Here is a 55,530-nt window from a genome sequence, read left to right on the forward strand (position 1 = left end):
TCTGCTGTGCTTGTTGTGGTTGTGGGTGTGGCGGGGGGGGGGGGGGGGGGGCCCCCCCCCCCCCCGCCCCACTTTTCTCTCCAGACCCTGATGGAGTGTCCCTTCATTGAACTTCGACGACCTGTTCTCCAACTTCGGGACATACACGACGACCGGCCTGACGCAGGGTGCGATCTACGCCCTGGTCGCGCTCGGCTACACGCTGGTCTACGGCGTGTTGAGACTCATCAACTTCGCCCACTCCGAGGTCTTCATCGCCGGCGCGTTCGCGGCGATCTGGACCTGGAACGGCTTCGGGCTCGACCAGAACTCGCAGGTCAGCGGCATCGGGTCGATCATGTTCTACCTGCTGGTGGCGATGATCGTCGCGGCGATCGCCTCCGCCGGCACGGCCACCGTGATCGAGCGGGTGGCGTACCGGCCGCTGCGTAAGCGCAACGCGCCGCCGCTGGCCTTCCTGATCACCGCCATCGGCGCGTCCATCGCCATCTCCGAGGCGTTCGGCATCTGGACCCGCCGCCGCCCCGAGGGCGCCCCGATCCTGGTCAGCCAGGAGCCGCTGTTCCACATCTTCGGCGTGCCGATCGACGGGGTACAGCTGCTCACCCTCGGCGCCGCGCTGGTGATGATGATCGCGCTGGACCTGTTCATCAACCGCAGCCGGGTCGGTCGCGGCATCCGGGCGGTCGCCCAGGACGCCAACACCGCCGCGCTGATGGGCGTGAACAAGGACCGGATCATCCTGATCGTCTTCATCGCCGGCGGCAGCATGGCCGGCGTCGCCGGCCTGCTCTACGACGTACGGATCCAGACCCTCACCTACAGCGTCGGCTTCCTGCTCGGCCTCAAGGCCTTCACCGCCGCGGTACTCGGCGGCATCGGCAACCTGCGCGGCGCGCTGCTCGGCGGCCTGCTGTTGGGCTTGATCGAGAACTACGCCTCCGGTCTGTTCGGCAGCGAGTGGAAGGACTTCGCCGCGTTCGCGCTGCTGGTGGTGCTGCTGATGTTCCGGCCGACCGGTCTGCTGGGTGAGTCGCTGGGGAGGGCACGGGCATGACGACCGTTCTGGACAAGGTGCGCTCCGGCCGCGAGGCGGCCGGGGAACGGTGGCGCGGCGCGCCGCGCTGGGTACGGTGGGCGCTGCTGGCCGCGGTGATCGTGTTCTTCTACGCGCTGCCGAACAAGGAGTTCTACCAGTACCTCGGGCCGATCCCGACCCCCGGTGCGAACTTCACCCAGGTGATGTTCACCGTCTCGATCTACGTGCTGCTGGCCGTCGGTCTGAACATCGTGGTCGGCTTCGCCGGCCTGCTCGACCTCGGCTACTTCGGCTTCTTCGCCGTGGGCGCGTACACCGTGGCGGTGCTGACCTCGCCGAGCAGCAACCTCAAGACGCTCTGGCCGTGGCTGCTGGCGGTGCCGGTGGCGATCGCCCTGACGATGGTCTCCGGCGTGATGCTCGGTACGCCGACCCTGCGGCTGCGCGGCGACTACCTGGCGCTGGTGACGCTCGGCTTCGCCGAGATGATCCGCATCGGCGCGGTCAGCTCGGAGTTCCTCAGGGGGCAGCGGGGCTTCAACCAGATCCCGCACCCGCCGGGCGAGTTCGCCGACGGCAAGCCGGTCTTCGGCGTGCTCGACGCCCGGCCGTACTACTGGCTGGTGCTCACGCTGATCATCCTGGTGGTCATCGGGGTGCGGAACCTGACCCACAGCCGGGTCGGGCGCGCCTGGATCTCGATCCGGGAGGACGAGGACGCCGCGCAGCTCATGGGCGTGCCGACGTTCAAGTTCAAGCTGTGGGCGTTCGCCGCGGGCGCCGCGATCGCGGGCCTCGCCGGCGCGCTCTTCGCGGGCAAGCAGAACTTCGTCAACTCGCAGAACTTCGAGCTGCTGAACTCGATCATCATCCTGGCCGCAGTCATCTTCGGCGGCTCGGGCAACATCGTCGGCGCGATCGTCGGCGGTGGCCTGGTGGCGTACATGATCGAGCGGTTCCGTGGCATCGAGGTGCTGGGCGTCGAGCTGTACGAGTACCGGTTCCTGTTCTTCGGCCTGGTGCTGGTGGTCATGATGATCTTCCGGCCGGAGGGTCTGATCCCCAACCGACGACGTGCGGCGGAGTTCAAGGATCGTCGCAAGGAGGTGACCGTCGGTGAGTGACACCGAGCAGACGCCGGTCGTTCCGGCGCAGGCCGGCGCGCCGGCCGTGGAGGCGGTGCCCACCCGGGAGCCGCTGCTGGAGGTCGACAAGGTCACGCTGCGCTTCGGCGGCGTGGTCGCCCTGAACGAGGTGGATTTCACCCTCTACAAGGGCGAGATCCTCGGTCTGATCGGCCCGAACGGCGCCGGCAAGACCACCTGCTTCAACGCCATGACCGGCATCTACCAGCCCACCGAGGGGCAGATCCGGTTCCGCGGCCAGAAGGTCAGCGGCAAGAAGCGGCACCAGATCACCAAGATGGGCATGGCGCGGACGTTCCAGAACATCCGCCTCTTCCCGGAGATGACGGCGCTGGAGAACGTCCTGGTGGGCGCGGACGCGCACAACAAGACGAGCGTCATCTCCGCGCTGTTCCGCCTGCCGCGGTACTGGAAGGAGGAGCGCGCGAGCCGGGAGAAGGCCGAGCGCCTGCTGGAGTTCGTCGGCATCCGCAAGCGGATGCACGAGTTCGCCCGCAACCTCTCCTACGGCGAGCAGCGGCGGCTGGAGATCGCCCGCGCGCTGGCCACCGACCCGGTGCTGCTCTGCCTGGACGAGCCGGCCGCCGGCTTCAACCCGGCGGAGAAGGAGGAACTGCTCCAGCTCATCCGGCAGATCCGGGACACCGGCGTGACCGTGCTGCTCATCGAGCACGACATGCGCCTGGTCATGGGGGTCACCGACCGGATCGTGGTGCTGGAGTTCGGAAAGAAGATCGCCGAGGGGCTGCCCGCCGAGGTGCGGGAGAACCCGAAGGTGATCGCGGCGTACCTGGGGGTGCCGGACGATGCTGCTTGAGATCGACGATGTGAGCCTGCTCTACGGGCGGATCCAGGCGCTGCACGGCATCAGCCTGACGGTGGACGAGGGCGAGATCGTCGCCCTGATCGGCGCCAACGGCGCCGGCAAGTCGACCACGATGCGGGCGATCTCCGGGATCCGGCCGGTCGCCAGCGGCAGCATCCGGTTCAACGGTGAGGACATCACCAAGCTCCGGGCGGACCTGCGGGTCCGGCGGGGGCTGTGCCAGGCACCCGAGGGCCGCGGGATCTTCCCGGGCATGACGGTGCTGGAGAACCTCGACATGGGCGCGTACACCCGGCGCGACCGGGCCGGCATCGCCCAGGACCTCGACCGGGTGCTGGGCCTCTTCCCGCGCCTGGCCGAGCGGCGCAGGCAGCAGGGCGGCACCCTCTCCGGCGGCGAGCAGCAGATGCTGGCCGTCGGGCGGGCGCTGATGAGCCGGCCGAAGCTGCTGCTGCTCGACGAGCCCTCGATGGGTCTGGCCCCGATGCTGATCCAGCAGATCTTCGACATCATCGTCGAGATCAACCAACAGGGCACCACCGTCCTGCTGGTCGAGCAGAACGCCCAGCAGGCGCTGGCCCGGGCCCACCGGGCGTACGTGCTGGAGACCGGGCGGATCGTCAAGAGCGGCACCGGTGCCGAGCTGCTGCACGACCCGGCGGTCAAAGAGGCCTACCTCGGCGTGGCCTGACCGGCCGTCACCCCTCATCGCAAGGAGTACCCCATGTTCCGCATCAGTGGTGGCCGCCGGGCCGCCCTCGGCGTCACCGGCGCCGCCCTGCTCGCCCTCTCGCTGGCCGGCTGCGGCGAGAAGGAGAGCACCGAGCAGCCCAGCGCCGGCCCCAGCGTCACCGCCGCCGCCGACTCGGCGCTGGCCGCGAAGGTGCCCGACGCCATCAAGGCCGACGGCGTGATCAAGGTCGGCACCGACTCGACGTACGCCCCGGCGGAGTTCCTCGACGCCGACGGCAAGACGGTCGTCGGCTTCGACATCGAGCTGTTCAACGCGGTCGCGCAGAAGCTCGGCCTCAAGGCCGAGTACGAGTCGGCGCCGTTCGACGCGATCCTGCCCGGCGTCGGCTCCGGCAAGTACGAGGTCGGCGTCTCCTCGTTCACCATCAACGCCGACCGGATGAAGACCGTCAACATGGTCAGCTACTACTCCGCCGGCACGCAGTGGGCGACCAAGGCCGGCAACCCGGCCAAGGTCGACACCGAGAACGCCTGCGGCAAGAAGATCGCCGTGCAGGTCGGCACCGTGCAGCTCGACGACATCACCGCCCGGTCGAAGAAGTGCACCGACGCCGGCAAGCCGGCGATCACCATCGACCAGTACCAGGCGCAGAGCGACGCCACGGCCGCCGTGGTCAGCGGCAAGGACGACGCCATGCTGGCCGACTCCCCGGTCGGCGCGTACGCGGTGAAGCAGAGCAACGGCCAGCTGGAGCTGCTCGGCGACATCTACGAGTCGGCCCCGTACGGCTATGCGGTGAAGAAGGACCAGGCCGCGTTCGCCGAGGTGCTCAAGGAGGCCGTCGCGGCGGTCATCGCCGACGGCTCGTACGAGGGCGCGCTGAAGAAGTGGGGCGTCGAGGGCGGCGCCATCACGACTCCGGCACTGAACCCGACCAGCTGACCATGTCGGTCGGAACAGACACACCCGAACGGGCACGGCCGGAACCCATCCAGGCCGTGCCCGTGCGGCATCCCGGGCGGTGGGTCGCCGTCGCCGTGATCGGGGTGCTGGTGGCCATGTTCGTGCACCTGCTGGTGACGAACAAGGCGTTCAACTGGTCGTTCATGGTCGACGAGATGTTCCGCCCGCCGATCATGGCAGGGGTGCGCGGCAGCCTCGCATTGCTGCTGACCGCCATGCTGATCGGCATCGTGCTGGGCGTCGTCATCGCTGTCATGCGGCTGTCGGAGAACCCGATCCTGCGTGGCGTCGCCTGGGCGTACACCTGGTTCTTCCGGGCGGTACCCCGGCTGGTGCTGGCGATCCTCTTCGGCAACCTGGGCATCCTCTGGGCGCGCGTCGAGTTCGGGCTGCCCTTCGACCGGCAGATCGGCGCCCTGTTCGGGGTCGACGACTTCGAGGCGCGACTGTTCGGCTTCTCGGCGGTGGACATCCTCACCGGCTTCGTCGCCGGCATGCTGGCGCTGGGCCTGTCCGAGGCCGCCTACATGGCGGAGATCGTCCGGGCCGGCATCCAGTCGGTCGACGAGGGGCAGACCGAGGCCGCCCAGGCGCTGGGCATGCGGCGGGGGCAGATCCTGCGTCGCATCGTGCTGCCGCAGGCCATGCGGGTGATCGTCCCGCCGACCGGCAACGAGACCATCGCCATGCTCAAGGACACCTCGCTGGTGGCCTTCGTGCCAGTCTCCACGGAGCTGTTCTTCCAGCTCAGGGCCGTGAGTAGCCGTACCTACCAGGTCGTCCCGATGCTGGTCGCGGCGACCATCTGGTACCTGCTGCTGAGCAGCGTCCTGCTGGTCGGGCAGTACTACCTGGAGCGGAACTTCTCCAAGGGCGTCGGGCGCAGCGGGCGGGCCAAGACCAGGCTGCGGGCGATCACGGCGGAGAGCGGCGGCACGACCGGGAAGGTGGACGGCGCATGACCGAGCTGACGGTGCCGGCACCGGCTGACAAGGCGGTGGAGCCCGGGCTGATGGTCCGGGCCGAGCAGGTGCACAAGTCGTTCGGGTCGATCGAGGTGCTCAAGGGCATCGACCTGGAGGTCCGCAGCGGCGAGGTGTGCTGCCTGCTGGGTCCCTCCGGCTCCGGCAAGTCGACGTTCCTGCGCTGCATCAACCACCTGGAGAAGATCAACGCCGGTCGGATCTGGGTGGACGGCGACCTGATCGGCTACCGCGAGCGCGGCGGCAAGCTGCACGAGATGCGGGAGAAGGACGTCGCCGCCCAGCGCCGGGCGATCGGCATGGTGTTCCAGCGGTTCAACCTCTTCCCGCACATGACCGCCCTGGAGAACGTCGCCGAGGCGCCGGTGCAGGTGGGCCGCGAGAAGAAGGCGACCGCCCGGGACCGGGCCGCCGCGCTGCTGGAGCGGGTGGGGCTGGGAGACAAGCTCGGCAACTACCCGGGTCAGCTCTCCGGCGGGCAGCAGCAGCGGGTGGCGATCGCCCGGGCGTTGGCGATGCAGCCGAAGCTGATGCTCTTCGACGAGCCCACCAGCGCGCTCGACCCGGAGCTGGTCGGCGAGGTGCTCGACGTGATGAAGGACCTGGCGCGCGACGGCATGACGATGATCGTGGTCACCCACGAGATCGGCTTCGCCCGGGAGGTCGGCGACTCGCTGGTCTTCATGGACGGCGGCGTCGTGGTCGAGTCCGGCGTGCCCCGCGAGGTGATCGCCAACCCCCGGCACGACCGGACGAAGGCGTTCCTGGCCAAGGTGCTCTGAGTGGTACGTCGGCGCGGCCCACCCCCGGGCCGCGCCGGCGTCCGTGCCGGGTGTCCGCCTCGGGCCGCGCCGGTGTCCGTGCCGGTGTCCCGGAGTGTCGGAGCGGGCGGCTAGAGTCGCTGCCGTGACAGCTACGACGCCGCGCCTGCTTCTCGTCGACGGACATTCCATGGCATACCGGGCGTTCTTCGCCCTGCCGGTGGAGAACTTCTCCACCACGACGGGGCAGCCGACCAACGCGGTCTACGGCTTCACGTCCATGCTGATCAACGTGCTGCGCGACGAGCAGCCAACGCACATCGTGGTCGCCTTCGACGTCTCCCGCCGCTCCTTCCGCACCGAGAAGTACGCGGAGTACAAGGCCGGCCGCAGCGAGACCCCGACCGACTTCAAGGGCCAGGTGAGCCTGGTCAAGGAGGTCCTCGCGGCGCTGCGCATCCCGGTGGTGGAGAAGGAGGGCTTCGAGGCCGACGACATCATCGCCACCCTCGCCTGCCAGGCCCGCGACCAGGGCATGTCGGTCCTGATCAGCAGCGGCGACCGCGACGCGTTCCAGCTCGTCGGCGACCAGATCACGGTGCTCTACCCGCGCAAGGGCGTCTCGGACCTGGCCCGGATGGACCCGGCGGCGATCGAGGCGAAGTACGGCGTCCCCCCGGAGCGCTACCGCGACCTGGCCGCCCTGGTGGGCGAGACCAGCGACAACCTGCCCGGCGTGCCCGGCGTCGGGCCGAAGACCGCCGCGAAGTGGATCAACACGTACGGCGGGGTCGACGGGGTCGTCGCGCGGGCCGACGAGATCAAGGGCAAGGCCGGCGACAGCCTGCGCGAGCGGCTCGCCGACGTGATCCGCAACTACGAGATCAACTGTCTCGTCTCCGACCTGGAACTGCCGCTGCGCCCCGAGGACGCGCGGTGGGAGGGGTGGGACCGCGAGGCCGTCCACCAGGTCTTCGACACCCTCGAGTTCCGCATCCTGCGCGACCGGCTCTACCAGTACCTGGAGGCGGTGGAGCCGGAGGCCGAGTCCGGGTTCGACCTGACCGGCGAGGTGCTCACCGAGCCCGGGGCGCTCGCCGGGTGGCTGGAGACGCACGCGCCGGCCGACACCCCGGTGGGCGTGGCGGCGAAGCTCGACACGGGCCCCAACCGCCGGCACACCGCCTCGGTGACCGGGCTGGCGCTGGCCACCGCCGGCGGTGCGGCGGCCTGGTGCGATCCCGCCACCCTGGAGCCGACCGACGAGGCGGCCCTGGCGGCCTGGCTGGCCGACGCCGGGCGGCCCAAGGTGCTGCACGACAGCAAGCCGGCGGTGCTGGCGTTCGCCGCGCACGGCTGGCGCCTGGAGGGCATCCTCCGCGACACCCAGATCGCCGCCTACCTGGCCCGCCCCGACCAGCGCTCCTACGACCTGACCGACCTGGCCCTGCGCTACCTGCACCGCGAGCTGCGGGTCGACGCCCCGGAGACCGGCCAGCTCACCCTGGAGGGGCTCGGCAACGACGGCGAGGCGGAGCAGAACCTCATGCTCCAGGCCCGCGCCACCCTCGACCTGGCCGACGCGATCGACGCCGAGCTGTCCCGCGACGGCGAGCAGTCGGCGCGGCTGATGGCCGGGGTGGAGCTGCCGCTGATGCGGGTGCTCGCCGGCATGGAACGCACCGGCATCGCCGCCGACACGCACTACCTCTCCGAGTTGGAGGCGCACTTCGCCGCCGAGGTGAAGTCCGCCGCCCAGGGGGCCTACGAGTCGGTCGGCCGGGAGTTCAACCTCGGTTCGCCGAAGCAGTTGCAGGAGATCCTCTTCGGCGAGCTGGGCCTGCCCAAGACCAAGAAGATCAAGACCGGCTACACCACCGACGCCGACGCCCTGCAGTGGCTGCACGCGCAGAACCCGCACCCGGTGCTGGCCCACCTGCTGCGCCACCGGGACGTGGCGAAGCTCAAGACGACCGTCGACGGGCTGCTCAAGTCGGTCTCCGACGACGGCCGCATCCACACCACGTTCAACCAGACGGTGGCGGCCACGGGCCGGCTCTCCTCCACCGAGCCCAACCTGCAGAACATCCCGATCCGCACCGAGGAGGGCCGCCGGATCCGGCGCGCCTTCGTGGTGGGGGAGGGCTACGAGTGCCTGCTCACCGCCGACTACAGCCAGATCGAGATGCGGATCATGGCGCACCTGTCGTCGGACGACGCGCTCATCGAGGCGTTCAACTCCGGTGCCGACTTCCACGCCGCCACCGCCTCGTCGGTCTTCGAGGTGCCGGTCGGCGAGGTCACCGCCGACCAGCGGCGCAAGATCAAGGCGATGAACTACGGCCTGGCGTACGGGCTGAGCGCGTTCGGCCTCTCCCAGCAGCTCGGGATCACCGCCGAGGAGGCGCGCGGGCTGATGGAGAACTACTTCGCCGGGTTCGGGGGCGTGCGCGACTACCTCCAGGAGGTCGTCGCCCGCGCCCGGCACGACGGCTACACCTCCACCATCCTGGGCCGCCGCCGCTACCTGCCCGACCTGGTGAGCGACAACCGGCAGCGCCGGGAGATGGCGGAGCGGATGGCGCTCAACGCCCCCATCCAGGGTTCGGCGGCCGACATCATCAAGGTCGCCATGCTGCACGTCGACACGGCGCTGCGCGAGGCGGGCCTGCGCTCGCGGATGCTGCTCCAGGTGCACGACGAGCTGGTCTTCGAGGTCGCCCCGGGCGAACGGGAGACCCTGGAGGCGCTGGTGCGGCGGGAGATGGGCGGGGCGCACCCGCTGTCGGTGCCGCTGGAGGTCTCGGTCGGCGAGGGCCGGGACTGGAACAGCGCCGACCACTGACGGGTGCCCACCCGCCGCGCGTCGGCACCCGGCCCTGCCCGGGGAGGACGGCAGTGCCCGCGTCGCCGTCGAACCGTGCGATCGGCCGTGGGCAGGGCGGGGCAGGTCCCCGCGTGGCCGCCTAACCGTCCGGGACGGCCGTGGTCGGGGCAGGGCGGCGACGTCCGCGTCGCGTCAGACGTTCGGGATGGTCGTGCCCGCCGCGCGCAGGGCCGCCGCCAGCCGGTCGCGTACCGCCGTCTGCGCCGCGATGCGGGCGTCGAGCACGGCGAGCCGGTTCAGGGCGACCCGGACGCCGGCCGGCGCGGGCGGGGCGGCGGCGACGTCCCCGTCCAGGCAGGGCAGGAACGTCCGCACGTCGTCGAGCGTCAGGCCGGCGTCCAGCAGGTGGCGGATGTTGCGCACGCGGCCCACCGACCGCTCGTCGTAGATCCGGTAGCCGTTGTGGGCCCGCCGGGAGTCGAGCAGTCCGTGCCGCTCGTAGTGCCGCAGCGCGCGCGGGGTGGTGCCGGTGGCCTCCGCCAGCTCGCCGATCAGCATGGTCCGCACCTCCGGGCACCGTTCTACCAGTGCGGCGGGCGACGCCGTCACGCGATCACGGCGCCACCGTCGACCGGCAGCACGACGCCGGTGACGAAGCCGGCCGCCGGGTCGGCGAGGCGCAGGATCGCCCACGCCACCTCCTCGGGACGCCCGATGCGTCCCAGCGGCGTCCGCTCCACCTGCCACCGGCGGACGTCGGCCTGCTGCTCCGGCGTCAGCCCCTGGTGCGCGCCGATCGGGGTGTCGACGGCGCCGGGCGCCACCGCCACCACCCTGATCCCGTGCGGCGCGAGCTCCACCGCCCAGCTGCGGGTCAGCGAGTCCAGGGCGGACTTCCCGGCCGCGTACAACGAACTGCCCGGCCAGGCGCGCGACCCGACCGACGTGGTGACGTTGACGATGACGCCCCGGCTGTCGGTCAGCGCCGGCACCGCTGCCTGGGCGAGCAGGATCGGCGCGACCAGGTTCGTCGCCAGGTGGCGCTCGACCGTGTCCGCGACGAGGGAGCCGAGCGGACCGCCGCCGGCGACGCCCGCGTTGTTGACCAGGACGTCGAGGCGGCCGTGCCGTTGCGTGGCGGTGCCGACGATCAGCTCCGCGGCGCCGGGAGCGGTGACGTCGGCGACCAGCGGTTCGATGCCGGGGTGACCGGCGGCGGTCTCCGCCAGGGGCGCGGCCCGTCGGCCCACCGCGACGACGTACGCCCCCTGGGCGCTGAACTCACGGGCGGTGGCCCGGCCGATTCCGGTGCCCGCACCGGTGACGACGACGATCCTGCGTTGCGCTCGACTCATGGTGCGGATCGTCGGACCCTGCCGTCAGTGGCAGGGTCAAGCGGACGAGTTCAGCGCTTCAGGGGGTCGTGGCCCCAGTTCATCAGGGACCAGCGCCACTTCGTGTCGCGGACGTCGCCGGAGGGGCGCTGCGCCATGTGCCGGCGGACGTAGCCGACGACCTTGCGCATGTGCCGGTAGTCGCCCTCGGAGAGTTCTGCACGCTTGCGCCGCAGCAGGTCGATGATCCTGCGGCCCGACTCGTGCCCGACCGACTCGCCGCCGCCGGAGCGTCCGCCCTTGTGCCAGCCGACCTGCTTCGACTCGTCGGTCTCCAGCCACGTCGACAGCTCGGCCGGCTTCATGTTCACCGCCTCGGTGAACTCCCGGTAGGTGTCCCGGCCCTCGTCAGCCCTGCTCATGGCGCAGCACCTCCGGTCGGTGTGCGACGTCCCGCCCCGAGTCGTCGTTGCGGATCCGGTACTGCGGGTCGTCCGGTGAGGCGTTCACGGCGTGCCCGCGTACGTGCGTCCGTTCGGTGATCTTCTCCTTGACCACGCCGTACGCCCGGCCGCTGTGGCTGGCCCAGGAGACGTGGTCGCCGCTGTGGAACTCGCTCTGCTCGGCCATGCCGCGCGGGTACCCGACGTCGATGCCCCGAAACGACGAGCCGTGGGCTACGGCGTGATGTCGGCGATCGGCAGCTTGATCTCGAACGGTTCGGTCAGCTCGATCAGGTCGGCGCTGTCGGCGATCAGTTCGTACTGTCGTTCACCGCCCGGCCCGAGCCGATCGCCCCGCCGGTAGGCGTAGAGGTGGACGGGGTCCTGCTCGATCCGCCAGTAGTAGGGGCTGCCAGCGGCGGCGTACTCCCCGGGCTTGGCGAACCGGTCGGTGCGGCGGGTGCCGGGCGAGACGATCTCCACCGCGAGTACCACGTCCTCCGGCCGCAGCAGGGACTGGCCGGACGGCACCTCGGCCTTTCGCAGCAACACGTCCGGCTGGCGGCTGGTGTTCGTGTTCAGCACGACGCCGACCGCCTGGGCGACCCGCAGGTGCCCGGGCGTGTGCTGCAGCAGCCAGTGCGCGAGCAGCAGAGAGATGTCCTGATGGCCCAGGGTGGGGGAGGGTGTCACCTGGATGACTCCGTCGACGAGTTCGACGCGGGGGGCGTCGTCCGGCAGGTTGAGCAGGTCTTCCAGCGTGTAGTCGGCACGCTGCTGCCGGATCGGGTCCGGACACCAGGGGCCAGGTGGTGTCGCGATCGGCTCGGCGCTCACCGGCTCAGCGTAACCCCGCGGCCCGCCTCGGACGTCGCACCGACTGTCCGGCTAGCGGGCGGGTTTCTCGGCGACGAAGATGGCGGTGCCGGGGAAGAGGCGGCCGCGCAGCGGGCTCCACTGCCCCCAGATCCCCTCGTGCCCCTCGGGCCACTCCGGTTCCACCAGGTCGAGCAGGCGGAACCCGGCGCCCACGAGCTCGCGGATCCGGTCGCCGAGCGTGCGGTGCTGCTCGACGTAGGTGGCGTCGCCGGCCTCGTCCTGCTCCACGTAGGGGGAGCGGTCGAAGTACGAGTGCACGGCGGTCAGCCCGCCCTCGCCGGGGTCGTCGAGGAAGATCCACCGCATGGGGTGGGTCACCGAGAACACCCACCGGCCGCCGGGGCGCAGCACCCGGAACACCTCGCGCATGACCGCCGCCGAGTCGGCCACGAACGGGACCGCCCCGAACGCCGTGCAGGCCGTGTCGAACGCGGCGTCGGCGAAGGGCAGCGCCAGCGCGTCGGCCTGCACCAGCGGCACGCGTACGCCGGTGCGTCCGGCCGCCAGCGCGGCGTGGCGCAGCATGCCGGCGGAGAGGTCCAGGGCGACCGGCCGGGCCCCCCGGGTGGCGAGCCACCGCGCGGCGGCGGCGGCCCCGCAGCCGAGTTCCAGCACCCGCCGCCCGGCCAGGTCGCCCAGCAGCCGTACGTCGGCCTCCCGCACGCCCTCGGGGCACCAGACGAAGTCCAGGTCGCCGAGGAAACGGCCGTGCTCAGCCTGGTAGTCGTCGGCGTCGGCGTCCCACCAGCGGCGGTTCGCCCGGCGGGCCTCGGCGTTGCCGACCCGGCGCCGGGTCACCCGGCTGTCGTCATCCACCCGCCCACGCTAGCCCCGCGCGCGCCGCGCGCCGGGCGACCCCCGGAGCGCGGGGTACGGCGCCCGGCGCTACCGTTCACCGGTGATGCCCCTGTGACGGACGCGACACCTGCGACGCCTTCCTGCCGATATCTCCGCTTTCGCAGCTGACGAGGCGGCGAGAGGACGGGAGGGCTTGCACGCTGTGGTAATGCAGCGGGTAGGCTAGATGATGCGCTCGCGGATCGTGTGCCTCGGCAGGGAGCAGGTGCGCGGTCTCCGGGACCACTGGCGGAGCCACATCAATGATCTAACGCGATGATCTTTCGGTGTGCCCGGCGACGGATCCGCTGGCGCGAACAGGTCACCGCGACACACCAGCCTGCTGTGACACACCATCCGACCGGAGCAACCGCCCACATGACGAGCAGCATCGAGGCCCCCTCGAGCGCCACCCGGGTCACCCACGACGATCTCGGTTCCGAGGAGGCTTTCCTCGCCGCGATCGACGAGACCATCAAGTACTTCAACGACGGCGACATTGTCGAAGGCACCGTCGTCAAGGTCGATCGGGACGAGGTCCTGCTCGACATCGGCTACAAGACCGAGGGTGTCATCCCCTCTCGGGAGTTGTCGATCAAGCACGACGTGGACCCGGCCGAGGTCGTTTCGGTTGGTGACCACATCGAGGCCCTGGTCCTCCAGAAGGAGGACAAGGAGGGTCGTCTGATCCTCTCCAAGAAGCGGGCGCAGTACGAGCGGGCCTGGGGCACCATCGAGAAGATCAAGGACGAGGACGGGGTCGTCCGCGGCTCGGTCATCGAGGTGGTCAAGGGCGGCCTCATCCTCGACATCGGGCTGCGGGGCTTCCTGCCCGCCTCCCTGGTCGAGATGCGTCGGGTGCGCGACCTGCAGCCGTACGTCGGGCGCGAGCTCGAAGCCAAGATCATCGAGCTGGACAAGAACCGCAACAACGTGGTCCTGTCCCGCCGGGCCTGGCTGGAGCAGACGCAGTCCGAGGTGCGCACCGAGTTCCTCAACAAGCTGCAGAAGGGCCAGGTCCGCAAGGGCGTCGTGTCCTCGATCGTCAACTTCGGCGCGTTCGTCGACCTGGGCGGCGTGGACGGCCTCGTGCACGTCTCCGAGCTGTCCTGGAAGCACATCGACCACCCGTCCGAGGTCGTCGAGGTGGGCCAGGAGGTCGAGGTCGAGGTCCTGGACGTCGACCTGGACCGCGAGCGGGTCTCGCTGTCGCTGAAGGCGACGCAGGAGGACCCGTGGCGTCAGTTCGCCCGCACCCACGCGATCCAGCAGATCGTGCCGGGTAAGGTCACCAAGCTGGTGCCGTTCGGCGCCTTCGTCCGGGTGGACGACGGCATCGAGGGCCTGGTCCACATCTCCGAGCTGGCCGAGCGCCACGTGGAGATCCCGGAGCAGGTCGTCCAGGTCGGCTCCGAGGTCATGGTCAAGGTCATCGACATCGACCTGGAGCGCCGCCGGATCTCGCTGTCGCTCAAGCAGGCCAACGAGGGCTTCGTCGAGGGCGAGGAGCACTTCGACCCGACCCTCTACGGCATGGCCGCGACGTACGACACCGAGGGCAACTACATCTACCCGGAGGGCTTCGACCCGGAGACGGGCGAGTGGCTCGAGGGGTACGACAAGCAGCGCGAGACCTGGGAGAACCAGTACGCCGAGGCGCGTCAGCGCTGGGAGGCCCACACCAAGCAGGTGCAGACCTCCCGGGCCGCCGACGCCGAGGCCGCTGCCAACCCGGCTCCGGCTGTCACCGGTGGTGGCACCACCACCTCGACCAGCGCGGCCCCGAGCCGTCAGGCCGAGGAGCCGGCCGGCACCCTGGCCACCGACGAGGCGCTCGCCGCTCTGCGGGAGAAGCTCGCCGGCGGCAAGTGACCCGCTGAACGACGACGGGCCCCGTCCCCGCGATCGCGAGATCGCCGGGGGCGGGGCTCCCGTCTTTCCACAGCCGCTCCGCCCCCGCCGCGCCTATGCGCCCGATGCGGGGGCGACCGGTTGCCTCAGGATGGTGCGCTGCCGCTCGGGCGCGACCCGGCGGAAGTCGCTGAGGTAGATCTCGTGGTGTCTGCCCACCATCCGCAGCCCGTTGTCCGGGACGAACTCACCGTGCAGTCGCGCCAGCACCTCGGCCTCGTCGTCGAAGGAACCGACGTGCAGCGTCTGCACGCACCGCCCCTCGGACAGCGTCGCCAGGCGGACGTCGTCGAGACGTGACGGGCGGTTCCTGGCCCCGGCCTGCGCGACGGCGGCGGTGAACAGGTCCTGGCCGATCCAGTCCGGGACCATGATCATCAGCCTCCAGTCCCACCGTGCCTTGTCGCGCCGGGCGGTGAACGAGTCCATGTCCTCGGCCCACCACAGGCCCTCCAGGGGCGGGACGACGTAGTCACGGCCGAGGTCCCGCCTGCTGGCGAACTTCAGCTTGTAGGCCACCGGGTAGAGGGCTTCGATGGCGCCGGTGAACGCCGGTGCGCCGTTCGGGTCGCCGTGGCCGTCGACCATGAGGTACCGCGTGTCGGGCACGTCCACGATCCGGAACTGGCCGCGTCCGGCCTGGTAGGCGTCGAGCGTCTTCTTGAAGTCGGTCTTGTCAGTCATCAGGCACCTGGGCTCGGGCGGCGAGCCACTGCCTTTCCGCCTCCAGGAGGCTCAGCGAGTACGAGAAGACCTCCCGCGCCGGGTGCGGGAGGGGGGCCTGCGCCTGCTGCGCCGACCGGACCGACTCGATGCGCGCCTCGACCCGCGCCAGCCGGGTGCGCAGCGCCTGCGCGTACTCCCGGTCGGAGAGCAGGGGCAGGTTGGCGATGCCGACGAGAATCGGGTGCCGGACCGGCTGCGGTTGCTCGATGAGCGCCAGCGCGGTGCGCGCCGCGGCCGCCCGGCCCTCGGCGGTGGCGTGGAACACCTGGCGGGACTTCGGGGCGGCGGGAGCCTCGGGAACGTGGACCAGGCCGCGCCTGTCCAGGATGGCGAGCAGGTAGTAGATCGAGGAGAACCCGACGTCGGACCACTGCCGGATGCCGCGTCGCGCGATGACCTGCTCCAGGTCGTAGCCGTGCCGGGGGCGTTCGATGATCAGGCCCAGCACGGTCAGCTCGGCGGTGGTCAGCTCCACGGCCCTATTCTAGTACTAGGATAGGGCCCCCAGGGGGACCGGTCCGGGGTGCCCCCGGTGCCGGCGGCGCGGTGGTGGTCCGGTTGACTGGTGCCGTGCTGAAGGTGGGACTGACCGGAGGAATCGGGTCCGGCAAGAGCGCCGTGGCGAGGCGACTGACCGAGTGCGGCGCGGTGGTGATCGACTCCGACCGGGTGGCCCGGGAGGTGGTCGAGCCGGGCACGGAAGGGCTGGCCGAGATCGTCGCCGCCTTCTCCGAGCGGGTCCTCGACGCCGACGGCGCCCTCGACCGGGCGGCGCTGGGCGCGCTGGTGTTCGCCGACGAGACGGCGCGCCGCCGGCTGGAGGCGATCACCCATCCCCGCGTACGGGCCCGCGCCGCCGAACTGGCCGCCGCGGCGGCACCCGACGCGATCGTGGTCAACGACGTGCCGCTGCTGGTGGAGGTGGGGCTCGCGTCCACGTACCACCTGGTGGTCGTGGTGCAGACGGAGGTGGCCACCCGGTTGGCGCGGCTGGCCCGCGACCGGGGGATGGACCGGGCGGAGGCCGAGCGGCGGATCGCCGCGCAGGCCGACGACGCCCGGCGGCGGGGTGCGGCGGACGTGCTGCTGACCAACGACGGCAGCCTCGACGACCTGCACGCGGCCGTCGACGCGCTGTGGCGCGAGCGGCTGCGGCCCTACGAGGCGAACCTGCGCGAGCGGCGGGCGGCCCCCTCGGAGCACGTCGTCCTGACGGAGGCCGACCCGACCTGGCCGCAGCAGTACGCGCGGCTGGCCGCCCGGATCCGGCACGCGCTCGCCCCCGCCGACCTGCGTATCGACCACATCGGCTCGACCGCGGTCCCGGGGCTCGCCGCCAGGGACGTGATCGACATCCAGCTCACCGTCCCGACCCTCGCCGACGCGGACGGACCGCTGGCCGAACGGCTCGCGGAGGCGGGCTTCCCACGCCTGCCGGGCGAGTGGTGGGACGACCCCCGCCCGCCCGGCAGCGGCCGGTGGGAGAAGCGGCTGCACGGCAGCGCCGACCCGGGCCGCCCCGTGCACCTGCACGTCCGCCCGGCCGACGCGCCCGGCTGGCGGTACGCGTTGCTGATGCGCGACCACCTGCGTGCCGACCCGGACCAGCGGGCGGCCTACCTGGCGCTGAAGCGGGAGCTGGCGGCCTCCGCCCCGGACAGCGCCCCCTGGACCACCGCGAAGGACCCGTGGTTCGACGAGGAGCACCTGCGCGCCGAGCAGTGGGCGGCGCAGACCGGCTGGCGTCCCTGACCGGTCAGCGGCCCCCGCCCGGGGGCCGGGGCGGTGGGACGAGCCGGGGCACCGTGGTGGGCGTCAGGTCGAGCTGGGCCCAGGCGCCGGTGCGGGTGCGCAGCTCCAGGCGGCGCAGCGCGCCGGCCCGGTCGATCCAGTAGCGCAGCAGCCCCCGGGACGTGCGCAGTTCGACCACGTCGACGGTCTTCCCGGCGACGGTGTCGCCGCGCACCCGCAGGGGGGCGCCCCGCCCGCCGGGCGACCGGGCGGCCCGCAGCGCCGCGTCGAGCAGCAGACCCAGGTCGCCCGCGCGCCGCGGGTCGGCCCCCCAGCCCCGGGCGGGCGGCGGCAGCGGCGGTCGGCCGGGCGATTCCACGGTGCCCGGGACCGTCGCGGCCGGCACCTCCGCCCGGCGCACGCCGGCGCCGTCGACGCGCAGCAGCGTCCGGCGCTCCGGCACGGCGAGGTCGGCGACGGTCAGGTAGGCCGCCCGCCCGCTCCAGCTCACCCAGCCGGCTCCGCGCAGGTTCGTGGCGGCGGCGACGGGCGCGGTCAGGGCCACGGCGGCGCCGCCACGGGCGCGCAGCCGGGCGGGCAACCGGTCCAGCCGGCCCCGCTCGACGGCGGTCAGGGCGCGGGGCTGCCCGGGACGGCCGCCGAGGGCGTCGACCGGCCGCAGCGTGGGCCGGTCGGTCCGGTTCAGCTGCACGGTCACCGGGCCGACGCCGGCCAGCCCGGTCTCCAGCCGGTGCAGCCGCGCGTCGTGGTCGAGCCAGTAGCGGGGGAGCCCGTTCGGGGGCGGGACGCCGGGGCCGGGCGGCGGTGCCTCGAGGATGTCGACGGGTGCCGCCCCGACCGTGGCCCCACCGATCCGGCGCGTGGCGTCGGCCGGCGGCTCCGGGCGGTCGGAGGCGAGGCGGAAGAGCAGGTCGAGCACGGCGGCCAGCCCCCGTCCGGCGGGCGGGTCGTGCAGCCGCCAGCGGTCCGCCGGCGGCACCAGCGGGGGCGGCGCGGGGGTCGGCACCGCCGTCGGGTCGGGGCGCAGCAGGACCACCGTCGGGGTGGCCTGGAGCAGCCCGCGCTCGGCGCCCGCGCCGGGCCCGCCGACGTCGAGGTAGACCAGCGGCCGGGACCAGTCGACCCAGCCGACCAGTTCGGTACGCGCCGCGCCGGTGCCCGCGGTGACGCGTACCCCGGCCCGCAGGTCCCGGTAGTTGGTGACCCGCATCGCGGCCAGTCGCTCGCGCTCGTCGCCCGTCAGCGCCCTCGGCTGCTCCGGCCGCTCGGGCGCCCAGTTCGCCAGCCCCACGACCAGCGCGGCGGCGGAGAGCACGGCCACGGCCGCGAGCACCAGCAGGACGGTACGCCGGCGGCCGGTCACCACCCGTGGGATGCCGCCGGTGTGCGCGTCGTCGTGCGTCGGCGGGCCCTGCGGCGGGTCAGGCGGGCCGGAACGGGCGGCGGAGGTCTCCACGGGAGGTTGAACGGGATTCACCCCCGTGGGGTGACGAGCAGGGGCGCTCGCGGCGGCCGGTCAGCGCCTCACGCGCGACCACGTCGGGTGCGCACGCCGGGTGTGCCGGGTGCTGCGACCCTGTGCCGGGGGCGGGCCGGCCGTGACGGCCTGGCCACCTGCCCGGTCGGCCGCCGCGAGCGGCCTACACGGAGAGCGTAGTCCGGTGAGATGCGCCACACAATGCGAATATTGAAGCCGATCACGGACCGGGCGTAGTCGCGCCGCGGTGTCGGACCCCCGGCGTACCGTTGGGGTCATGGCGCTCGACATTCCCCGGCTCGACGGCCGTTTCCAGGTCATCAGCGAGTTCCAGCCGGCCGGCGACCAGCCGGCGGCCATCGACGACCTGGAGCGTCGGGTCCGACGCGGCGACCGCAACACGGTGCTGCTCGGCGCGACCGGCACCGGCAAGAGCGCCACCACCGCGTGGCTGATCGAGCGGGTGCAACGGCCCACGCTGGTGCTGGCGCCCAACAAGACGCTCTGCGCGCAGCTGGCCAAGGAGTTCAGCGAGCTGCTGCCGCACAACGCGGTCGAATACTTCGTCTCCTACTACGACTACTACCAGCCCGAGGCCTACATCCCGCAGACCGACACCTACATCGAGAAGGACTCCTCGATCAACGAGGAGGTCGAGCGGCTGCGGCACTCGGCGACCATGTCGCTGCTCACCCGCCGCGACGTGATCGTGGTGGCCACCGTCTCGGCGATCTACGGCCTGGGCACCCCGGAGGAATACCTCGACCGCGCCGTGCGGGTCGCGGTCGGGCAGGAGCTGGACCGCGACCAGCTGCTGCGCCGGCTGGTCGACATCCAGTACACGCGCAACGACATGGCCTTCAACCGGGGCACCTTCCGGGTCCGCGGCGACACGCTGGAGATCATCCCGGCCTACGAGGAGCTGGCCGTGCGGATCGAGCTCTTCGGCGACGAGGTGGAGAAGCTCTACTACCTCAACCCGCTCACCGGCGACGTGGTCAAGGAGGTCGACGGGCTGGTGATCTTCCCGGCCACCCACTACGCGGCCGGGCCGGAGCGGATGGAGCGGGCGATCCGCGACATCGAGGCCGAGCTGGCCGAGCGGCTGGCCGAGCTGGAGCGGCAGGGCAAGCTGCTGGAGGCGCAGCGGCTGCGGATGCGCACCACCTACGACATCGAGATGATGCGCCAGGTCGGGTTCTGCTCCGGCATCGAGAACTACTCGATGCACATGGACGGCCGGCTGCCGGGCAGTCCGCCGCACTGCCTGCTCGACTACTTCCCCGACGACTTCCTGACGGTCGTCGACGAGTCGCACGTGACCATCCCGCAGATCGGCGGCATGTATGAGGGCGACGCGTCCCGCAAGCGGATGCTGATCGACCACGGCTTCCGGCTGCCCAGCGCCGCCGACAACCGGCCGCTGCGCTTCGACGAGTTCCTGGAGCGGGTGGGCCAGATGGTCTTCCTCTCCGCGACGCCCGGCCCGTGGGAGCTGGAGCAGGCCCAGGGCGAGTTCGTCGAGCAGGTGATCCGGCCCACCGGTCTGATCGACCCGGAGGTCGTCGTCAAGCCCACCAAGGGCCAGATCGACGACCTCATGCACGAGATCAAGCTGCGCACCGAGCGCGACGAGCGGGTGCTGGTCACCACGCTGACCAAGAAGATGGCCGAGGACCTGTCCGACTACCTCCTGGAGAACGGCATCCGGGTGCGCTACCTGCACTCCGAGGTCGACACGCTGCGCCGCGTGGAGCTGCTGCGGGAGCTGCGCAAGGGCGACTACGACGTGCTGGTCGGCATCAACCTGCTCCGGGAGGGTCTCGACCTGCCGGAGGTGTCGCTGGTGGCCATCCTCGACGCCGACAAGGAGGGCTTCCTGCGCAGCGGCCGGTCGCTGATCCAGACCATCGGCCGGGCGGCGCGGAACGTCTCCGGTCAGGTGCACATGTACGCCGACAAGATCACTCCGTCGATGGCCGAGGCGATCGGGGAGACCAACCGGCGGCGGGACAAGCAGATCGCGCACAACGAGGCCCACGGCATCAGTCCCGAGCCGCTGCGCAAGAAGATCCACGACATTCTCGACGACATCTACCGCGAGGCGGAGGACACCGAGAACAGCCGGGTCGGCGGTGCGGTGCGGCAGCTCTCCCGGGGCAAGGCGCCGGTCAAGGAGACCCGCAGCCGCGCCCGGACCGGCGGCGCCGGGCCCGCGCGGGAGGGGATGGCCCGGGCCGAGCTGGCCCAGCTCATCCAGGAGCTCAACGACCAGATGCTGGCCGCGGCCCGGGAGCTCCAGTTCGAGCTGGCCGCCCGGATCCGCGACGAGGTCGCCGACCTCAAGAAGGAGCTGCGCGGCATGGACGCCACCGGCGTGAAGTGATCCCCGATCGGCGCCGGTGGCGCGCCGGGAACGGCAGCGGCACGCGCACAGTCCTGCGGTGACGACGGGGGGTCGGTGATGGGCGGGGCGGACGGCGGGGTCGGCGAACTGGTCGTCGGTGTCCCCGAGATCCGGCTGCGTCCCTTCGTGGACCGCTACCTCGGCTACCGGGAGTGGGCGGCGCAACCCCTCGTCCGCCGGGAGGTGGCCGGGGCGTTCGTGGTGGTCATCCTCGGCTGGGGCGCCCCGCTCGACATCGTCGACCCGCGCAGCGCCGAGCGCAGCGCCTACCGGGTCGACTCGTTCGTCGCCGGCACCTTCGACGCCTACTGCGCGACCCGTACCGTCGGCATGGGCGAGGGGGTGGAGCTGCTGCTGGCCCCGCTGGCGGCCCGGCGGATCCTCGGGCTGCCCCTCGGGGAGTTGGCCAACCGGGCGGTGGCGGTCGAGCACCTGCCGGGAGGGTGGTGGGGCCGGTTGCGGTGCCGCCTCGCCGCCGCTGAGAGCTGGTCGGCCCGGTTCGCCCTGCTCGACGCCGCGCTGGCCGTCCGGCTGGCGACGGCCGGCCCGGTCGACGCGCGGCTGGGCTGGGCCTGGCAGCGGCTGGCCGACAGCGGCGGGCAGGTCGGCGTGGGGTCGCTCGCCGAGGAGCTGGGCTGGAGCCGCCGTCACTTCGCCGTGCGGTTCCGCCAGGAGGTCGGCCTGTCACCGAAGACCGTTGCCCGGCTGCTGCGCTTCCACCGCGCGTACGCGGCCCTGGGCGCGGGGCCGGGCGTGCCGGAGGCGCTCGTCGGGGCGGAGGACCCGGGGGTGGCCGGCGGCTGGGCGGATCTGGCCGTGCGCTGCGGCTACTACGACCAGTCCCACCTGATCCGCGACTTCCGTGAGTTCGCCGGCGACACCCCGGCCGCGCTGCTCGCCAGGTCACATTCGTCCAATCCCGGCTGACCGTCCCACCGGCAGAATCGGGGCATGCGAACCATCTACCCGATCTTCCGCTACCGGGACGCGCGCCCTGCCATCGACTGGCTCTGCGCGGCGTTCGGGTTCACCGTGCACGCCGTCCACGACGCGCCCGACGGTTCCGTGGCGCACGCCGAGCTCGTCCTCGACACTGGGATGATCATGGTGGGTGAACGACCCGACTCCGCCCCCCGCCCCGGCGACGAGGAGTGGTCGGTGTACGTGGCGGTGGATGATCTCGACGCGCACCACGCCCGTGCCCGGGCGGCCGGTGCCGAGATCGTCCGCGAGCCCTTCGACACCGACTACGGCTCCCGCGACTACGCCGCCCGTGACCTGGCGGGAAACGTCTGGTCGTTCGGCACGTACCGCCCCTGACCGACGCGCGACGCGGACCCGCGTGGGGGCCGGGGCGAGTGGCTTCAGTTGCGGTACGCGAGCAAGCTATTGCGCTGAGTGATCGTCCTGCCCTACTCTCCCTCGGTGGGGAGGCTGGGGATGCCGTTGCCAACGAGTCCGGTCATTCGTCGCGCCCGGCTGGGCGCCGAGTTGCGTCAGCTGCGCCGGCGGGAGGCGCTGACCCTGGAACAGGTCTGCGACCGGCTGGGTTGGGCCTCCACCTCGAAGCTGTCCCGCATCGAGCTGGGGCAGAGCCGGCCGGACCTGGCCGACGTGCTCGACCTGCTCGACGTCTACGAGGTGCCGCCGCCGCAGCGCGACGCGCTCATCGTCATCGCCCGCGACGCCGCCACCAGCCGGGGCTGGTGGAAGGCGCTGGGGGAGATGGGCGAGCGGCAGCGCACCTACGCCGAACTGGAGGCGGGCGCGGCGAGCATCGTGGACTGGCAGCCCGCCGTCGTGCCGGGGCTGCTCCAGACCCCGGCGTACGCGCGGCTGCGGATCGCCGCCGGCCGGCTGCTCGACCCGGCCCTCGACGTGGAGGCCGACGTGCGCGCCCGGGGGCTGCGGCACGAGGTGCTGCGGCGGACGCACCCGCCCCGTTACACGGCGCTGCTCGCCGAGGCGGCCTGCGACGCCGGCGACACCCCGCCGCAGGTGTGGCGGGAGCAGCTGGGGCACCTGGTCGAGCTGGCCGCCCTGCCGCACGTGACGATCCGGCTGCTGCCCCGGGGCGTCGCCGCGCGGGGCGGGGCGCAGCCGCTCACGCCGTACTCCTGCTACTCGTTCCCTGACCCGGCCGACCCGCGCACGGTGATGCTGGAGGCGCTGACCACCGACGTGCGGCTGGTGACGGCCGCCGACGTCGACCGCTACGAGCAGCTCACCGGCTGGCTGTTGGACGCGGCCCTCGGCCCGGAGGAGACCCTCGTGGCGCTGGACCGGCTCGCCGCCGGTTGAGCCAGGCTCACAGGTGGCGGCGGAAGCCGCCCTCCGAGTCGATCACCTGACCGGTGATCCAGTCGGCGTCGGACGAGCAGAGGAACCGCACCAGCCGGGCGGCGTCCTGCGGCGTGCCCCAGCGTCCGCTCGGAAAGAGCTTGGCGACCTCGGCGTACGCCTCGGGCGAGGCGTATCCGGTGTCGGTCGGGCCCGGGTGGACGCAGTTGACGGTGATGCCCCGTGGCATCAGCAGCGGGGAGAGCTGGAAGGTCGCGTTCTCCACGGCCGCCTTGCTGACCGCGTAGGCGAGGGTCTGCGGCATCGGGCCGAGGCGCTGGCCGGTGGAGAAGAGCACCAGCCGGCCACCCGATCCGGCGGTGAACGCCCCCGCGAACGCTTCGGCGAGCAGCAGCGTGGCCCGCACGTTGACCAGCAGGTGCCGGTCGATCTCGGCCGGATCCAGCGCGCCGAACGGCGTGTCGGTGCAGTAGGCGTGCACGGCGACCACCGCGTCGAGCCGGCCGTGCCGGCGTAGCGCCTCGGCGACCAGGCCGGCGGGCGCGGCCGGGTCGAGCAGGTCGGCGCGGACGTGCCCGGCGTCGCCCAGCTCCTCCAGCAGGGCCGGCACGCCCTCGGGATCACCGCCGTAGGGCTGGGCGTCGTCGAACTCCGGCAGGCCGGTGAGCAGCAGCCGCCAGCCGTCCGCGGCGAGTGTGCGGGCGACCGCCGCGCCGATGCCGATCCGACGACTCACGCCCGTCACGAGGGCCACCCGCTGCGTCATGGTGGCCAGTCAACCGGCATCGGCGACCGGGGGCCAGCGGATATCTCCGCGCGGCAACCGGGCCCGGCGCCCCCGAGCCCGTCGGGACCGGCGGCCGACGCGTGCACGGCGCACCCTAGGACAGGGGTACGACAGCTCAGGCCGGCACGTCCACGAAGTGCTCGACCAGCGGCGGGTTGGCGAAGTAGGGGCCGATCAGCGCCCGCCACTGCGCGAAGCGCTCGGTGGCGCGGAAGTTGTCGTTGTGCGCCTCGACGGAGTCCCACTCGACCAGCAGCACGAACCGGCTCGGGGACTCGACGCCCCGGGTCATCCGCACCGACCGGCAGCCGGGCGTGCCGGCGAGCACCGGATGCCCCTTGGCGTACGCGGCGGCGAACTCGTCCTCGTGTCCCGGCAGTACGTCGATGAGCGCGACCTCAAGCACCATGCCCGGCAGCCTTTCACGCCGCCGTGCGGGCCGGCCGCCGCGGGGGCCTGTTCCCGCAGGCCGGGCGGATCTAGGGTGGGCGCGCGGAAAGGGGAGGCGAATGATCGACTGGCTGACCGGTACGGCGTTCACCGTGGCCGGCACCGGCACCACCTGGGCGGAGCTGCTGGGCTTCGCCACCGGGGTGCTCAACGTCTGGCTGGTGGCCCGGCAGCGGATCGCCAACTGGCCGGTCGGCATCGCCAACGTGCTGCTGCTGATGCTGCTGTTCTGGACGGCGGGCCTCTACGCCGACGCCGGCCTCCAGGTCGTCTACGTCGGCCTGGGCCTGTACGGCTGGTGGGCGTGGCTGTACGGCGGCGAGCGGCGCACCCGGCTCACGGTCGGCCGGACCGGGCGCGGGGAGTGGTGGGCGCTGGCGGCGGCGGGCGTGGTGCTGACCGGCGGGCTCTGGGCGCTGCTGGACGGGGCCACCGACTCCACCGTGCCGCTGCCGGACGCGCTGACCACCGCGCTGTCGCTGCTGGCGACGTACGGGCAGACCCGCAAGCGGGTGGAGAGCTGGTGGCTGTGGATCGCCGCCGACCTGATCTACATCCCGCTCTACGCCTACAAGGGCCTGTACCTCACGGCGGCCCTCTACGTGATCTTCCTCGGGCTCTGCGTGCTCGGGCTGCGCGAGTGGCGGGCGGACCTGCGGCGCCGCGCCGCCCCGACCCCGGTGCCCCCGGGCCCGGCCCCGGCGACGGCGTGACCGGGGTGAGCCCCGCGGACGGCGTGACCGGGGCGAGCCCCGCAGACGGCCTGACGGCGGCGGGCGTCGGCGCCGGGCCGGCGGCGCCGGAGTTCCGGCACGCGATGGTGGTGGGCAAGTTCTATCCGCCGCACGCGGGCCACCACGCGCTGATCGAGGCCGCCGCCGCCCGCTGCGCGGCCGTCACCGTGGTGGTGGCACCGTCCCGCCGGGAGTCGATCCCGCTCGCGCTGCGGCTGGACTGGCTGCGCGAGGTGCACGCGGGCACCCCGTGGGTCCGTTTCGTGGGCCGGTACGACGACCACCCGGTGGACTACGCCGACCCGGGGGTCTGGGACCTGCACTGCGCGGTGTTCCGCGAGGCGCTGGGCGGGGCGCCGGTGGACGCCGTCTTCTCCTCCGAGGCGTACGGCGAGGAACTGGCCCGGCGGTTCGACGCCGCGTCGGTCTGCGTGGATCCGGGGCGGCGCGGCGTGCCCGTGTCGGGGACGGCGGTGCGCGCGGACCCGGCGGGCCACTGGGACCGGCTCAGCGCGCCGGTGCGGGCGTGGTTCGTCCGGCGGGTGGTGGTGCTCGGCGCGGAGTCGACCGGCACCACCACGATGGCCGCCGCCCTCGCCGCGCACTACGGCACCCGCTGGGTCCCGGAGTACGGCCGGGAGCTGACCGCGCGGAAGCTGGCCCGGCTGCGCGGGCGGGATCCGGCGGCCACGGTCTTCGACGTGGCCTGGGACCGCGACGACTTCGCCGAGGTGGTCCGGGAGCAGCAGGCGGCGGAGGACGCCGCGGCGCGCTCGTGCGGTCCGCTGCTGTTCTGCGACACGGACGCGCGGGCCACCGCCGTCTGGGAGGAGCGGTACCTGGGGTCGACGTCGGCGCGGGTGCGCGCGGCGGCCCGGCGTCCCGCGCTGTACCTGCTGACCGACCACGTCGGGGTGCCCTTCGACGACGACGGGCTGCGCGACGGCGAGCACCTGCGGGCGTGGATGACGGGGCGGTTCCGGGCGGAACTGGCCGGCTGCGGGGTGCCGGTGGTCGAGCTGGCCGGCCCGCACCGGCGGCGCCTGGCCCGGGCGGTGGCCGCCTGCGACGCGGTGCTGGCGGCGGGCTGGTCGCTCGCCGATCCGCTGGTCGCGCCCGATTCGGAGCACTAGCCTCCTAGGATGCTCTACGGATGGTGCGGCCGGTCTCGATGCCCCGCCGCCCACCAGCATCGATGCGTCGGGGTGGGAAAGGACACTCACGACCCGGGATGCGGCCACTGGCGGCGGTGGGTCAGAATGGCGGGCGAGGAGGGGAGTATTCCCCCGCGACGGAGTCGTCAGCACGGTCGAGCGCCGATCCCTGGACGCACGACCCGGCCCGTCGGTCGCCGCCCCCTCGGGGACGGTGACGGAAGAGACCTCCGACAGTCACCAGAGTCAGCGTCGCCGGCACACCGCGTCCACGAAGGGCGTACGGTGTGCCCGTCGTTGCGTGTCTGCCGGAGGAATGAACCTTGGACGTGTCCGGACTGGTCTGGGTGGGGACGCTCGTCGCCCTGACCGGGATCCTGCTCGTGGATCTGCTGATCGTCGGTCGGCGGCCGCACGAGCCCAGCGTGCGTGAGTCGAGCCTCTGGGTCGGCTTCTACGTCGCTCTGGCACTGATCTTCGGCGGTGGCGTCTGGCTGGCCTCCGGGGCCAGCGCGGCCGGGCAGTTCTACACCGGCTGGCTGACCGAGTACAGCCTCTCGGTCGACAACCTGTTCGTCTTCGTGATCATCATGGCGCGGTTCGGGGTGCCCCGGCAGTACCAGCAGAAGGTGCTGCTCATCGGCATCGTGCTGGCGCTGGTCATGCGGGGCGGCTTCATCGCGGCCGGCGCGGCGCTGATCTCCCAGTTCTCCTTCGTGTTCTACATCTTCGGCGCGTTCCTGATCTACACCGCGATCAACCTCGCCCGGCAGGGCGAGCCCGACGAGGACGAGTTCTCCGAGAACCTGTTGATCCGGTGGAGCCGCAAGGCCCTGCCGATCTCCCGGGACTACGACGGCGCCAAATTGACCACCCACACGGCGAAGGGCAAGCGGATCTTCACCCCGATGCTGATCGTCATGATCGCCATCGGCACCACCGACCTGATCTTCGCGCTCGACTCGATCCCGGCGATCTTCGGCATCACCCAGGAGCCGTACCTGGTCTTCACCGCCAACGTCTTCGCGCTGATGGGCCTGCGGCAGCTCTACTTCCTGCTCGGTGGCCTGCTCAGCCGCCTGATCTACCTCAGCTACGGCCTGGCCGTGGTGCTCGGCTTCATCGGCGTCAAGCTGGTGCTGGAGGCCCTCGCGGACAACAAGCTGCCGTTCATCAACGGCGGCGAGCACGTCTCCTGGGCTCCGCACATCCCGATCTGGCTCTCACTGACGATCATCCTCGGCACCCTCGCGGTGGCCACCGTGGCCAGCCTGGTCAAGTCCTCCCGCGACCGGCGGCGGGTGCTGACCGACGCCCGCCACTGAGGCGTACGCGACGCGACGAGAGGGGGCGCCCCACCGGGGCGCCCCCTCTCGTGCCGTACGCGGGTCAGACGCGGTGCACGCCGACCAGGGTGGCGGTGCGCTCGTCGGGCAGTCGCTCCTCCAGCACCCGGCGTTGCAGGTAGCAGGCGTGCAGCATCCGCCGGTCGTCGCCGGGGCGCGGGTCGGCGGTGACGATCCCGATGTGGTGGATCCGCCGCCCGGGGCGGGCGAAGAAGTAGAGGTCGCCGGGGCGTTCCGCGCCCAGCGGCACCGGCGTGGTCACCGTCGCCTGGTCGCTGGCGTCGCGCGGCAGCAGCACGCCGAGCCGCCGCCAGGCCAGGTGGACCAGGCCGGAGCAGTCGATGCCGTACGCCGACACCCCGCCCCAGATGTAGACGACGTCGATAAGGCGCTGCGCGACGGCCAGCACCTCCTCGGCCGACGGAGGCGCGGTGGGCACCGGCACCGCGTCGCCGGCGGGCAGCCAGAGCGGCGCGGAGTGGCCGGGCGCGTGCACCGGCTGCCAGCCGTCGACCGCCGACCCGGCCGGGATCAGCCGGGTGCCCAGGATCACCCCGGACAGCAGTTCGGCGCCGCCCGGCGCGTCACGCAGCGCGGTGACGGTGGCGTCGACCACGAGCGGGTCCGCCTCGGGGGCGCCGGCCCCGGCGACCAGCTGCTCGGCGGGCAGCCAGCCGGGGTAGCCGCGCGGGTGCAGCCGGGGGGCCGGCTGCTCGACCGCCACCACGTGGGCCCAGCCGTCCGGGCGCACTTCGGTGACCAGCACCCGCTCGCCGAGCAGCAGTTGGCTCAGTACGCAGTCGCCGACCTGCTGGTCGGTGTCCATGCCGGAGATCCAGGCGGCGATGTCCGTACGCGCGGCCAGGGCGGGGCCGTCGACGGGTCGTACCGCCTCGGGGCAGCTCCAGAGGGTCGCGACCGCGACCCGGACCACGGCCTCCCGGCCCGGTTGCAGCTCCACGTCCACCCCCAGCTCGCGCCGAATGTCCCCGCGACCATATGAAAGTTTTCGACGAGCATCAACCGGCAGTCTGCATCTTTACTTCAGTCACGGAGCTGATGCCCAGGCCCGGCGCGTCCGGCAGCACGACGGTGGCACCGTCGTACCGCAGGCCGCCGCGCACCGGCGACCAGGCCAGCCACCAGGCGGCGTCCAGGTCGGCCACCGCGGTGGTGCCGTAGGCGCCCACCAGGCTCGCGGCGGCGCCGATGCCCACCTGGCTCTCCATCATCGACCCGACGACGGTGCCGAGGCCGTGCGCGGCGGCGAGGTCGAGCAGCGTCCGGGCCGGATGCAGGCCGCCGCACTTGGCGAGCTTGACGTTGACCATGTCGGCGGCCCGGCGGCGGATCACCTCGACCAGGTCGCGGACGCCGAAGACCGACTCGTCGGCGAGGATCGGCACGTCCACCCGGTCGCTGACCCAGGCCAGCCCGTCCAGGTCCCAGCGGGCGACCGGCTGCTCGACCAGTTCCACGTCCAGCCCGGCGTCCTCGACGCCCCGGATCACCCGGACCGCCTCGCGCGGGGTCCAGCCCTGGTTGGCGTCCAGCCGGATGCGGACCCCGTCGCCGACGGCGGCACGCACCGCGCGGACCCGCTCCAGGTCGCCGGCCGCGTCGGTGCCCACCTTCAGCTTCAGCACGCCGAAGCCCTCCGCCCGCCGCTGCCGGGCCGCCGCCGCCAGGTCCACCGCGTCGCCCGCGGCGAGCGTGACGTCCGTGGGCACCCGCAGGGCGGTGCCCCCGAGCAGCCGCACCAGCGGTACGCCGAGCCGCCGCGCGGCCAGGTCGTGCAGCGCGACGTCGACGGCCGCCTTGGCCGCCTCGTTGCCGACGACCGCCCGTTGCACCTCGGTGCAGCGGGCCACCAGGTCGTCGGCGTCGCGGCCGGTGAGCGCCGGGCCGAGCAGTTCGCGGACGCACGCCTCGGAACCGGCGACCGACGCCCCGGTGACCTGCCACACCTGCGGCGCCTCGCCGAAGCCGGACCGCCCGTCGGCATCGACCACCTCCACGACCAGGGTCTCCACGGTGGTGGTGCGGCGCAGCGCGGTCACGAACGGCGTGTGCAGGGGCGCAGAGAGCCGGTGGGTGCGTACCGCCGCGATCGTCATGTGCGGCACCCTATACGGGCACGGGCAGGCGAAGGGGAGGCCGGCATGAGCGAGCGGATCGGGCGAATCATCGGGCGCGGGGCGGTGGTGCCCCGTGGCGGCACGGGGCGCAGCGGAGCGCCGGCATGAGCGGGCGGGACTGGGAACTGGTGGGCGCGCCGAACGCGCGGGACCTCGGCGGCCTGGTCGGCGCCGACGGCCGGAGGGTGCGCCCGGGGGCGCTGATCCGCACGCCGGCGCTGGGTCGGCTGACCGACGAGGACCTGCCGGTGCTGGCCAAGCTCGGCCCGGCCTGCGTGGTCGACCTGCGGGACCACTCGGAGACGGCGGTCGCCCCACCGGACCGGCTGACCGGTCAGCCGCGGGTGGTGCACCTGCCGGTGCACGACGCCGAGCACCCCGTCTTCACGTACGTCTCGGCGGTGCTGCTCGGGCACGACCTGGGCGCGTACGCGGGCCTGGCGGAGCAGGGCACGCCGGCGGCGATGGCGGCGATCTACCGCTGGTTCGTCAGCGGGGAGTCGGCGCGGGCGAACTTCGGCACGGCGGTGCGGCTGGCGGCCCAGGCGGAGAACCTGCCGCTGGTCTACCACTGCTCGGCGGGGAAGGACCGCACGGGCTGGTTGACGGTGCTGCTGCTCAGCGCGCTCGGCGTGGACGAGGCGGCGATCCGGGCGGACTACCTGGCGAACAACCGGCTGACCGAGAGCCTGCGGGAGGTCCTGCTGGAGGCGATGCGGCGGCGGATGCCGGAACTGGACGTCGAGGCGGTGCGCCCGGTGCTGGAAGTGCGCGAGGAGTACCTGGACGCCGCGTACGCGGAGGTGCGCCGGGCGCACGGGTCGTTCGGCGCGTACCTGCGCGACGGGCTCGGCGTGACCGACGACCTGGTGACGGCGCTGCGGGCACACCTGCTGGAGTAAGGCCTCAGGTCAGGTCGCGCCGGGCGGCCCAGGCGGCGGCGGACACCCGGGCGATCAGCCGGCAGGCGTCGTCGTCCTCCTCGCCGCTGGGGCCGCCGTCGGCGAGGTCGGTGGTGGTGCAGACGACGACGGCGTACGGCGGCGCGTCGTCGGGGAAGACCACCCCGGCGCCGTGCCGCACGCCGCGCACCCAGCCGTTCTTGTGCGCGATGCGGGTGCCCTCGGGCAGCCCGGCGGCCAGGTCCTCGCGGTGTTCCTGGGCGAACAGCACGTCGAGCATGGCGGCGCAGCCGGCCGGCGAGGCCAGCGGACCCGGGGTGTCCGCGCCGGCAGCCAGCGCACCGAGCAACGCGGCGAGGTCGGCGGCGGTGACGAGGTTGGTGACGCCCGCCTCGCGGGCCGCGAAGTCCTCGATGCCGCGGCCGGTGACGCTGTGCCGGGCCCCGGCGAGGTCCCACACCCGTGCCACCGCCGGCAGTCCGACGTGGCCGATGACCAGGTTGGTGGCGAGGTTGCTGGAGCGGACGATCATGCGGTGGGCGAGCCAGCGCAGTGTCGCCTCGGCGCCGACGCGCTCCCAGACCGCCTCGTCGTTGTCGTAGTGCCGGGCGCAGGAGAACCGGGGCGCGCCGGGCAGCGCCGAGTCGAACTCGTTGCGCACCGGCACCGGGGCGTCCAGGTCGAGGGCGCCGGCCTCGGCGGCGCGGTGCAGCGCGACGAGCACCGCTGCCTTCATGGTGCTGGCCGCGTAGTGGGTCGCGTCGGCGTGCCGGGTCCAGGTGGGGGTGGCGCCGACCCGCCCCACGTACGCCGACACCGTGCCGGGCACCCCGTCCAGATGGGCGTCGAGCTCGTCCCAGGTCATGCGGCTGACCGTAACGGATCGCCGACGGGGCGGCGGGTCGGGGCGTTCGGCCGTACCGTGCGGGGATGACGGTTGCCGCCTACGACGCGCACGCCGACTGGTACGAGGCGTTCGCCACCGACACGTCCAGCGACTACATGACCCGGGTCCGCGGCCAACTCCGCGACCTGCTCGGTCCCGGCCCCGGCCGCTGCCTCGACCTGTGCTGCGGCACGGGGCTCCAGGCGGCGGAGCTGCGCCGGCTGGGCTGGGATCCGGTGGGGATGGACCTCTCCGGCGGGCAGCTGCGGCACGCCCGCGCGCGCCTGCCGGTGGCCCGTGCCGACGCGGCGGCGCTGCCGGTGGCCGACGCCTCGGTGTCGGCGGTGGCGTGCGTGCTGGCCCACACCGACGTGCCCGACTACGCGGCGGTGATCGCCGAGGCGGCGCGGGTGCTCGCGCCCGGTGGGCGGTTCGTGCACGTGGGGGTGCACCCGTGTTTCGTGGGGGCGTTCGCCGACCGCTCCGATCCGGCGCGGATCGTGATCGACGGCGGCTACGCCGACCGGGAGCGCAGCTTCCGGGCCTGGTCGCCGCACGGGGTGCGGGTGCGCGTCGGCGCCTGGCACGTCCCGATGGCCGGCCTGCTCAACGCGGTCACCGACGCCGGCCTGACGCTGGTCCGCACCACCGAGGCGGGGTCCGGCCGGGTGCCCGACCTGTTCGCCTTCCTCGCCACCCGCCCCGCCTGACGCCCGCGCCGCCCCCTGGCCTGACGCCCGCGCCGGCTGCCTGGCGCCCGCGCCGCCCCCTGGCCTGACGCCCACGCCGCCCCGCCTGACGTGGTCCGGGGCGGCGACGGAGCAGCACCCACGCCGCCGGGGCCCTGACGGGCGGAGCCCGGACCGCGTGGCGCGGTCCGGGCTCCGGGAGAGACTGCCGTCGTACGTCAGCCGGCGTGCTTGCGGCGGGCGGCGGCCCGACCGCGGAGCTGCTGGTCGAGCACCACCTTGCGGATCCGGATGGCGACCGGGGTCACCTCGACGCACTCGTCCTCGCGGCAGAACTCGAGGGCCTGCTCCAGCGACAGCTTGCGCGGCGGGATCAGCTTCTCGGTCTCGTCGGAGGTCGACGCGCGCATGTTGGTGAGCTTCTTCTCCTTGGTGATGTTGACGTCCATGTCGTCGGAGCGGGAGTTCTCCCCGACGATCATGCCCTCGTACACCTCGGTGGTCGGGTCGACGAAGAGCTGGCCGCGCTCCTGCAGGTTGATCATGGCGAACGACGTGACGGCGCCGGACCGGTCGGCGACCAGCGAGCCGTTGTTGCGGGTGCGCAGCTCGCCGAACCACGGCTCGTACGACTCGAAGACGTGGTGCAGGATGCCGGTGCCCCGGGTGTCGGTGAGGAACTCGGTGCGGAAGCCGATCAGGCCCCGGGCCGGGACCAGCCACTCCATCCGGATCCAGCCGGTGCCGTGGTTGACCAGCTGCTCCATCCGGCCCTTGCGGGTCGCCAGCAGCTGGGTGATCGCGCCGAGGTACTCCTCCGGGGCGTCGATGGTGAGCCGCTCGACCGGCTCGCAGGTCTTGCCGTCGATCTCCCGGGTGACGACCTGCGGCTTGCCGACGGTCAGCTCGAACGACTCGCGGCGCATCTGCTCCACCAGGATGGCCAGCGCCAGCTCGCCACGGCCCTGCACCTCCCACGCGTCGGGGCGCTCGGTGGGCAGCACCCGCAGCGACACGTTGCCGACCAGCTCCTTGTCGAGCCGGTCCTTGACCATCCGGGCGGTGACCTTGGCGCCCTTGACCCGGCCGACCAGCGGCGAGGTGTTGGTGCCGATGGTCATCGAGATGGCCGGCTCGTCGACGGTGATCAGCGGCAGCGGGCGCGGGTCCTCCGCGTCGGCCAGGGTCTCACCGATCATGATCTCGGGGATGCCGGCGACGGCGATGATGTCGCCGGGGCCCGCCGAGTCGGCCGGCTTGCGCTCCAGGCCCTCGGTCATCAGCAGCTCGGAGATGCGGACCCGCTGGGTGCTGCCGTCGGTGCGGCACCAGGCCACCGTCTGGCCCTTGTTGATGGTGCCCTGCCGCACCCGGCACAGCGCCAGCCGGCCGAGGAACGGGGAGGCGTCGAGGTTGGTGACGTGCGCCTGCAGCGGCGCCTCCTCCTCGTACGAGGGCGGCGGGATGGTGTCCAGCAGGGTGCGGAACAGGGGCTCCAGGCTGCTGCTGTCGTCGGGGACCGAGCCGTCGGCGGGCTGGGTCAGCGAGGCGATGCCGTCGCGGGCGCAGGCGTAGACGATCGGGAAGTCGATCTGCTCCTCGTCGGCGTCCAGGTCGAGGAAGAGCTCGTAGGTGTCGTCCACGACCTCCTTGATCCGGGCGTCGGGGCGGTCCACCTTGTTGATCACCAGGATGATCGGCATGCGCGCCTTGAGCGCCTTGCGGAGCACGAACCGGGTCTGCGGCAGGGGGCCCTCACTGGCGTCCACCAGCAGCACCACGCCGTCGACCATGGTCAGGCCGCGTTCGACCTCGCCGCCGAAGTCGGCGTGGCCGGGGGTGTCGATGATGTTGATGGTCACCGGGTCGGAGCCGTCGGCCGGCATGTACCGCACGCCGGTGTTCTTGGCCAGGATGGTGATGCCCTTTTCCCGTTCGAGGTCCATCGAGTCCATGACCCGTTCGGTTACCTCGCCGCGGGCGCCGTAGGCGCCGGCCTGCCGCAACATGGCGTCGACCAGGGTCGTCTTGCCGTGGTCGACGTGGGCGATGATGGCGACGTTGCGGAGGTCGGTGCGAAGCTGCATACCCTCCATACTCCTGTCTGCGGTTGCCGGGCACGCGTCGGGGGGTGTTACCCCCAGATGACCCGGATCTCTGCCGGAACTGATGTTCCGACCGTTTCAGCGCCTGGCATGCTGACCCCCGTGGGAATGGGGGCCCGATGCACGACCTGCTGACCTCGCTGCAGGGCCTGCCGCCCCTGCTGATCTATGTGATCGCCGCGATTGTCGTCGCGGGGGAGACCGCCGTGATCTTCGGTCTGCTGGTGCCGGGCGAGGCGACCCTGTTGCTGGTCGGCTTCCTAGCGTACGCGGGGACGCTGCGGCTCGTACCGGCGCTGTTGGTGATGATCGTTGCAGCAGTGATCGGCGACACACTGGCGTACCGGGCGGGCCGGCGGCACGGGCCCCGGCTGCGCGCGGGCCGGCTGGGCGCGCGGGTGGGTCACGAGCGGTGGAGCCGGGCGGACGCGATGCTCGGCCGGCTGGGCGGGCGCGGGGTGCTCACCGCCCGCTGGGTGGCCTTCGCCCGCACCCTGGTGCCCCGGCTGGCCGGGGCGGCCGGGATGCCGTACCGGCGGTTCGCGCCGTGGAACATGGCCGGGGTGGTGACCTGGGTGGGCGGCTCGGTGCTCGTCGGCAACCTGGCCGGCGAGTCGTACGAGACGGTCTCCCGGCTGCTCGGGCGGGCCACCGGCGCGGTGCTGGTGCTGGTGGCCGCGCTGGTCGCGGTGGTGCTGGCGGGGCGGTGGCTGGGCCGCAACCCGGATCCGGCCCGGGCGCTGGCGTCCCGGGCGGCGGGACTGCGGCCGGTGCGCTGGCTCAGCAGCCGGTACGGGGTGCTGTTCTTCCTGCTCGCCATGCACGTCGGGCCGGCCTGGACGCTGCTGATCAACCTGGTCGTGGGCCTGCTGCTGCTCTTCCTGGCCGGGCTCGCCATCGCCTGGGTGCTCGGGGCGGTGGTCCGGCACAGTGGCCTCGCGGTGCTCGACAGCGCGATCGCCGACTGGTTCGCCGACCGGCGTACGCCCGGGGCGGTCGACGTCACGCTCGCGGTGGTCTCGGCGCTGCGCGGATCGGCGCTGATCGTGCTGGTGGCCGTCGTCGCGGCGGTGCTGGCCTGGCGGCACCGGCCCTGGCGGGCGGATTTGCTCAGCGTGGTCGGCACGGTCGGGGCGTTCGTGCCGCTGGTGGTGCTGGCCGTGGTGGTCGACCTGGCCGGACCGACGGCGGGCGGGCCGGCCGGCGGGGCCGCGGCCCTGTTCCCGACGCAGAACGCCGTGGTGGCGGCCAGCCTCTGCACCCTGGCCTGGCTGCTGTCCCGGGGGGCGCGCTGGCCGGTGGCGGTGGCCGCCTGGACGGCCGCGGCGGCCGGCGTGGTCGGCATCGTCGGCGCCCGCCTCTACCTGGGGCTGAGCACCGCCAGCGGCAGCGCCACGGCGGTGCTGCTCGGGGTGGCCTGGACGGCGTTGTTCGTGGTCGCCTGGGCCACCCGTGACAGGGCGGCGGGCGGCGACGTGGCCGAGCCCGAACCGGTGGCGGCCCGCGCCGACGCGTGAGCCGCCTCCGCCATCGCCGAGCCGCGCAGGAGGTTCGCCCCCACCGGCGTTCACGGCGCGGCGGTCGGCGTGCCCGGGGCGCGCGACGGGGCCGTGGCGGTGGCGCCACGGCCCCGTTCCGGCGGGCCGGTCAGTCCCGGGTGGTTACCTGATCGCGTCCCGTCGGCGCGTCGTCGCCGTCCCCGGCGGGCCTGCGCGCGACCCGTCCCGGCCACCAGAAGCGGTCGCCGAGCGTGAACGCCAGCGCCGGCACCAGGACCGTCCGCACGAGCAGGGTGTCCAGCAGGACGCCGATGCAGACGATGATCCCGATCTGGGTCAGCAGGATCAGCGGCAGGACGCCGAGGACCGCGAAGACCGCGGCGAGCAGGACACCGGCGCTGGTGATGACGCCGCCGGTGACCCGCAGGGCCGAGAGCATCCCGGCGCGGGTGCCGCTGCGCCGGGCGTCCTCGCGGGCCCGGGTGACGAGGAAGATGTTGTAGTCCACGCCGAGCGCCACGAGGAACACGAAGGCCAGCAGCAGGACGCCGCTGTCGAGCGCCGGCATGTCGAGCACGTGGTCGAAGAGCAGCCACGACGCGCCGATGCTGGCGAAGAACGACGCGATCACGGTGAGCACCAGCAGCAGCGGGGCGACCAGGCCGCGCAGGAGCAGCACCAGCACCGCGCCGACGAGCAGCAGGATGATCGGCAGGATCAGCCGCAGGTCCCTGCCGTTGGCCTCGTTCTCGTCGTAGGTGGCCGCGACGTTGCCGCCGACCACCGCGCCGTCGAACGCGGGCGCGCCCTCGACCGCGGGCGGGGCGGAGCCGGGGACCGCCGCGACCGCGTCCCGCAGCGCCTCGACGGCCCGGCTCGCCGCCTCGGTCCCGGGCTCGGCCTCCAGCACGACGTCGACCTGGGCGACCTGCGCGCCGGCCTCACCGGGACGCGCGGAGGCGACGCCGGGGACCCCGGCGGCGGTGGCCGCGACGGCCCGCACCGCCGAGGGGGTGGTGAGCACGGCGACCGGCTGGGTCGTGCCGGCGGGGAAGGACCGCGCGAGGGTCTCCGCGCCGGCGACCGCCTCCGGCTTGACCCGGAACTGCTCGGTCTCCGACAGGCCGGTGCGGATGCCCAGCCCGCCGAGGGCGAGCCCGGCGAGCAGCAGCGTCGCGAGCAGCGCGACCGGCACGGGACGGCGCTCGACGGCGGCGCCGAGCCGGCCCCACAGCCGGCCCTCGCGGATCTCCCCGCCGACCCGGGGCACGAACGGCCAGAACAGGCCGCGCCCGCAGATCACCAGGACCGCGGGGAGGACGAACAGCGCCGAGAGCATGGCGAGGACGACACCCGTGGCGCAGGCCACGGCGAGGGCGCGGTTGAGCTCCTGCTCCGACAGCAGCAGGGTGAGCACGCCGAGGACGACGGTGGAGCCGCTGGCGAGGATGGGCTCGGCGACCCGCCGCAGCGCGGCGCGCATCGCCACGAAGCGGTCCTCCTCGCGGCGTAGCTCCTCGCGGTAGCGGGCGATGAGCAGCAGCGCGTAGTTGGTGGCGGCGCCGAAGACGAGGACGCTGGCGATGCCGGTGACGGCGCCGCCGGGCAGGTTGATGCCGACGGCCGGGACGACCGTGTCGAGGGCGCGCAGCGTGAGCTGCTCCGTCGCCGCGACGACGACGAGCGGCACGATCCACAGGAACGGGCTGCGGTAGGTGATGAGCAGCAGCAGCGCCACGACGCCGGCGGTGACGGCCAGCAGCGTGGTGTCGGCGCCGGCGAAGACCTTCGTCAGGTCGGTGGCGAAGGCGGGCCCGCCGGTGACCTCCACGGTCAACCCGGCCGGCGCGTCGTCCAGGGACGCGCGGAGCTGGTCGATCCGCTCCGCGACCGCCTCCTGCCCGCCGGCGGTGGACAGCGGCACGGCGACGAGCGCGACGGTGCCGTCGGGGGAGACCTGCGGCGGGCTGACGCGCCCGCCGACGGCGAACTGGCCGAGGTCGCCCGACTGGCCGGTGAGGGCCGCGCGGTCGGCCTCGGTGAGAGCGGCCCGGTCGGCGCGGCTGACCACGACGATCGCCGGCTGGACGTCGCGGGAGGGCAGTTGGTCCTGGAGGCGCTCCACCTGGGTCGACTGCCACTCCACCGACAGGCCGGTGGCGGAGACGGCCGCCGGGTTGTCGGGCTTGGGCAGCACGAAGACGGCCGCCCCGAACACGATCGCGGCGGCCACGGTGAGCCACGCGGCGAGCCGTCCGCGCGCCACGCGGGTGAACACTGACATCGGATGCCCTCACGGTCTCTCGACGGATTTCCTTCGACGGTCAAGACCTCGCGAACGACTCAAAGGGTCGACCGTCGAGTATCTTGATAAACGAGATTATCGACTGCTGAGTTATGCTGCAACCGGAACGGACAGGCGGGAGGCGGCGACCGACGTGGCAGGTCACGGCATGTACCGGCGGCGCGCCACGCGCCGCGAGCGACTGGTCGCCGAGATCGGCACCGGGCTGCGGCGCTACTCGGTCGACGCGCAGCACATCGGGCACGCCTTCGCCGCCCTGCACGGGCTCAACGCCACCGACCTGCAGGCGCTGATCGCGGTGATGGACGCCGAGCTGGTCGGCCGGCCGATCACCCCCGGCCGCCTGGGCGAGGCGCTCAACCTGTCGTCCGGCTCGGTCACCGCCCTGATCGACCGGCTGGAGCGCGCCGGACACATCCGCCGCGACCGCGACACCACCGACCGGCGCAAGGTCTTCCTGCACTACGCCGAGCAGGGCGCCGCGCTGGCCATGGAGTTCTTCCGGCCCCTGGGCCGGCGCACCGACGACGTGATGGCCGACTTCAGCGACGACGAGCTGGAGGTGGTGCACCGGTTCATGACCGCGATGACCGCCTCGATGGGGGAGCACCGGGACGCGGTGCGCGCCGCCCGCGTCGAGCCGGCCCGGCGCGCGAACGGCTGACGTCGTGCTCGACCGGCTGGCAGCCCGCCTCGCCACCGCTGCGCTGCGGTTGCCGCCCGCGCGCACCCGTCGGGTCACCCTCACCCGGGGCGTCGCGGTGCGGGTACGCGACGGCGTGCCGCTGCGCACCGACCACTACGCCCCGGCCCTGCCCGGCGCGCCGACCGTGCTGATCCGCACCCCGTACGGGCGGGGCGGACCCATGCGGCTGCTCGGCCGGCTCGCCGCCGAACGCGGCTTCCACGTGGTGATCCAGTCCTGCCGCGGCACGTTCGGCTCCGGCGGCACCTTCGCCCCGCTGGTGCACGAGCGCGAGGACGGCCTCGACACCCTCGACTGGCTGCGCCGCCAACCCTGGTGGTCCGGCGCGTTCGGCATGTTCGGCGCCAGCTACCAGGGCTTCGTGCAGTGGGCCCTGGCCGCCGACGCCGGGGAGGAGCTGCGCGCGATGGTCGCGGTGGTGACCGCCTCGGGCACCCGCGACTCGACGTACGCCGGGGAGTCCTTCGCCCTCGACACCGTGCTCACCTGGGCCGAGCTGCTCCAGGCGCAGACCGTGCCGTGGCTGGCCCGGCAGTGGGAACTCAAGCGCGGCCAGCCCCGGCTGGTCGCGGCGCTGGCCCACCTGCCGCTGGCCGAGGCGGACCGGGTGGCCACCGGCGTCACCGTGCCGTTCTTCCAGGAGTGGCTGCGCCATCACACCCCGGACGCCGGCTACTGGCGTACGCGCGTCTTCGGCGACCGGATCGCCGAGGTCCACGCGCCGGTGGCGATGGTGAGCGGCTGGCATGACATCTTCCTGCCGGCCCAACTGCGCGACTTCGCGACGCTGCGCGCGGCCGGCGCCCGGCCCCGGCTGACCGTCGGCCCCTGGACCCACGGCAGCCCCGGGCTCTTCCTCGCCGCGCTGCGCGACGGGCTGGACCACCTCGACGCCCACCTCGCCGGGCGGCCGGCCGGTGCCGGCGCGGCGGCCCCCGTGCGGGTGTACGTCGGCGGCGCCGGTGGCGGCTGGCGGGACCTGCCCGACTGGCCGCCCCCGGCGGTGCCGACCCCGTGGCACCTGCACCCGGCGGGCGGGCTGAGCACCGCCGCGCCGGTCCCGTCCGCGCCGGACGGCTTCCACTACGACCCGGCCGACCCGACGCCCTCGCTCGGCGGGCCGCTGCTGGTCGCCCAGCGGGCCGGGCCGGTGGACAACCGCCCGGTCGAGGCCCGGCCCGACGTGCTCACCTTTACCAGCGCCCCGCTCGACGCGCCCGTCGAGGTGATCGGTCCGGTACGCGCCGAGATCCACCTGCGCAGCGAGCTGTCCCACCTGGACGTCTTCGTGCGGCTGTGCGACGTGGACCGGCGCGGCCGGTCCTGGAACGTCTGCGACGGTCTGGTCCGGGTCGCGCCCGACCGGTTCCCCGCCGACGCGGCCGGCGTGGTGCGTGTGCCGGTGGAGCTCTGGCCCACGGCGCACCGGTTCGCGCCGGGGCACCGGCTGCGGCTGCAGGTCTCCGGCGGCGCCTATCCCCGCTACGCGCGCAACCCCGGCACCGGCGAGCCCCTAGGTACGGCAGTCACCCTGCGTGCCGGATGGCGGGAGATCCTGCACGATCCACAATGTCCCTCTGCTGTGGTCCTACCGATCCTGACGCCCGGGTCACAACTGTCTGTCGGCGGAAAAAACCTGCCCTGAGCTGGGCATTCATCAATCTATGGAGCTATGGTTGGGCCACTGCCCGACGCTGTGCACCAGCCGGTCGGGCCCGCGCATGAACCTCCCGCACCGCCTACGCGGTGTCACCGCCGTGCCCGGCCTCCGAATCACCCCCGAGGGGGAACCCATGACGCGGGCACCGCAAAACCTGTTGGCCGTCCGCCGCCTGCTGCTCAACCACCTCAACGTCGACCCCGACACCGTCCGCGACCAGGACCTCGAACCCGCCGAGGTCGGCATCGTCGGCGACCCCGCCCACCGGGGCGGCTACCACTGCGGCTCCGACCGGGTGGTGCCCGGGGACTACTCCGTCGTCGAATCGCCCCGGGACTCCTCCGGCCTGACCCTCGACGCGGCGGCGCTCGACGTCGGCCTCTTCCGGGTCGACGTCGGAGGGCGCGCGCACGACCTCCGCAGCTTCTCCACCTGGTGCGTCGCGCAGTGCACCGCGGGCACCCCGGACAGCCGGGACCTCCGCGAGGTCATCTACTCCCCGGACGGCAAGGTCGTCCGGCGGTGGGACCGCCTGCGCAAGCGGACGAGCGGGGCCAGCTCCCACCTGTGGCACACCCACTTCAGCTTCTTCCGCGACTCGATCAAGGCGAACCGGGACCAGACCCCGCTGTTCCGCCGCTACCTGACGACCATTGGACTCCTGGAGGACGACATGAGCGCCGAGGCCGAAAGCAAGATCAACAGCATCTACGCCGGCATGTTCCTGGGCGGGTCGAGCATGGGGCGCAGCGTCGACCCCGACGCGGGCGGCCCTGCGGCGGCCAGCAACAGCCTGGTGGCCAAGCTGGACTACGCGATGCAGCGCCTGGACGCGTTGACCGTCCAGCTCAACGCGCTGTCTGACAAGGACTTCACGGACGAGCAGGCCATCGTGACGGGAGTCCTCGCCGCGCTGACGCCCGAGAAGATCGCCGCAGCGATCCCCGCCACCATCGCCGAGCAGGTCGCCGACGAGCTGGCCCGGCGCCTCGCCGCCTGACCCGCACCGAGTTGGCAACGGCAGTTGCGCAATAACTGTTGCGCAACCGTCGTTGCCGGTGTCAGGCTGGCGGCATGACGATCCCCGACGTACGCCACGTGACCGACTCGCGGGTGCTCGCCGCGCTGTCCCATCCGCTGCGCCGCCGGTTGATGGACGTGCTCAAGGTGCACGGTCCGTCCACCGTCGGCCTGCTCGCCGAGCGGACCGCACAGGCACCGGCGAACGTCAGCCACCACCTCAAGGTGCTGGCCGGCGCCGAGCTCGTCGAGGAGGCGCCCGAGCTGGCCCGCGACCGGCGGGAACGCTGGTGGCGCCTGGTCACCCGGGGCGTCCGCTGGTCCCAGTCGGACTTCGACGACCCCGCCGCCCGGGCCGTCGCCGACGCCGCCACCTCGCTCAACCTGGACCGGCACGTCGCCCTCGCCCGCGCGTGGCACGCCACCGACGAGGCCAGCCGGGCCGCCTGGTCGCAGGGACCGTTCTCCACGGACCGCTGGCTGCACCTGACCGACGCCGAACTCGCCCAGCTGGCCGGCGAGCTGAACGAGGTGCTCGCCCGGTGGGGCGACCGGGACGTGCCCGACGACGGGCGGAAACGCGAGCCGGTCTTCCTGTTCGCCTACGGGATCCCGGCCACGCCGTGACGCCGCCCGCCGGCACCACCCCGCCGACCCGTACCGCCGCCGCCCCGGCCGCCCCGCCGGCAGACGCGCGCCGCCCGGCCGCCGACCCCGCGACCGGCCCGGCGGTACGGCCCGCCGATCGGCCGGCGGCAGCGGCGGCGCCCCGGGGAGGGCTGCTGCGGCACCGGGACTTCCGGCTGCTCTGGGCCGGGCAGACGGCCAGCGCCGTCGGCAGCAACGTCACCGCCGTGGCGCTGCCCCTGGTCGCGGTGACCGTGCTCGACGCCAGCACCTTCGGCGTCGCGGTGCTCACCGCCGCCGCCTGGCTGCCGTGGCTGCTCGTCGGCCTGCCGGCCGGCGCCTGGGTGGACCGGTTGCCGCGCCGGCCGGTGATGATCGCCTGCGACCTGGTCTCCGCACTGCTGTTCCTCAGCGTCCCCGCCGCCGCCGTGCTCGGCGTGCTGACCGTGACGCAGTTGCTGGTGGTCGCGTTGGGCGCCGGGCTGGCCCGGGTCTTCTTCGAGACGGCCGACCAAGGTCTACCTGCCCGTGCTGCTGCGCCCCGAGCAGGTGCCGGAGGGCAACGCCAAGCTCCAGGCCACCCAGACCGCGAGCTACGTGCTCGGCCCCGGTCTCGCCGGCGTGGTCGCACAGCTCGCCGGCGCCGTCACGGCACTGCTGCTCGACGCGCTGAGCTTCCTGTTCTCCGCCGCCTGCCTGCTGCGCATCCGCACCGTCGAGCGGCGTCCCGAGCGCGTCGGGCCCGCACGGTCGCTGCGGCGGGAGATCGGCGAGGGGATCCGGTTCGTCGCCCGGGACCCGTACCTGCGGGTGCTCACCGCCTTCGGGGCCGCCAGCAACGTCGGCCTGGTCGGCTACCAGGCGGTCCTGGTGGTCTTCCTGGTCCGGGAGGCACGACTCGCGCCGGCCCCGGTGGGCGCGCTGGTCGCGGCGATGAGTCTCGGCGGCATCGTCGGCGCGCTGTCGGCCACCCTGCTCGGCCGTCGGCTCGGCACCGCCCGGGCCATGCTCCTGGCGGCGGTGTTCACCGGGCCGCCGGCGTTGCTGATCCCGCTCGCCGGACCCGGCGGTCGACTCGCCCTGCCGGCGATCGGCGGGATGCTGGTCAGCCTCGGGGTGGCGGTGGGCAACGTGCTCAAGGGCAGCTTCCGCCAGACCTACACGCCGCACCAACTGCTGGGCCGCGTCACGGTGAGCATGCACATGCTCAACTACGGCACGATCCCGCTGGCCGCCGTGCTGGCCGGGGCGATCGGCGCGGCCCACGGGGCCGGCACCGCGATCGCGGTGATGACGGCCTGGCTCGCGCTCACCCCGGCGATCCTGCTGATCGGGCCGCTACGGCGGCGACGGGACCTGCCCGTCGCGCCGAAGCGGCCCTGAAAACGCGCTGCGGCGGCGGCCGTCAGCCGGCCGCCGCCACCGGCACGGGATCTACAGCGGACGGACGTTGTCCGCCTGCGGACCCTTCTGACCCTGGGTCACCTCGAACTCGACCTTCTGGCCCTCGTTCAGCTCCCGGTAACCGCTCGACGCGATGGCCGAGTAGTGGACGAACACGTCCGGCCCTCCGCCGTCCTGCTCGATGAAGCCGAAGCCCTTTTCCGAGTTGAACCACTTAACCGTGCCGGTTGCCATGCATCTCTCCCTGTTCCAAAGCGGGTGAACCTCGGTCGTCGACCGATGATCGCCCGGTGCCACCCCGAGAATAACCGGCCGAACGCCGATCCGCTGGCCGAACTCTCGGCGCGGCGACGCGAAAGCCGGGCGGAGCGAGGTCGACTGGGGCATGCTTGCCCCGATGAAGGGTGCCACAGCCGACGCGCTGACCGAGATCGAGCGGGAGATCGACGCTCCCGGGGGCGGGCTGGACCGGCTCCGGCTGGTGCGGATCCCGTTCGTCCCCGAGGTCCGGCTGCACCTGGCCGAGGACGCCATCGTCTGGTGGGCCCGGATGGAGGCGCAGGCCGGGCACGCCCTGCCCGCGCCGTACTGGGCCTCGGTCTGGGCCGGTGGCCAGGCCCTCGCGCGCCACCTGCTCGACCACCCCGACCTCGCGGCCGGCCGTCGGGTGCTCGATCTCGCCGCCGGGTCCGGCCTGGTGGCGATCGCGGCCGCGCTCGCCGGCGCCGAGCTGGTGGTCGCCAACGACATCGACCCCTACGCGGTCGCGGCGGTCACCGTCAACGCCCGGGCCAACGACGTGACGGTCGCGACCACCGGCGGCGATCTGCTCGACTCCGATCTCGACGGGGTGGACCTGCTGCTGGCCGGGGACGTCCTCTACGACGCGGCGATGGCGGCGCGGGTGCTGCCCTTCCTGCGACGGGCCGCCGCCGGCGGCGCCGAGGTGCTGGTGGGCGATCCCGGGCGGGGCCACCTGCCGCCGGGCGTGCTGGCGACGGTGGCGAGCTACCCCGTGCCGACCACCGAGCCCTCCGTGGACTCGACCGTGCGCCGGGTGCAGGTGCTGCGCCCCCGGTGACCCCGGGCTCTCAGGGTCGACCCCGAGCCCGATACCAGGGGGTGGTGGGGGATCGGACCCGATGTCCCGGTGGCCGGGCGGCCATAGCGTACGGGCATGGCGGATTGGCTGACCCAGATCGGAGAGCTTCCCACCACCCTGCTCATGGGGGTGCTCGGGGTGGTGATGCTCTTCGACGCCGTACCGCTGCTCGGGGTGTTGGTCCCCGGCGACGTGGCGATCCTGGCCGCGACGGGGGTCGGCGGCCCGACCACCGGGGCCGCCACCTTCGCCGTCGTGGTGGCCGGCTGCCTCGCCGGCTGGTCGCTGAGCTTCCTCGCCGGCCGTCGGTACGGCGACCGCCTGCGGCACAGCCGCCTCGGCGACTGGATCGGCGAGGCACGCTGGGCGGCGGCGGAGGGGATGCTCCAGCGCGGGGGCGGCCGGATGGTGCTGGTCGCGCCCTTCCTGCCGGTGTTCAACGCACTGCTGCCGCTGGCGGCGGGCGGGCTGCGGATGTCGTACCCGCGCTTCCTCGGCTGCGCGACGCTCGGCGCGGCGGCCTGGGCCGGGCTCTACCTGGTGCTGGGCACCGCCTCGCGGTCGCTCGCCGGGCTGCTGCCGGGGGAGTCCAGCCCGATGCTGGTCACCATGGCGGTCGGCCTGCTGCTGGCGGGGGCGGTGCTGATGGGCACGCGGCGCCGACTGCGCGCGGTCACCGGGGCCTGACCCGGCGCCCGACAGGGAGCACGGAAGCCGGGGACCGACGGGGGAGCGGGGGGACCGACGGGGGGAGCGGGGCCGGGCGCGGATCGCGCCCGGCCCCGCTGAGGTTCACCAGCCCCGGGCGCGCCACTGGGGCAGCGCGGGGCGTTCCGCGCCGAGCGTGCTGTCCTTGCCGTGACCCGGGTAGAACCAGGTCTCGTCGGGCAGCCGGTCGAAGAGCTTGTGCTCGACGTCGTCGATGAGCGCGGAGAACCGCTCCGGATCCTTGTCGGTGTTGCCGACCCCGCCCGGGAAGAGGCTGTCGCCGGTGAACAGGTGCGGCGACCCCGCCGGGTCGCGGTAGAGCAGCGCGATCGAGCCGGGGGTGTGGCCCTTGACGTGGATCACCTCCAGCGCGCACTCGCCCACCGGCACGCTGTCGCCGTCGGCGAGCGTCCCGGCCTCGATCGGCAGCCCGGCCGCGTCGTCGGCGTGCACCAGGGGGCGGGCGCCGGTCTTGGCGACCACCTCCTCCAGCGCCACCCAGTGGTCCATGTGCTGGTGGGTGGTGACCACCGTGGCCAGCCCCGCGTCGCCGACCAGTTCGAGCAGCCGGGGCGCCTCGTTGGCGGCGTCGATAAGCACCTGCTCGCCGGTGGCCCGGCAGCGCAGCAGGTAGGCGTTGTTGTCCATCGGGCCCACCGACACCTTCGTGATGGTGAGCCGGTCGAGCTCGCGTACGGCCGGCGCGCCGCCGGGCGTGACGTCTCCGCTGTAGGTCATGAGGTCGTCTATATCCATTCCGGTGGTTGCGGCAGGGGGCCGTCGGGGGTGACGGTCAGCACGGTGCCCGGGCTGCGGCCGATCAGCCAGGCGGCGAGTTCGGGGGCGGCACCGGCGACCGTGGGCGCGGCGGTCCGGTCGCCGACGACCAGTTCGTGCCGGCTGCCATCGAAGCGCAGCACCATCGGCGGCACGTCGGCGCGGTCGGCGAGGTCGCCTACCACCTCGTGCAGCAGCCGGTGGCCGAACGCCTCGGGCCAGTCGGCCGGCCGGTAGCCGGCGTCGAGATCCACGTGGTGCACCTCGATCTCGCGCAGCCGGCCCCAGACCAGCATGGCCGCCGGCCAGGGGCCGCGCCGCGTCTGGACGGTGGCCGCCCACGCCTCGACCGGCATCGCGGCGACCGCCTCGGCGAACCGGACGGCCGAGCGGCGCAGGTCGTCCAGGTGGGCGGCGGGCGGGCGGGCGGCGCCGGCCTCGATGTCGGCGTCGCGGGCCGCCGCGGAGGCGTACATCGGGATCGGCTCGCCGGTGCGGGCCGCGGTCAGCAGGTTGACGAAGCCGTCGGCGTTGCGGGCCAGATGGGCCAGGACGTGCCCCCGGCTCCAGGCCGGCAGCAGCGAGGCGGCGGCGAGGCCGGTGTCGTCGAGGGCGGCCGCGGACCGCAGCAGACGGTCCGTTGCCGCGTCCACCTCGCCCGTCAGCAGAAGCGGATCCGTGGTCACCCACCGACCCTATCCGCCGGGGAACCGCGCGTCGCCGGGGAAATCGCTTTCGGCGCGTCGCGGCGCGTCCTACCGTCGGCGTGGAACGCGGCACCGGACGGCGGGGAGGTGGTGACCATGCCGGCAGCAGCACGCGTGCGTCAACCGCTCCGACACCGATGAGGATGCCATGACCATCGACCTGACCGCCCTCGGCTGGGATGCCGAGCGGGCGGCACACGTACCGCGACGCGGCGGGCACCGACCGGGCCGGGTGGCCCGGGTGGACCGCGGCGTCTGCACCGTGCTCTGCGCGGACGGCCCGGTCCGCGCCACCCTGGGCGGGGCGGTCCTGGCCGCCGCCGCCCGCGACCTGACCCGTCTGCCCTGCGCGGGGGACTGGGTGCTGCTGGGCACCTGGCCCGACCGCAACGTCACCGTGGAGGCGGTGCTGCCGAGGCGCACCGCCCTCGTCCGGCGGACCGCCGGCAAGGACGCCAGCGGCCAGGTGCTGGCCGCCAACCTCGACGCCGCCGCCGTGGTGGAGCCCGTACACCCCGAGCCGGACGTCGGCCGGATCGAACGGCTGCTCTCCCTGGCGCACGAGTCCGGCGCCCGGCCGCTGGTCGTGCTCACCAAGGCCGACCTGGCGGCCGACCCGGAGGCCGTCGCGCGCCAGCTCGCCGGGATCGCCCCCGGGGTGCCGGTGCTGGCCGTCAGCGCCGAGCGCGGCACCGGCCTCGACCCGCTGCGCGCCGAGGTGGCGCCCGGCCGCACGCTCGGCCTGCTCGGCCCGTCCGGCGCGGGCAAGTCGAGCCTGGTCAACGCGCTGGCCGGGGCGGCGCTGATGCCGACGCAGGCGATCCGGCGCGTCGACGGCAAGGGCCGGCACACCACCACCTGGCGGGCGCTGCTCCCGGTGCCCGGCGGCGGCGCCGTGCTGGACACCCCGGGGGTACGGGCGGTCGGCCTGCTCGACGGCTCGGCGGGGCTGGACCGGGCGTTCGCGGACATCGCCGAGCTGGCCACCGGCTGCCGGTACGCCGACTGCGGGCACGACGGGGAGCCGGCCTGCGCGGTGCGCGAGGCGCTGGAGACCGGCGAGCTGCCGGCGCGGCGCTGGGAGAGCTGGCGCAAGCTCCAGCGGGAGCTGGCCTTCGAGAGCCGGCGGCGGGAGGTCCGGCTGGCCGCGCAGCGGCGTGGCGGCTGGCGCGCGGGCCGGCGGCGGGCGGCCCGTCCCTGACGGAGGTAGCACGGGTGGGACCGGTCGACGACCGGTCCCGCCCGTTTCTTCAGGGCCGGCTTCTTCGCCCGCTGCGACCCGCTTACTCGCCCGCTGCGACCCGCTTCCCCGGGCGCGGCGGACCGGGCTGAGCTGGGGGAATGTGCCGGCGAGGGAAGTTGTCGTACCTCGGGGCTAGAGTTGCCGAGGCGCCTTTCTGCGCGCCCACAACCACTCAAGACAACCGCTCAGACCAGCCGTGGAGCGGACAATTCCTCCTCATCTTCTTCACCCGGGAGTACACGGACAGTGGCCGACCGACTGATCATCCGTGGCGCGCGCGAGCACAACCTGCGTGACGTCAGTCTCGACCTGCCCCGGGACGCCCTGATCGTGTTCACGGGGCTCTCCGGGTCGGGCAAGTCGAGCCTGGCCTTCGACACGATCTTCGCCGAGGGGCAGCGCCGCTACGTCGAGTCGCTGTCGTCGTACGCGCGGCAGTTCCTCGGCCAGATGGACAAGCCGGACGTCGACTTCATCGAGGGCCTGAGCCCGGCGGTGTCCATCGACCAGAAGTCCACCTCGCGCAACCCGCGCTCGACGGTGGGCACCATCACCGAGGTCTACGACTACCTGCGGCTGCTCTTCGCCCGCATCGGCGAGCCGCACTGCCCGGTCTGCGGCGAGCGGATCTCCCGGCAGACCCCGCAGCAGATCGTCGACCGGGTCCTCGCGATGACCGAGGGCACCAAGTTCATGGTGCTCTCGCCGGTGGTGCGCGGCCGCAAGGGCGAGTACGTCGACCTCTTCGCCGAGCTCCAGGCCAAGGGCTACGCCCGGGCCCGGGTCGACGGCGTCGTGCATCCGCTGACCGAGCCGCCGAAGCTGAAGAAGCAGGAGAAGCACACCATCGAGGTGGTGATCGACCGCCTCACCGTCAAGCCGAGCGCCAAGCAGCGGCTGACCGACTCGGTCGAGGCCGCCCTGGGCCTGTCCAACGGCCTCGTCCTGCTCGACTTCGTCGACCTGCCCGAGGACGATCCGGACCGCGAGCGGCGCTACTCCGAGCACCTGGCCTGCCCCAACGACCACCCGCTCGCGATCGAGGACCTGGAGCCCCGGGTCTTCTCCTTCAACGCGCCCTACGGCGCGTGCCCCGAGTGCACCGGCCTGGGCACCAAGAAGGAGGTCGACCCCGAGCTGCTCGTCCCCGACCCGGAGCGTTCCCTGCGCGAGGGCGCGATCCAGCCCTGGTCGACCGGGCACAACCTGGAATACTTCCTGCGCCTGCTGGAGGCCCTCGGCGCGGCCGAGCACTTCGACGTCGACACGCCCTGGCGGGCACTGCCGTCGCGGGCGCAGAAGACGATCCTGCACGGCTCCGACGACCAGGTGCACGTGCGCTACCGCAACAAGTTCGGCCGTGAGCGCTCCTACTACACCGGCTTCGAGGGCGTGGTGCAGTGGATCGAGCGCCGGCACACCGACACCGAGTCGGAGTGGTCGCGCGAGAAGTACGAGGGCTACATGCGCGACGTGCCCTGCGCGGCCTGCGGGGGCGCCCGGCTCAAGCCCGAGGTGCTCGCGGTCACCCTGGCCGGCAGGAGCATCGCCGAGGTCTGCAACCTCTCCGTCGGCGAGGCCGCCGACCTGCTCGCCGGCATCGAGCTGACCGACCGGCAGAAGTTGATCGCCGAGCGGGTGCTCAAGGAGATCAACGCCCGGCTGAAGTTCCTGCTCGACGTCGGCCTCGACTACCTGTCCCTGGACCGCCCGGCCGGCACCCTCTCCGGCGGCGAGGCGCAGCGTATCCGGCTGGCCACCCAGATCGGCTCCGGCCTGGTCGGGGTGCTCTACGTCCTCGACGAGCCGTCGATCGGGCTGCACCAGCGGGACAACCACCGGCTGATCGAGACCCTGATCCGGCTGCGCGGCCTGGGCAACACGCTGATCGTCGTCGAGCACGACGAGGACACGATCCGCACCGCCGACTGGATCGTCGACATCGGCCCTGGCGCGGGCGAGCACGGCGGCCAGATCGTGCACAGCGGCTCCGTGCCGGCGTTGCTGGAGAACCCGGAGTCGGTGACCGGGGCCTACCTGTCGGGCCGCCGGTCGATCCCGACGCCGCAGGGGCGCCGCGCGCAGACCCCGGACCGGGAACTGGTGGTGCACGGCGCGCGCGAGCACAACCTGCGCAACCTGACCGTGTCGTTCCCGCTCGGCCAGCTCATCGCCGTCACCGGGGTCAGCGGCTCCGGCAAGTCGACGCTGGTCAACGACATCCTCTACACGGTGCTGGCCAACCAGATCAACGGCGCCCGGCTGGTCCCCGGCCGGCACACCCGGGTCTCCGGGCTGGAGCACGTCGACAAGGTGGTCGGCGTCGACCAGTCGCCGATCGGCCGCACCCCGCGGTCCAACCCGGCCACCTACACCGGGGTCTGGGACCACGTCCGCAAGCTCTTCGCCGAGACCACCGAGGCCAAGGTCCGGGGCTACGGCCCCGGCCGGTTCTCGTTCAACGTCAAGGGCGGCCGCTGCGAGGCGTGCTCCGGCGACGGCACGATCAAGATCGAGATGAACTTCCTGCCCGACGTGTACGTCCCGTGCGAGGTCTGCAAGGGCGCCCGCTACAACCGGGAGACCCTGGAGGTGCACTACAAGGGCAAGACCGTCTCCGACGTGCTGGAGATGCCGATCGAGGAGGCGGCCGAGTTCTTCTCCGCCATCCCGGCCATCCACCGGCACCTCAAGACCCTGGTCGACGTCGGCCTCGGCTACGTCCGGCTCGGCCAGCCCGCGCCCACGCTCTCCGGCGGCGAGGCGCAGCGGGTCAAGCTCGCCTCCGAGTTGCAGAAGCGCTCGACCGGGCGGACGGTCTACGTCCTCGACGAGCCGACCACCGGCTTGCACTTCGAGGACATCCGCAAGCTGCTGATGGTGCTCGAAGGACTGGTCGACAAGGGCAACACGGTGATCACCATCGAGCACAACCTCGACGTGATCAAGACGGCCGACTGGCTGATCGACATGGGCCCCGAGGGCGGTCACCGGGGCGGCACGGTGCTCGCCACCGGCACGCCCGAGGAGGTCGCCGAGGTGCCCGACAGCCACACCGGCCACTTCCTGCGGCAGGTGCTCAGGCTCGACGGCGACGCGAAGGGCGCGGCGGCGGCCACCTCCCGGGCGGCCAAGGCCAACGGCACCAAGTCCTCCCGCCCCCGCAAGGCGCCGGCCGGGGCGCGCTGACGACACGCTCCCCGGGTCGTGCGGCCCGGGCAGTCGCCCCGGCCACGCCGTCCGGCCGCCGGCACGGGGCGGATCGCCGACGGGGCCGTCCGGGCGGGCCCACGGCCCACCCCGGGTGGCCCCTCGGTCGCCGATCAGGTGAACCGTCGGGCAGAGTGATCCGTGTACCCGAGTGTGGCCGCGGATCATGACCAGGCGGCGGCAGCCGAGAGAAGGGCGAGGCATGAGTGACGATCAGGGGCTGACCGGGCCGGCTACGCGGACGCGACGCGCCCTCCTCACGGGCGCGGGCGCGGTCGGCGCGGCGGTGGTCCTGGCCGCCTGCGGCAGCGACGACTCCGGCGACGGGGCGGCCCCGACCAGCGGCGGCCCGGCGGTGCCGAGCACCGGTGACGCCGGCGGCGGCGACCGCCAGGGCGCGCAGTCGCTGGCCCGTACGGCTGACATCCCGGTCGGCGGCGGCACCGTCTATCCCGCCCAGGGCGTGGTGATCACCCAGCCGCGCGAGGGCGAGTTCAAGGGGTTCGACTCGATCTGCACCCACCAGGGCTGCCCGGTGACGAACGTCGACGGCGGCACGATCAACTGCACCTGCCACTTCAGCAAGTTCTCCATCGAGGACGGCTCGGTGAAGGGCGGCCCGGCCACCAAACCGCTGCCGCCGAAGAACGTCAAGGTCACCGGCGACCAGATCTCGCTGGCCTGACCCGTCGGGTGCGGTCGGCGACCCGGACCGGGCCGCCGGCCCCGCTCAGTCCGCGGCGGCGTTCGCGTCGACCGCTGACGGCCGCTTGACCGCCGACGGCCGCTTGACCGCCGACGGCCGCTCGACCGTCGGCGGCGGCTCGCGCAGGGCGGACGGCGGCAGGCTCCGCTCCAGCAACAGGATGCCGGCGACGCCCACGGCGTTGAGCAGCGCCAGCACCAGCCAGGGCGCGGCGGTGTCGACCTCGTACAGGGTGCCGAAGAGGGCCGGCGCGACCATCGAGGCGAGGGCGAAGGAGTACTGGAAGGCCGCCAGGTAGCGGCCCCGGGCGGCGATCGGAGCGGCGGCCGCGGCCAGCGCGGCGGACGCCGGCGCGTGCACCAGTTCCGCGACGGTGAACAGCAGCGTCGCCGCGACCAGCAGCGCGGCCACCACGCCGAGGCGCCCCGGGCCGAGGGTCGCCATGGCGAGGCCCCAGAGCGTCCAGAGGGCGGCGGCCAGCGCGACCGCACGGGTGCGGCGGTGGCGCGGCAGGCGGGCGCCGACGGGCGCCGACAGCAGGGCGACGAGGAACGCGTTGCCGGCCAGGACGGCGGAGGTCAGCCAGGCGGGGCCCCGCAGGTCCGTGAGCATCATCGTGGGCAGGGCCAGGCCGAGCATCATGGTGCTCAGCGCGAAGACGGTGTTCAGGCCGATGAGGGCGAGGAACGGACGGTCCCGCAGCAGCGTGGCGTACCCGCCCCGCCCGGATCCCGCCGGGCGGTCCGTGGCCGGCGGGATCCGCACCCGGGCGGCGATGAGCACCGCGGCGAGGGCGAAGCAGGCCGCCGCCGCGTAGGCCACCGCGCGATAGGTGCCGGCCCGCCCGTCGGCCACCACCACGCCCGTGGTCAGGCCCCCCACCGCCAGGCCGGCGGTACGGGCGCCGTTGCTGATCGCGTACCAGGTGTCCCGGGCCCAGCCGCCCGGGCTGCCGTCGGCGTAGTCGGCGACCGCCGTGAAGACGGCGGACCAGAAGAACCGCACGCCGACGGCGACCAGCGCCGCCGCCACGAAGACGCCGACCGGCCCCTGCACCCAGGCGTACGCCAGGTAGCCGGCGGCCTGGAGCAGCTGGGAGGCGACGACCACCGGCAGCGCCCCGAGCCGGTCCGCCAGCGATCCCGCCCACAGCGGCACCGGCAGGGTGAGCACGGTCGCCGCGCTGAGCAGCACCCCGAGCAGCGCCAGGGGCACGTCGGTGAGCCGCAGGAAGTACACCAGCGACAGGGGCAGGAAGAGCCCGTTGCCGACCGAGTCGACGGTGAGCGCCGCCACGAGGACGGCACCCCCTCGGCTGCGTCCCGCGGGGTTCGCGCCCATGCCCCCGTGCTCCCCCCGTGTCGGTCGACCAGGGGCGGATGTTAGCGGGGAGCGTCTCCGGCGGCACCGGAGTTTCGGGTTGCCGGGGCCGGCGGGAGGGCGGGGGCGGGGACTCGGCGTCCGGGGAGCTGTCGGGGGCGCGGACTAGGCTTGCTGCCGTGGCTGACCCCTCGACCTACCGTCCCGCGCCCGGCACCATCCCGGAGTCACCGGGGGTCTACCGGTTCCGCGACGGCACCGGCCGGGTGATCTACGTCGGCAAGGCGAAGAACCTGCGCAGCCGGCTCAACTCCTACTTCGCCGACCTGTGGGGCCTGCACCAGCGCACCCAGCAGATGGTCACCACCGCCGAGTCGGTGGACTGGGTCACCGTCGGCACCGAGGTCGAGGCGCTCCAGCTCGAATACACCTGGATCAAGCAGTACGACCCGCGTTTCAACGTCCGCTACCGCGACGACAAGTCCTACCCCTACCTCGCGGTCACCCTCGACGAGGAGTTCCCCCGGTTGCAGGTGATGCGGGGCGCCAAGCGCAAGGGCGTGCGCTACTTCGGGCCCTACTCGCACGCCTGGGCGATCCGCGAGACGCTCGACCTGCTGCTGCGGGTCTTCCCGGCGCGCACCTGCTCGGCGGGGGTGTTCAAGCGCGCCGGCCAGGTGGGCCGCCCCTGCCTGCTGGGTTACATCGGCAAGTGCTCGGCCCCCTGCGTCGGCAGCGTCACCCCCGAGCGGCACCGGGAGATCGTCGACGGTTTCTGCGACTTCATGGGCGGCCGCACCGACACGATGGTGCGCCGGCTCGAACGGGAGATGACCGAGGCCAGCGAGCAGTTGGAGTTCGAGCGGGCGGCCCGGTTGCGCGACGACGTGGCCGCGCTGCGCCGGGCGATGGAGAAGCAGACCGTCGTGCTCGGCGACGGCACCGACGCCGACGTGGTGGCGTTCGCCGACGACCCCCTCGAAGCGGCCGTCCAGGTCTTCCACGTGCGCGACGGCCGGGTCCGTGGCCAGCGCGGCTGGGTGGTGGAGAAGACCGAGGAGCTGAGCACGGGCGATCTGGTGCACCACTTCTGCACCCAGGTCTACGGTGGCGAAGAGGGCGAGGCCGACGTGCCGCGCGAGCTGCTCGTGCCGGCGCTGCCCGCCGACGCCGACGCGCTGGCCGACTGGCTCTCCGGTCACCGGGGCAGCCGCGTGAGCCTGCGAGTGCCGCAGCGTGGTGACAAGCGGTCGCTGCTGGAGACGGTCGAGCGCAACGCCAAGGACGCCCTGGCCCGGCACAAGCTGCGCCGGGCCGGCGACCTGACCACCCGCAGCAAGGCGCTCGACGAGATCACCGAGGCGCTCGACATGCGCACCTCGCCGCTGCGCATCGAGTGTTTCGACATCTCCCAGATGCAGGGCACCGACGTGGTGGCGAGCATGGTCGTCTTCGAGGACGGGCTGCCCCGCAAGAGCGAATACCGGCGCTTCATCATCCGGGGCGCCACCGACGACCTCTCCGCCATGTCCGAGGTGCTGCGCCGCCGCTTCGCGCGCTACCTCGACGCCCGCGCCGAGACCGGCGAGGCGGGCGTCGAGCCGGCCGACGACCCGGTCGCCCCGGCCGGGCAGCCCGCGCCCGGCGAGCCCCACGAGTCCGGCGCGCCCGGCGATCCCGGCGGTCCCCACGAGCCCGGCGGTCTCCACGAGCCCGGCGGTCTCCACGAGCCCGGCGGGTCCGACGAGCGCACCGTCGGCGTCCTGGTCGACCCGACCACCGGCCGGCCGCGCCGGTTCGCGTATCCGCCGCAGCTGGTGGTGGTCGACGGCGGCGCGCCGCAGGTCGCGGCGGCGGCCCAGGCCCTCGCGGAGCTGGGCGTCGACGACGTGGCGCTGTGCGGCCTGGCCAAGCGGCTGGAGGAGGTGTGGCTGCCCGACGACGAGTTCCCGGTCATCCTGCCGCGCACCTCGGAGGGGCTCTACCTGCTGCAACGGGTGCGCGACGAGGCGCACCGCTTCGCCATCACCTTCCACCGCC

At 73.3% G+C, this 55,530-nt stretch carries 51 protein-coding genes and 1 pseudogene (1 of these 52 only partly in view); 32 read left to right on the forward strand and 20 right to left on the reverse strand.

Annotation, left to right across the window (positions count from 1 at the left end; all coding sequences use genetic code 11):
• The first annotated feature begins 106 nt into the window (after positions 1 to 106).
• The 8 genes from ACPXCB_RS29040 to polA all read left to right on the forward strand — a co-directional run bounded on the left by ACPXCB_RS29040 (position 107) and on the right by polA (position 9,256).
• The gene (locus ACPXCB_RS29040; protein WP_425879098.1) at positions 107 to 1,057 is read left to right on the forward strand and encodes a branched-chain amino acid ABC transporter permease; all 951 of its coding nucleotides are present in this window, start codon (positions 107 to 109) and stop codon (positions 1,055 to 1,057) included.
• The gene (locus ACPXCB_RS29045) at positions 1,054 to 2,163 is read left to right on the forward strand and encodes a branched-chain amino acid ABC transporter permease (protein WP_425879100.1); all 1,110 of its coding nucleotides are present in this window, start codon (positions 1,054 to 1,056) and stop codon (positions 2,161 to 2,163) included. Before ACPXCB_RS29040 ends, ACPXCB_RS29045 begins: the two co-directional genes overlap by 4 nt.
• Positions 2,156 to 3,001 (forward strand): ABC transporter ATP-binding protein, encoded by an 846-nt coding sequence (locus ACPXCB_RS29050; protein ID WP_132236445.1) that lies wholly within the window; start codon positions 2,156 to 2,158, stop codon positions 2,999 to 3,001. Before ACPXCB_RS29045 ends, ACPXCB_RS29050 begins: the two co-directional genes overlap by 8 nt.
• Complete coding sequence (locus ACPXCB_RS29055) at positions 2,991 to 3,701, forward strand: ABC transporter ATP-binding protein (protein WP_088999313.1); 711 nt, start codon at positions 2,991 to 2,993, stop codon at positions 3,699 to 3,701. The genes ACPXCB_RS29050 and ACPXCB_RS29055 overlap by 11 nt, the downstream gene beginning before the upstream one ends.
• Positions 3,702 to 3,734: 33 nt before the next feature.
• Positions 3,735 to 4,646 carry an ABC transporter substrate-binding protein gene (locus tag ACPXCB_RS29060; RefSeq protein WP_425879102.1) on the forward strand — a complete coding sequence of 304 codons (912 nt, stop codon included), beginning with the start codon at positions 3,735 to 3,737 and terminating at the stop codon, positions 4,644 to 4,646.
• A 2-nt stretch (positions 4,647 to 4,648) separates the two neighbouring features.
• On the forward strand, positions 4,649 to 5,629 hold the full coding sequence (locus ACPXCB_RS29065) for an amino acid ABC transporter permease (protein ID WP_425879103.1): 981 nt from the start codon (positions 4,649 to 4,651) through the stop codon (positions 5,627 to 5,629).
• The gene (locus ACPXCB_RS29070; protein WP_425879105.1) at positions 5,626 to 6,432 is read left to right on the forward strand and encodes an amino acid ABC transporter ATP-binding protein; all 807 of its coding nucleotides are present in this window, start codon (positions 5,626 to 5,628) and stop codon (positions 6,430 to 6,432) included. The genes ACPXCB_RS29065 and ACPXCB_RS29070 overlap by 4 nt, the downstream gene beginning before the upstream one ends.
• A gap of 124 nt (positions 6,433 to 6,556) precedes the next feature.
• Entirely contained in the window at positions 6,557 to 9,256 is a 2,700-nt protein-coding gene (polA, locus tag ACPXCB_RS29075) for a DNA polymerase I (protein WP_425879106.1), read from the forward strand.
• Positions 9,257 to 9,430: 174 nt separating this feature from the next.
• On the opposite strand, the gene ACPXCB_RS29080 is transcribed toward polA, so the two are convergent.
• From ACPXCB_RS29080 to ACPXCB_RS29105, 6 genes are read right to left on the reverse strand one after another with little or no spacing between them, the layout of a single operon-like run.
• Positions 9,431 to 9,796: a MerR family transcriptional regulator gene (locus ACPXCB_RS29080; RefSeq protein WP_425879165.1), complete on the reverse strand. Its 366-nt coding sequence runs from the start codon at positions 9,794 to 9,796 to the stop codon at positions 9,431 to 9,433.
• A 47-nt stretch (positions 9,797 to 9,843) separates the two neighbouring features.
• Positions 9,844 to 10,593 (reverse strand): SDR family NAD(P)-dependent oxidoreductase, encoded by a 750-nt coding sequence (locus ACPXCB_RS29085; protein ID WP_425879108.1) that lies wholly within the window; start codon positions 10,591 to 10,593, stop codon positions 9,844 to 9,846.
• A 50-nt stretch (positions 10,594 to 10,643) separates the two neighbouring features.
• Positions 10,644 to 10,994 carry a DUF3140 domain-containing protein gene (locus ACPXCB_RS29090; RefSeq protein WP_425879109.1) on the reverse strand — a complete coding sequence of 117 codons (351 nt, stop codon included), beginning with the start codon at positions 10,992 to 10,994 and terminating at the stop codon, positions 10,644 to 10,646.
• A complete protein-coding gene (locus tag ACPXCB_RS29095; RefSeq protein ID WP_132236460.1) occupies positions 10,981 to 11,202 on the reverse strand; it encodes a DUF2945 domain-containing protein in 222 nt (73 codons plus the stop codon). Before ACPXCB_RS29095 ends, ACPXCB_RS29090 begins: the two co-directional genes overlap by 14 nt.
• A gap of 47 nt (positions 11,203 to 11,249) precedes the next feature.
• Positions 11,250 to 11,852, reverse strand: coding sequence for a Uma2 family endonuclease (locus tag ACPXCB_RS29100; RefSeq protein WP_425879110.1), 603 nt, complete (start codon positions 11,850 to 11,852; stop codon positions 11,250 to 11,252).
• Between the two features lie 51 nt (positions 11,853 to 11,903).
• Complete coding sequence (locus ACPXCB_RS29105; protein WP_425879111.1) at positions 11,904 to 12,710, reverse strand: class I SAM-dependent methyltransferase; 807 nt, start codon at positions 12,708 to 12,710, stop codon at positions 11,904 to 11,906.
• A gap of 297 nt (positions 12,711 to 13,007) precedes the next feature.
• Here ACPXCB_RS29105 and rpsA point away from each other — a divergent pair, with 297 nt between their 5' ends.
• Positions 13,008 to 14,603: a 30S ribosomal protein S1 gene (rpsA, locus tag ACPXCB_RS29110; protein ID WP_425879112.1), complete on the forward strand. Its 1,596-nt coding sequence runs from the start codon at positions 13,008 to 13,010 to the stop codon at positions 14,601 to 14,603.
• 93 nt (positions 14,604 to 14,696) lie between these two features.
• On the opposite strand, the gene ACPXCB_RS29115 is transcribed toward rpsA, so the two are convergent.
• Together ACPXCB_RS29115 and ACPXCB_RS29120 are read right to left on the reverse strand one after the other, a co-directional pair.
• Positions 14,697 to 15,326 carry a GyrI-like domain-containing protein gene (locus ACPXCB_RS29115; RefSeq protein WP_425879113.1) on the reverse strand — a complete coding sequence of 210 codons (630 nt, stop codon included), beginning with the start codon at positions 15,324 to 15,326 and terminating at the stop codon, positions 14,697 to 14,699.
• Positions 15,319 to 15,843, reverse strand: a complete 525-nt coding sequence (locus ACPXCB_RS29120; RefSeq protein WP_425879114.1) for a PadR family transcriptional regulator — start codon at positions 15,841 to 15,843, stop codon at positions 15,319 to 15,321. The genes ACPXCB_RS29115 and ACPXCB_RS29120 overlap by 8 nt, the downstream gene beginning before the upstream one ends.
• Before the next feature lie 95 nt (positions 15,844 to 15,938).
• Here ACPXCB_RS29120 and coaE point away from each other — a divergent pair, with 95 nt between their 5' ends.
• The gene (coaE, locus tag ACPXCB_RS29125; RefSeq protein WP_425879115.1) at positions 15,939 to 17,120 is read left to right on the forward strand and encodes a dephospho-CoA kinase; all 1,182 of its coding nucleotides are present in this window, start codon (positions 15,939 to 15,941) and stop codon (positions 17,118 to 17,120) included.
• A 4-nt stretch (positions 17,121 to 17,124) separates the two neighbouring features.
• On the opposite strand, the gene ACPXCB_RS29130 is transcribed toward coaE, so the two are convergent.
• The gene (locus ACPXCB_RS29130) at positions 17,125 to 18,576 is read right to left on the reverse strand and encodes a hypothetical protein (protein WP_425879116.1); all 1,452 of its coding nucleotides are present in this window, start codon (positions 18,574 to 18,576) and stop codon (positions 17,125 to 17,127) included.
• A gap of 298 nt (positions 18,577 to 18,874) precedes the next feature.
• On the opposite strand from ACPXCB_RS29130, the gene uvrB reads away from it, so the two are divergent.
• From uvrB to ACPXCB_RS29150, 4 genes are all read left to right on the forward strand, one after another.
• Entirely contained in the window at positions 18,875 to 20,983 is a 2,109-nt protein-coding gene (gene uvrB, locus ACPXCB_RS29135; protein WP_425879118.1) for an excinuclease ABC subunit UvrB, read from the forward strand.
• 78 nt (positions 20,984 to 21,061) lie between these two features.
• The gene (locus ACPXCB_RS29140; protein ID WP_425879119.1) at positions 21,062 to 21,931 is read left to right on the forward strand and encodes a helix-turn-helix domain-containing protein; all 870 of its coding nucleotides are present in this window, start codon (positions 21,062 to 21,064) and stop codon (positions 21,929 to 21,931) included.
• A 24-nt stretch (positions 21,932 to 21,955) separates the two neighbouring features.
• A complete protein-coding gene (locus ACPXCB_RS29145; RefSeq protein WP_425879120.1) occupies positions 21,956 to 22,324 on the forward strand; it encodes a VOC family protein in 369 nt (122 codons plus the stop codon).
• A 120-nt stretch (positions 22,325 to 22,444) separates the two neighbouring features.
• Positions 22,445 to 23,305 carry a helix-turn-helix domain-containing protein gene (locus ACPXCB_RS29150; protein WP_425879122.1) on the forward strand — a complete coding sequence of 287 codons (861 nt, stop codon included), beginning with the start codon at positions 22,445 to 22,447 and terminating at the stop codon, positions 23,303 to 23,305.
• 7 nt (positions 23,306 to 23,312) lie between these two features.
• Here the strand turns inward: ACPXCB_RS29150 and ACPXCB_RS29155 are convergent, their stop codons facing one another.
• Both ACPXCB_RS29155 and ACPXCB_RS29160 read right to left on the reverse strand, forming a co-directional pair.
• Positions 23,313 to 24,071 (reverse strand): SDR family oxidoreductase, encoded by a 759-nt coding sequence (locus ACPXCB_RS29155; protein ID WP_425879124.1) that lies wholly within the window; start codon positions 24,069 to 24,071, stop codon positions 23,313 to 23,315.
• Positions 24,072 to 24,207: 136 nt separating this feature from the next.
• Entirely contained in the window at positions 24,208 to 24,501 is a 294-nt protein-coding gene (locus ACPXCB_RS29160) for an antibiotic biosynthesis monooxygenase family protein (RefSeq protein ID WP_132240368.1), read from the reverse strand.
• Positions 24,502 to 24,601: 100 nt separating this feature from the next.
• On the opposite strand from ACPXCB_RS29160, the gene pnuC reads away from it, so the two are divergent.
• The 3 genes from pnuC to ACPXCB_RS29175 all read left to right on the forward strand — a co-directional run bounded on the left by pnuC (position 24,602) and on the right by ACPXCB_RS29175 (position 27,755).
• The gene (gene pnuC / locus ACPXCB_RS29165; RefSeq protein WP_425879126.1) at positions 24,602 to 25,255 is read left to right on the forward strand and encodes a nicotinamide riboside transporter PnuC; all 654 of its coding nucleotides are present in this window, start codon (positions 24,602 to 24,604) and stop codon (positions 25,253 to 25,255) included.
• A gap of 5 nt (positions 25,256 to 25,260) precedes the next feature.
• Positions 25,261 to 26,409, forward strand: coding sequence for an AAA family ATPase (locus tag ACPXCB_RS29170; RefSeq protein ID WP_425879128.1), 1,149 nt, complete (start codon positions 25,261 to 25,263; stop codon positions 26,407 to 26,409).
• A 344-nt stretch (positions 26,410 to 26,753) separates the two neighbouring features.
• Entirely contained in the window at positions 26,754 to 27,755 is a 1,002-nt protein-coding gene (locus ACPXCB_RS29175) for a TerC family protein (RefSeq protein ID WP_357579239.1), read from the forward strand.
• A 64-nt stretch (positions 27,756 to 27,819) separates the two neighbouring features.
• Here the strand turns inward: ACPXCB_RS29175 and ACPXCB_RS29180 are convergent, their stop codons facing one another.
• Together ACPXCB_RS29180 and ACPXCB_RS29185 are read right to left on the reverse strand one after the other, a co-directional pair.
• On the reverse strand, positions 27,820 to 28,737 hold the full coding sequence (locus ACPXCB_RS29180; RefSeq protein WP_425879130.1) for an NlpC/P60 family protein: 918 nt from the start codon (positions 28,735 to 28,737) through the stop codon (positions 27,820 to 27,822).
• Between the two features lie 58 nt (positions 28,738 to 28,795).
• Positions 28,796 to 29,893 carry a mandelate racemase/muconate lactonizing enzyme family protein gene (locus ACPXCB_RS29185; RefSeq protein WP_425879132.1) on the reverse strand — a complete coding sequence of 366 codons (1,098 nt, stop codon included), beginning with the start codon at positions 29,891 to 29,893 and terminating at the stop codon, positions 28,796 to 28,798.
• A 125-nt stretch (positions 29,894 to 30,018) separates the two neighbouring features.
• Between ACPXCB_RS29185 and ACPXCB_RS29190 the strand changes: the two genes are divergently transcribed.
• Positions 30,019 to 30,816 carry a tyrosine-protein phosphatase gene (locus ACPXCB_RS29190; protein WP_425879134.1) on the forward strand — a complete coding sequence of 266 codons (798 nt, stop codon included), beginning with the start codon at positions 30,019 to 30,021 and terminating at the stop codon, positions 30,814 to 30,816.
• A gap of 4 nt (positions 30,817 to 30,820) precedes the next feature.
• On the opposite strand, the gene ACPXCB_RS29195 is transcribed toward ACPXCB_RS29190, so the two are convergent.
• A complete protein-coding gene (locus ACPXCB_RS29195; RefSeq protein WP_425879135.1) occupies positions 30,821 to 31,681 on the reverse strand; it encodes a serine hydrolase in 861 nt (286 codons plus the stop codon).
• A gap of 65 nt (positions 31,682 to 31,746) precedes the next feature.
• Between ACPXCB_RS29195 and ACPXCB_RS29200 the strand changes: the two genes are divergently transcribed.
• Positions 31,747 to 32,412 (forward strand): class I SAM-dependent methyltransferase, encoded by a 666-nt coding sequence (locus ACPXCB_RS29200; RefSeq protein ID WP_425879137.1) that lies wholly within the window; start codon positions 31,747 to 31,749, stop codon positions 32,410 to 32,412.
• A gap of 197 nt (positions 32,413 to 32,609) precedes the next feature.
• On the opposite strand, the gene typA is transcribed toward ACPXCB_RS29200, so the two are convergent.
• On the reverse strand, positions 32,610 to 34,478 hold the full coding sequence (gene typA / locus ACPXCB_RS29205; RefSeq protein WP_425879138.1) for a translational GTPase TypA: 1,869 nt from the start codon (positions 34,476 to 34,478) through the stop codon (positions 32,610 to 32,612).
• A gap of 137 nt (positions 34,479 to 34,615) precedes the next feature.
• Between typA and ACPXCB_RS29210 the strand changes: the two genes are divergently transcribed.
• Positions 34,616 to 36,013, forward strand: coding sequence for a DedA family protein (locus tag ACPXCB_RS29210; protein ID WP_425879139.1), 1,398 nt, complete (start codon positions 34,616 to 34,618; stop codon positions 36,011 to 36,013).
• 130 nt (positions 36,014 to 36,143) lie between these two features.
• Here the strand turns inward: ACPXCB_RS29210 and ACPXCB_RS29215 are convergent, their stop codons facing one another.
• Positions 36,144 to 38,279, reverse strand: a complete 2,136-nt coding sequence (locus tag ACPXCB_RS29215; RefSeq protein ID WP_425879141.1) for an MMPL family transporter — start codon at positions 38,277 to 38,279, stop codon at positions 36,144 to 36,146.
• Positions 38,280 to 38,448: 169 nt separating this feature from the next.
• On the opposite strand from ACPXCB_RS29215, the gene ACPXCB_RS29220 reads away from it, so the two are divergent.
• From ACPXCB_RS29220 to ACPXCB_RS29245, 6 genes and pseudogenes are all read left to right on the forward strand, one after another.
• Positions 38,449 to 38,964 (forward strand): MarR family winged helix-turn-helix transcriptional regulator, encoded by a 516-nt coding sequence (locus ACPXCB_RS29220; protein ID WP_425879143.1) that lies wholly within the window; start codon positions 38,449 to 38,451, stop codon positions 38,962 to 38,964.
• 4 nt (positions 38,965 to 38,968) lie between these two features.
• Complete coding sequence (locus tag ACPXCB_RS29225; protein WP_425879144.1) at positions 38,969 to 40,651, forward strand: CocE/NonD family hydrolase; 1,683 nt, start codon at positions 38,969 to 38,971, stop codon at positions 40,649 to 40,651.
• 148 nt (positions 40,652 to 40,799) lie between these two features.
• Entirely contained in the window at positions 40,800 to 41,666 is an 867-nt protein-coding gene (locus tag ACPXCB_RS29230) for a hypothetical protein (protein WP_425879145.1), read from the forward strand.
• Positions 41,667 to 41,740: 74 nt separating this feature from the next.
• Positions 41,741 to 42,313, forward strand: coding sequence for an ArsR/SmtB family transcription factor (locus ACPXCB_RS29235; RefSeq protein ID WP_425879146.1), 573 nt, complete (start codon positions 41,741 to 41,743; stop codon positions 42,311 to 42,313).
• A pseudogene (locus ACPXCB_RS29240) lies at positions 42,310 to 42,738 on the forward strand (MFS transporter); the annotation flags it as partial. The gene ACPXCB_RS29235 and the pseudogene ACPXCB_RS29240, both read left to right, overlap by 4 nt.
• A 103-nt stretch (positions 42,739 to 42,841) precedes the next feature.
• Positions 42,842 to 43,696, forward strand: a complete 855-nt coding sequence (locus ACPXCB_RS29245) for an MFS transporter (protein WP_425879148.1) — start codon at positions 42,842 to 42,844, stop codon at positions 43,694 to 43,696.
• A gap of 51 nt (positions 43,697 to 43,747) precedes the next feature.
• Here the strand turns inward: ACPXCB_RS29245 and ACPXCB_RS29250 are convergent, their stop codons facing one another.
• On the reverse strand, positions 43,748 to 43,951 hold the full coding sequence (locus tag ACPXCB_RS29250; protein ID WP_088961229.1) for a cold-shock protein: 204 nt from the start codon (positions 43,949 to 43,951) through the stop codon (positions 43,748 to 43,750).
• A 163-nt stretch (positions 43,952 to 44,114) separates the two neighbouring features.
• On the opposite strand from ACPXCB_RS29250, the gene ACPXCB_RS29255 reads away from it, so the two are divergent.
• Together ACPXCB_RS29255 and ACPXCB_RS29260 are read left to right on the forward strand one after the other, a co-directional pair.
• Positions 44,115 to 44,798, forward strand: a complete 684-nt coding sequence (locus ACPXCB_RS29255) for a class I SAM-dependent methyltransferase (protein WP_425879150.1) — start codon at positions 44,115 to 44,117, stop codon at positions 44,796 to 44,798.
• 96 nt (positions 44,799 to 44,894) lie between these two features.
• The gene (locus ACPXCB_RS29260) at positions 44,895 to 45,506 is read left to right on the forward strand and encodes a DedA family protein (RefSeq protein WP_425879152.1); all 612 of its coding nucleotides are present in this window, start codon (positions 44,895 to 44,897) and stop codon (positions 45,504 to 45,506) included.
• 105 nt (positions 45,507 to 45,611) lie between these two features.
• On the opposite strand, the gene ACPXCB_RS29265 is transcribed toward ACPXCB_RS29260, so the two are convergent.
• Both ACPXCB_RS29265 and ACPXCB_RS29270 read right to left on the reverse strand, forming a co-directional pair.
• Positions 45,612 to 46,265 (reverse strand): MBL fold metallo-hydrolase, encoded by a 654-nt coding sequence (locus tag ACPXCB_RS29265; RefSeq protein WP_327029063.1) that lies wholly within the window; start codon positions 46,263 to 46,265, stop codon positions 45,612 to 45,614.
• A gap of 8 nt (positions 46,266 to 46,273) precedes the next feature.
• Positions 46,274 to 46,990, reverse strand: a complete 717-nt coding sequence (locus ACPXCB_RS29270; RefSeq protein WP_425879153.1) for a maleylpyruvate isomerase family mycothiol-dependent enzyme — start codon at positions 46,988 to 46,990, stop codon at positions 46,274 to 46,276.
• Between the two features lie 169 nt (positions 46,991 to 47,159).
• On the opposite strand from ACPXCB_RS29270, the gene rsgA reads away from it, so the two are divergent.
• The 3 genes from rsgA (at position 47,160) to ACPXCB_RS29285 (ending at position 52,149) form a co-directional block, all read left to right on the forward strand.
• Positions 47,160 to 48,212, forward strand: a complete 1,053-nt coding sequence (rsgA, locus tag ACPXCB_RS29275) for a ribosome small subunit-dependent GTPase A (protein WP_421451811.1) — start codon at positions 47,160 to 47,162, stop codon at positions 48,210 to 48,212.
• A 288-nt stretch (positions 48,213 to 48,500) separates the two neighbouring features.
• On the forward strand, positions 48,501 to 51,443 hold the full coding sequence (gene uvrA, locus ACPXCB_RS29280; RefSeq protein WP_425879155.1) for an excinuclease ABC subunit UvrA: 2,943 nt from the start codon (positions 48,501 to 48,503) through the stop codon (positions 51,441 to 51,443).
• Positions 51,444 to 51,666: 223 nt separating this feature from the next.
• The gene (locus ACPXCB_RS29285; RefSeq protein WP_151456977.1) at positions 51,667 to 52,149 is read left to right on the forward strand and encodes a Rieske (2Fe-2S) protein; all 483 of its coding nucleotides are present in this window, start codon (positions 51,667 to 51,669) and stop codon (positions 52,147 to 52,149) included.
• A 45-nt stretch (positions 52,150 to 52,194) separates the two neighbouring features.
• Here the strand turns inward: ACPXCB_RS29285 and ACPXCB_RS29290 are convergent, their stop codons facing one another.
• Positions 52,195 to 53,511 carry an MFS transporter gene (locus ACPXCB_RS29290; protein WP_425879157.1) on the reverse strand — a complete coding sequence of 439 codons (1,317 nt, stop codon included), beginning with the start codon at positions 53,509 to 53,511 and terminating at the stop codon, positions 52,195 to 52,197.
• 158 nt (positions 53,512 to 53,669) lie between these two features.
• On the opposite strand from ACPXCB_RS29290, the gene uvrC reads away from it, so the two are divergent.
• Positions 53,670 to 55,530: the 5' portion of an excinuclease ABC subunit UvrC gene (uvrC, locus tag ACPXCB_RS29295; RefSeq protein ID WP_425879158.1), read on the forward strand. It continues 218 nt past the right edge of the window; 1,861 of the gene's 2,079 nt are visible here — the first part of the coding sequence; the start codon lies at positions 53,670 to 53,672; its stop codon lies beyond the right edge, outside the window.

The sequence above is a fragment of the Micromonospora sp. DT62 genome (genome assembly GCF_049847285.1).
Taxonomy (GTDB): Bacteria; Actinomycetota; Actinomycetes; order Mycobacteriales; family Micromonosporaceae; genus Micromonospora; species Micromonospora reichwaldensis.

Bases quoted from the DNA above. Each gene is read 5' to 3' on its own strand.
- ACPXCB_RS29150 (WP_425879122.1), top strand. From the start codon at position 22,445: ATGCCGTTGCCAACGAGTCCGGTCATTCGTCGCGCCCGGCTGGGCGCC.
- rsgA (WP_421451811.1), top strand. From the start codon at position 47,160: ATGACCATCGACCTGACCGCCCTCGGCTGGGATGCCGAGCGGGCGGCA.
- ACPXCB_RS29255 (WP_425879150.1), top strand. From the start codon at position 44,115: ATGAAGGGTGCCACAGCCGACGCGCTGACCGAGATCGAGCGGGAGATC.
- ACPXCB_RS29235 (WP_425879146.1), top strand. From the start codon at position 41,741: ATGACGATCCCCGACGTACGCCACGTGACCGACTCGCGGGTGCTCGCC.
- ACPXCB_RS29265 (WP_327029063.1), bottom strand. From the start codon at position 46,265: ATGACCTACAGCGGAGACGTCACGCCCGGCGGCGCGCCGGCCGTACGC.
- ACPXCB_RS29145 (WP_425879120.1), top strand. From the start codon at position 21,956: ATGCGAACCATCTACCCGATCTTCCGCTACCGGGACGCGCGCCCTGCC.
- ACPXCB_RS29250 (WP_088961229.1), bottom strand. From the start codon at position 43,951: ATGGCAACCGGCACGGTTAAGTGGTTCAACTCGGAAAAGGGCTTCGGC.
- ACPXCB_RS29185 (WP_425879132.1), bottom strand. From the start codon at position 29,893: ATGACGATCGCGGCGGTACGCACCCACCGGCTCTCTGCGCCCCTGCAC.
- ACPXCB_RS29285 (WP_151456977.1), top strand. From the start codon at position 51,667: ATGAGTGACGATCAGGGGCTGACCGGGCCGGCTACGCGGACGCGACGC.
- ACPXCB_RS29210 (WP_425879139.1), top strand. From the start codon at position 34,616: ATGCACGACCTGCTGACCTCGCTGCAGGGCCTGCCGCCCCTGCTGATC.
- ACPXCB_RS29095 (WP_132236460.1), bottom strand. From the start codon at position 11,202: ATGGCCGAGCAGAGCGAGTTCCACAGCGGCGACCACGTCTCCTGGGCC.
- typA (WP_425879138.1), bottom strand. From the start codon at position 34,478: ATGCAGCTTCGCACCGACCTCCGCAACGTCGCCATCATCGCCCACGTC.
- ACPXCB_RS29215 (WP_425879141.1), bottom strand. From the start codon at position 38,279: ATGTCAGTGTTCACCCGCGTGGCGCGCGGACGGCTCGCCGCGTGGCTC.
- ACPXCB_RS29260 (WP_425879152.1), top strand. From the start codon at position 44,895: ATGGCGGATTGGCTGACCCAGATCGGAGAGCTTCCCACCACCCTGCTC.
- uvrB (WP_425879118.1), top strand. From the start codon at position 18,875: ATGGCGCTCGACATTCCCCGGCTCGACGGCCGTTTCCAGGTCATCAGC.
- ACPXCB_RS29045 (WP_425879100.1), top strand. From the start codon at position 1,054: ATGACGACCGTTCTGGACAAGGTGCGCTCCGGCCGCGAGGCGGCCGGG.
- ACPXCB_RS29085 (WP_425879108.1), bottom strand. From the start codon at position 10,593: ATGAGTCGAGCGCAACGCAGGATCGTCGTCGTCACCGGTGCGGGCACC.
- ACPXCB_RS29195 (WP_425879135.1), bottom strand. From the start codon at position 31,681: ATGACCTGGGACGAGCTCGACGCCCATCTGGACGGGGTGCCCGGCACG.
- ACPXCB_RS29090 (WP_425879109.1), bottom strand. From the start codon at position 10,994: ATGAGCAGGGCTGACGAGGGCCGGGACACCTACCGGGAGTTCACCGAG.
- rpsA (WP_425879112.1), top strand. From the start codon at position 13,008: ATGATCTTTCGGTGTGCCCGGCGACGGATCCGCTGGCGCGAACAGGTC.
- ACPXCB_RS29220 (WP_425879143.1), top strand. From the start codon at position 38,449: ATGTACCGGCGGCGCGCCACGCGCCGCGAGCGACTGGTCGCCGAGATC.
- ACPXCB_RS29155 (WP_425879124.1), bottom strand. From the start codon at position 24,071: ATGACGCAGCGGGTGGCCCTCGTGACGGGCGTGAGTCGTCGGATCGGC.
- ACPXCB_RS29230 (WP_425879145.1), top strand. From the start codon at position 40,800: ATGACGCGGGCACCGCAAAACCTGTTGGCCGTCCGCCGCCTGCTGCTC.
- ACPXCB_RS29070 (WP_425879105.1), top strand. From the start codon at position 5,626: ATGACCGAGCTGACGGTGCCGGCACCGGCTGACAAGGCGGTGGAGCCC.
- ACPXCB_RS29160 (WP_132240368.1), bottom strand. From the start codon at position 24,501: ATGGTGCTTGAGGTCGCGCTCATCGACGTACTGCCGGGACACGAGGAC.
- ACPXCB_RS29290 (WP_425879157.1), bottom strand. From the start codon at position 53,511: ATGGGCGCGAACCCCGCGGGACGCAGCCGAGGGGGTGCCGTCCTCGTG.
- ACPXCB_RS29140 (WP_425879119.1), top strand. From the start codon at position 21,062: ATGGGCGGGGCGGACGGCGGGGTCGGCGAACTGGTCGTCGGTGTCCCC.
- ACPXCB_RS29060 (WP_425879102.1), top strand. From the start codon at position 3,735: ATGTTCCGCATCAGTGGTGGCCGCCGGGCCGCCCTCGGCGTCACCGGC.
- ACPXCB_RS29115 (WP_425879113.1), bottom strand. From the start codon at position 15,326: ATGACTGACAAGACCGACTTCAAGAAGACGCTCGACGCCTACCAGGCC.
- ACPXCB_RS29190 (WP_425879134.1), top strand. From the start codon at position 30,019: ATGAGCGGGCGGGACTGGGAACTGGTGGGCGCGCCGAACGCGCGGGAC.
- pnuC (WP_425879126.1), top strand. From the start codon at position 24,602: ATGATCGACTGGCTGACCGGTACGGCGTTCACCGTGGCCGGCACCGGC.
- ACPXCB_RS29080 (WP_425879165.1), bottom strand. From the start codon at position 9,796: ATGCTGATCGGCGAGCTGGCGGAGGCCACCGGCACCACCCCGCGCGCG.
- ACPXCB_RS29055 (WP_088999313.1), top strand. From the start codon at position 2,991: ATGCTGCTTGAGATCGACGATGTGAGCCTGCTCTACGGGCGGATCCAG.
- ACPXCB_RS29065 (WP_425879103.1), top strand. From the start codon at position 4,649: ATGTCGGTCGGAACAGACACACCCGAACGGGCACGGCCGGAACCCATC.
- ACPXCB_RS29200 (WP_425879137.1), top strand. From the start codon at position 31,747: ATGACGGTTGCCGCCTACGACGCGCACGCCGACTGGTACGAGGCGTTC.